The 57,671-nt window shown below is 46.4% G+C and carries 52 protein-coding genes, 1 tRNA gene, 1 rRNA gene and 1 other annotated feature (2 of these 55 only partly in view); of the genes, 4 read left to right on the forward strand and 50 right to left on the reverse strand.

All coding sequences use genetic code 11. The annotated features are described in order from the left end of the window. The 46 genes from ACYCS5_RS05190 to ACYCS5_RS05415 all read right to left on the reverse strand — a co-directional run. Window positions 1-1,350 (reverse strand): 16S ribosomal RNA (locus tag ACYCS5_RS05190) (it extends 206 nt beyond the left edge of the window). A 499-nt stretch (window positions 1,351-1,849) separates the two neighbouring features. After that, window positions 1,850-3,448 (reverse strand): LysM peptidoglycan-binding domain-containing protein, encoded by a 1,599-nt coding sequence (locus ACYCS5_RS05195; RefSeq protein ID WP_459760914.1) that lies wholly within the window; start codon window positions 3,446-3,448, stop codon window positions 1,850-1,852. Window positions 3,449-3,607: 159 nt separating this feature from the next. Further along, window positions 3,608-4,492 (reverse strand): branched-chain-amino-acid transaminase, encoded by an 885-nt coding sequence (gene ilvE, locus ACYCS5_RS05200; protein WP_029518432.1) that lies wholly within the window; start codon window positions 4,490-4,492, stop codon window positions 3,608-3,610. Between the two features lie 17 nt (window positions 4,493-4,509). Then, entirely contained in the window at window positions 4,510-5,409 is a 900-nt protein-coding gene (pheA, locus tag ACYCS5_RS05205) for a prephenate dehydratase (RefSeq protein WP_029518431.1), read from the reverse strand. Beyond that, complete coding sequence (gene thrB / locus ACYCS5_RS05210) at window positions 5,406-6,374, reverse strand: homoserine kinase (RefSeq protein WP_342434401.1); 969 nt, start codon at window positions 6,372-6,374, stop codon at window positions 5,406-5,408. Before thrB ends, pheA begins: the two co-directional genes overlap by 4 nt. A gap of 27 nt (window positions 6,375-6,401) precedes the next feature. Next, a complete protein-coding gene (locus ACYCS5_RS05215; protein WP_029518429.1) occupies window positions 6,402-7,688 on the reverse strand; it encodes a homoserine dehydrogenase in 1,287 nt (428 codons plus the stop codon). 43 nt (window positions 7,689-7,731) lie between these two features. Then, the gene (locus ACYCS5_RS05220; RefSeq protein WP_013311587.1) at window positions 7,732-8,169 is read right to left on the reverse strand and encodes an ACT domain-containing protein; all 438 of its coding nucleotides are present in this window, start codon (window positions 8,167-8,169) and stop codon (window positions 7,732-7,734) included. A gap of 157 nt (window positions 8,170-8,326) precedes the next feature. Then, window positions 8,327-9,637 (reverse strand): GTPase ObgE, encoded by a 1,311-nt coding sequence (gene obgE / locus ACYCS5_RS05225; RefSeq protein ID WP_039272573.1) that lies wholly within the window; start codon window positions 9,635-9,637, stop codon window positions 8,327-8,329. Between the two features lie 13 nt (window positions 9,638-9,650). After that, window positions 9,651-10,388 carry a Spo0B domain-containing protein gene (locus ACYCS5_RS05230; RefSeq protein WP_459760915.1) on the reverse strand — a complete coding sequence of 246 codons (738 nt, stop codon included), beginning with the start codon at window positions 10,386-10,388 and terminating at the stop codon, window positions 9,651-9,653. 146 nt (window positions 10,389-10,534) lie between these two features. After that, the gene (gene rpmA, locus ACYCS5_RS05235; protein ID WP_039272574.1) at window positions 10,535-10,852 is read right to left on the reverse strand and encodes a 50S ribosomal protein L27; all 318 of its coding nucleotides are present in this window, start codon (window positions 10,850-10,852) and stop codon (window positions 10,535-10,537) included. Window positions 10,853-10,857: 5 nt separating this feature from the next. Next, window positions 10,858-11,196, reverse strand: coding sequence for a ribosomal-processing cysteine protease Prp (locus tag ACYCS5_RS05240; RefSeq protein WP_013311591.1), 339 nt, complete (start codon window positions 11,194-11,196; stop codon window positions 10,858-10,860). A gap of 13 nt (window positions 11,197-11,209) precedes the next feature. Continuing rightward, a complete protein-coding gene (rplU, locus tag ACYCS5_RS05245; RefSeq protein ID WP_013311592.1) occupies window positions 11,210-11,521 on the reverse strand; it encodes a 50S ribosomal protein L21 in 312 nt (103 codons plus the stop codon). A 13-nt stretch (window positions 11,522-11,534) separates the two neighbouring features. Next, window positions 11,535-11,622, reverse strand: a sequence feature (ribosomal protein L21 leader region). A 98-nt stretch (window positions 11,623-11,720) separates the two neighbouring features. Further along, the gene (locus tag ACYCS5_RS05250) at window positions 11,721-12,905 is read right to left on the reverse strand and encodes an Rne/Rng family ribonuclease (protein ID WP_459760916.1); all 1,185 of its coding nucleotides are present in this window, start codon (window positions 12,903-12,905) and stop codon (window positions 11,721-11,723) included. A 47-nt stretch (window positions 12,906-12,952) separates the two neighbouring features. Further along, entirely contained in the window at window positions 12,953-13,831 is an 879-nt protein-coding gene (locus tag ACYCS5_RS05255) for a M50 family metallopeptidase (protein WP_459760917.1), read from the reverse strand. Then, window positions 13,824-14,669 (reverse strand): peptidoglycan DD-metalloendopeptidase family protein, encoded by an 846-nt coding sequence (locus tag ACYCS5_RS05260; RefSeq protein ID WP_459760918.1) that lies wholly within the window; start codon window positions 14,667-14,669, stop codon window positions 13,824-13,826. The genes ACYCS5_RS05255 and ACYCS5_RS05260 overlap by 8 nt, the downstream gene beginning before the upstream one ends. A gap of 341 nt (window positions 14,670-15,010) precedes the next feature. After that, window positions 15,011-15,808 carry a septum site-determining protein MinD gene (minD, locus tag ACYCS5_RS05265; protein ID WP_013311596.1) on the reverse strand — a complete coding sequence of 266 codons (798 nt, stop codon included), beginning with the start codon at window positions 15,806-15,808 and terminating at the stop codon, window positions 15,011-15,013. A gap of 3 nt (window positions 15,809-15,811) precedes the next feature. After that, window positions 15,812-16,474, reverse strand: coding sequence for a septum site-determining protein MinC (locus ACYCS5_RS05270; protein WP_029518422.1), 663 nt, complete (start codon window positions 16,472-16,474; stop codon window positions 15,812-15,814). A gap of 82 nt (window positions 16,475-16,556) precedes the next feature. After that, window positions 16,557-17,087 carry a rod shape-determining protein MreD gene (gene mreD / locus ACYCS5_RS05275; RefSeq protein ID WP_459760919.1) on the reverse strand — a complete coding sequence of 177 codons (531 nt, stop codon included), beginning with the start codon at window positions 17,085-17,087 and terminating at the stop codon, window positions 16,557-16,559. After that, window positions 17,087-17,908, reverse strand: a complete 822-nt coding sequence (mreC, locus tag ACYCS5_RS05280; RefSeq protein ID WP_029518420.1) for a rod shape-determining protein MreC — start codon at window positions 17,906-17,908, stop codon at window positions 17,087-17,089. Before mreC ends, mreD begins: the two co-directional genes overlap by 1 nt. 55 nt (window positions 17,909-17,963) lie before the next feature. Then, window positions 17,964-18,998: a rod shape-determining protein gene (locus ACYCS5_RS05285; RefSeq protein ID WP_013311600.1), complete on the reverse strand. Its 1,035-nt coding sequence runs from the start codon at window positions 18,996-18,998 to the stop codon at window positions 17,964-17,966. Between the two features lie 106 nt (window positions 18,999-19,104). Then, window positions 19,105-19,797 carry a RadC family protein gene (radC, locus tag ACYCS5_RS05290; protein WP_340886238.1) on the reverse strand — a complete coding sequence of 231 codons (693 nt, stop codon included), beginning with the start codon at window positions 19,795-19,797 and terminating at the stop codon, window positions 19,105-19,107. Window positions 19,798-19,810: 13 nt separating this feature from the next. After that, window positions 19,811-20,419 carry a Maf family protein gene (locus tag ACYCS5_RS05295; RefSeq protein ID WP_459760920.1) on the reverse strand — a complete coding sequence of 203 codons (609 nt, stop codon included), beginning with the start codon at window positions 20,417-20,419 and terminating at the stop codon, window positions 19,811-19,813. Between the two features lie 22 nt (window positions 20,420-20,441). Further along, a complete protein-coding gene (locus tag ACYCS5_RS05300; protein WP_023989955.1) occupies window positions 20,442-20,684 on the reverse strand; it encodes a DUF4321 domain-containing protein in 243 nt (80 codons plus the stop codon). Between the two features lie 120 nt (window positions 20,685-20,804). Continuing rightward, window positions 20,805-22,025, reverse strand: a complete 1,221-nt coding sequence (locus ACYCS5_RS05305) for an SPOR domain-containing protein (protein WP_459760921.1) — start codon at window positions 22,023-22,025, stop codon at window positions 20,805-20,807. Window positions 22,026-22,191: 166 nt separating this feature from the next. Beyond that, on the reverse strand, window positions 22,192-23,571 hold the full coding sequence (murC, locus tag ACYCS5_RS05310; protein ID WP_013311605.1) for a UDP-N-acetylmuramate--L-alanine ligase: 1,380 nt from the start codon (window positions 23,569-23,571) through the stop codon (window positions 22,192-22,194). Window positions 23,572-23,577: 6 nt separating this feature from the next. After that, window positions 23,578-24,954, reverse strand: a complete 1,377-nt coding sequence (locus ACYCS5_RS05315; RefSeq protein ID WP_029518417.1) for a bifunctional folylpolyglutamate synthase/dihydrofolate synthase — start codon at window positions 24,952-24,954, stop codon at window positions 23,578-23,580. Window positions 24,955-24,990: 36 nt separating this feature from the next. Continuing rightward, window positions 24,991-27,657: a valine--tRNA ligase gene (locus tag ACYCS5_RS05320; protein WP_029518416.1), complete on the reverse strand. Its 2,667-nt coding sequence runs from the start codon at window positions 27,655-27,657 to the stop codon at window positions 24,991-24,993. Between the two features lie 409 nt (window positions 27,658-28,066). Then, a complete protein-coding gene (locus ACYCS5_RS05325) occupies window positions 28,067-29,392 on the reverse strand; it encodes a LysM peptidoglycan-binding domain-containing protein (protein ID WP_069011265.1) in 1,326 nt (441 codons plus the stop codon). A gap of 126 nt (window positions 29,393-29,518) precedes the next feature. Further along, the gene (locus ACYCS5_RS05330) at window positions 29,519-30,433 is read right to left on the reverse strand and encodes an RluA family pseudouridine synthase (protein ID WP_340932990.1); all 915 of its coding nucleotides are present in this window, start codon (window positions 30,431-30,433) and stop codon (window positions 29,519-29,521) included. Beyond that, window positions 30,430-31,734, reverse strand: coding sequence for a glutamate-1-semialdehyde 2,1-aminomutase (hemL, locus tag ACYCS5_RS05335; RefSeq protein ID WP_165148793.1), 1,305 nt, complete (start codon window positions 31,732-31,734; stop codon window positions 30,430-30,432). Before hemL ends, ACYCS5_RS05330 begins: the two co-directional genes overlap by 4 nt. A 30-nt stretch (window positions 31,735-31,764) precedes the next feature. Continuing rightward, on the reverse strand, window positions 31,765-32,763 hold the full coding sequence (gene hemB, locus ACYCS5_RS05340) for a porphobilinogen synthase (protein WP_069011262.1): 999 nt from the start codon (window positions 32,761-32,763) through the stop codon (window positions 31,765-31,767). A gap of 48 nt (window positions 32,764-32,811) precedes the next feature. Next, window positions 32,812-34,368, reverse strand: coding sequence for a uroporphyrinogen-III C-methyltransferase (gene cobA, locus ACYCS5_RS05345; RefSeq protein ID WP_342425154.1), 1,557 nt, complete (start codon window positions 34,366-34,368; stop codon window positions 32,812-32,814). A gap of 4 nt (window positions 34,369-34,372) precedes the next feature. Next, window positions 34,373-35,299 carry a hydroxymethylbilane synthase gene (gene hemC, locus ACYCS5_RS05350; RefSeq protein ID WP_029518410.1) on the reverse strand — a complete coding sequence of 309 codons (927 nt, stop codon included), beginning with the start codon at window positions 35,297-35,299 and terminating at the stop codon, window positions 34,373-34,375. A 1-nt stretch (window position 35,300) separates the two neighbouring features. Continuing rightward, a complete protein-coding gene (locus ACYCS5_RS05355; RefSeq protein WP_069011260.1) occupies window positions 35,301-35,948 on the reverse strand; it encodes a precorrin-2 dehydrogenase/sirohydrochlorin ferrochelatase family protein in 648 nt (215 codons plus the stop codon). 8 nt (window positions 35,949-35,956) lie between these two features. Next, window positions 35,957-36,784, reverse strand: coding sequence for a cytochrome c biogenesis protein CcsA (ccsA, locus tag ACYCS5_RS05360; RefSeq protein ID WP_459760922.1), 828 nt, complete (start codon window positions 36,782-36,784; stop codon window positions 35,957-35,959). A 16-nt stretch (window positions 36,785-36,800) separates the two neighbouring features. Further along, the gene (gene hemA / locus ACYCS5_RS05365; protein WP_459760923.1) at window positions 36,801-38,195 is read right to left on the reverse strand and encodes a glutamyl-tRNA reductase; all 1,395 of its coding nucleotides are present in this window, start codon (window positions 38,193-38,195) and stop codon (window positions 36,801-36,803) included. A 246-nt stretch (window positions 38,196-38,441) separates the two neighbouring features. Further along, complete coding sequence (speD, locus tag ACYCS5_RS05370; protein ID WP_025365654.1) at window positions 38,442-38,840, reverse strand: adenosylmethionine decarboxylase; 399 nt, start codon at window positions 38,838-38,840, stop codon at window positions 38,442-38,444. Between the two features lie 268 nt (window positions 38,841-39,108). Then, window positions 39,109-39,696 carry a hypothetical protein gene (locus ACYCS5_RS05375; RefSeq protein ID WP_029518406.1) on the reverse strand — a complete coding sequence of 196 codons (588 nt, stop codon included), beginning with the start codon at window positions 39,694-39,696 and terminating at the stop codon, window positions 39,109-39,111. A gap of 287 nt (window positions 39,697-39,983) precedes the next feature. Then, window positions 39,984-40,595, reverse strand: coding sequence for a ribosome biogenesis GTP-binding protein YihA/YsxC (gene yihA / locus ACYCS5_RS05380; protein WP_029518405.1), 612 nt, complete (start codon window positions 40,593-40,595; stop codon window positions 39,984-39,986). Between the two features lie 18 nt (window positions 40,596-40,613). Next, the gene (gene lon, locus ACYCS5_RS05385) at window positions 40,614-42,950 is read right to left on the reverse strand and encodes an endopeptidase La (RefSeq protein ID WP_023989969.1); all 2,337 of its coding nucleotides are present in this window, start codon (window positions 42,948-42,950) and stop codon (window positions 40,614-40,616) included. A gap of 110 nt (window positions 42,951-43,060) precedes the next feature. Beyond that, on the reverse strand, window positions 43,061-44,788 hold the full coding sequence (gene lonB / locus ACYCS5_RS05390; protein ID WP_029518404.1) for an ATP-dependent protease LonB: 1,728 nt from the start codon (window positions 44,786-44,788) through the stop codon (window positions 43,061-43,063). 218 nt (window positions 44,789-45,006) lie between these two features. Further along, on the reverse strand, window positions 45,007-46,125 hold the full coding sequence (gene ispG / locus ACYCS5_RS05395; RefSeq protein WP_025718670.1) for a flavodoxin-dependent (E)-4-hydroxy-3-methylbut-2-enyl-diphosphate synthase: 1,119 nt from the start codon (window positions 46,123-46,125) through the stop codon (window positions 45,007-45,009). Window positions 46,126-46,235: 110 nt separating this feature from the next. Then, window positions 46,236-47,492, reverse strand: coding sequence for an ATP-dependent protease ATP-binding subunit ClpX (gene clpX / locus ACYCS5_RS05400; protein WP_013311623.1), 1,257 nt, complete (start codon window positions 47,490-47,492; stop codon window positions 46,236-46,238). Window positions 47,493-47,504: 12 nt separating this feature from the next. Further along, window positions 47,505-48,095: an ATP-dependent Clp endopeptidase proteolytic subunit ClpP gene (gene clpP, locus ACYCS5_RS05405; protein WP_016324659.1), complete on the reverse strand. Its 591-nt coding sequence runs from the start codon at window positions 48,093-48,095 to the stop codon at window positions 47,505-47,507. 411 nt (window positions 48,096-48,506) lie between these two features. Next, window positions 48,507-49,820, reverse strand: coding sequence for a trigger factor (gene tig / locus ACYCS5_RS05410; RefSeq protein WP_028541569.1), 1,314 nt, complete (start codon window positions 49,818-49,820; stop codon window positions 48,507-48,509). A 143-nt stretch (window positions 49,821-49,963) separates the two neighbouring features. Beyond that, the gene (locus ACYCS5_RS05415; protein WP_318628059.1) at window positions 49,964-50,872 is read right to left on the reverse strand and encodes a hypothetical protein; all 909 of its coding nucleotides are present in this window, start codon (window positions 50,870-50,872) and stop codon (window positions 49,964-49,966) included. A 257-nt stretch (window positions 50,873-51,129) separates the two neighbouring features. Here ACYCS5_RS05415 and ACYCS5_RS05420 point away from each other — a divergent pair. The 3 genes from ACYCS5_RS05420 (at window position 51,130) to ACYCS5_RS05430 (ending at window position 53,375) form a co-directional block, all read left to right on the forward strand. Continuing rightward, window positions 51,130-51,203: transfer RNA gene (locus tag ACYCS5_RS05420), tRNA-Arg, on the forward strand. A gap of 311 nt (window positions 51,204-51,514) precedes the next feature. Next, entirely contained in the window at window positions 51,515-52,594 is a 1,080-nt protein-coding gene (locus ACYCS5_RS05425) for a hypothetical protein (RefSeq protein ID WP_069011259.1), read from the forward strand. Window positions 52,595-52,610: 16 nt separating this feature from the next. Then, the gene (locus ACYCS5_RS05430) at window positions 52,611-53,375 is read left to right on the forward strand and encodes an exodeoxyribonuclease III (protein ID WP_029518401.1); all 765 of its coding nucleotides are present in this window, start codon (window positions 52,611-52,613) and stop codon (window positions 53,373-53,375) included. 86 nt (window positions 53,376-53,461) lie between these two features. On the opposite strand, the gene ACYCS5_RS05435 is transcribed toward ACYCS5_RS05430, so the two are convergent. The 3 genes from ACYCS5_RS05435 to ACYCS5_RS05445 are packed head-to-tail and all read right to left on the reverse strand — an operon-like array spanning window position 53,462 to window position 55,455. Continuing rightward, window positions 53,462-53,785: a hypothetical protein gene (locus ACYCS5_RS05435; RefSeq protein ID WP_230585102.1), complete on the reverse strand. Its 324-nt coding sequence runs from the start codon at window positions 53,783-53,785 to the stop codon at window positions 53,462-53,464. Window positions 53,786-53,811: 26 nt separating this feature from the next. Next, complete coding sequence (locus tag ACYCS5_RS05440; protein ID WP_029518399.1) at window positions 53,812-54,090, reverse strand: hypothetical protein; 279 nt, start codon at window positions 54,088-54,090, stop codon at window positions 53,812-53,814. 18 nt (window positions 54,091-54,108) lie between these two features. Continuing rightward, a complete protein-coding gene (locus ACYCS5_RS05445) occupies window positions 54,109-55,455 on the reverse strand; it encodes a GH1 family beta-glucosidase (protein ID WP_165148781.1) in 1,347 nt (448 codons plus the stop codon). Window positions 55,456-55,766: 311 nt separating this feature from the next. On the opposite strand from ACYCS5_RS05445, the gene ACYCS5_RS05450 reads away from it, so the two are divergent. Then, a complete protein-coding gene (locus ACYCS5_RS05450) occupies window positions 55,767-56,807 on the forward strand; it encodes a LacI family DNA-binding transcriptional regulator (RefSeq protein ID WP_029518397.1) in 1,041 nt (346 codons plus the stop codon). 85 nt (window positions 56,808-56,892) lie between these two features. Here the strand turns inward: ACYCS5_RS05450 and glpK are convergent, their stop codons facing one another. Beyond that, window positions 56,893-57,671: the 3' portion of a glycerol kinase GlpK gene (glpK, locus tag ACYCS5_RS05455; protein WP_342425159.1), read on the reverse strand. The gene runs 715 nt beyond the window's last position; the window shows 779 of its 1,494 coding nt (coding positions 716-1,494); the start codon falls outside the window, past its right edge; it ends in the stop codon at window positions 56,893-56,895.

Raw genomic sequence — 57,671 nt, forward strand, 5'->3', positions numbered from 1 at the left:
CCGACTTCATGTAGGCGAGTTGCAGCCTACAATCCGAACTGAGACCGGCTTTTCTAGGATTGGCTCCACCTCGCGGCTTCGCTTCCCGTTGTACCGGCCATTGTAGTACGTGTGTAGCCCAGGTCATAAGGGGCATGATGATTTGACGTCATCCCCACCTTCCTCCGGTTTGTCACCGGCAGTCTGCTTAGAGTGCCCAGCTTGACCTGCTGGCAACTAAGCATAAGGGTTGCGCTCGTTGCGGGACTTAACCCAACATCTCACGACACGAGCTGACGACAACCATGCACCACCTGTCTCCTCTGTCCCGAAGGAAAGCCATATCTCTACAGCGGTCAGAGGGATGTCAAGACCTGGTAAGGTTCTTCGCGTTGCTTCGAATTAAACCACATACTCCACTGCTTGTGCGGGTCCCCGTCAATTCCTTTGAGTTTCAGTCTTGCGACCGTACTCCCCAGGCGGAATGCTTAATGTGTTAACTTCGGCACCAAGGGTATCGAAACCCCTAACACCTAGCATTCATCGTTTACGGCGTGGACTACCAGGGTATCTAATCCTGTTTGCTCCCCACGCTTTCGCGCCTCAGCGTCAGTTACAGCCCAGAGAGTCGCCTTCGCCACTGGTGTTCCTCCACATCTCTACGCATTTCACCGCTACACGTGGAATTCCACTCTCCTCTTCTGCACTCAAGCTCCCCAGTTTCCAGTGCGACCCGAAGTTGAGCCTCGGGATTAAACACCAGACTTAAAAAGCCGCCTGCGCGCGCTTTACGCCCAATAATTCCGGACAACGCTTGCCCCCTACGTATTACCGCGGCTGCTGGCACGTAGTTAGCCGGGGCTTTCTTCTCAGGTACCGTCACTCTTGTAGCAGTTACTCTACAAGACGTTCTTCCCTGGCAACAGAGCTTTACGATCCGAAAACCTTCATCACTCACGCGGCGTTGCTCCGTCAGGCTTTCGCCCATTGCGGAAGATTCCCTACTGCTGCCTCCCGTAGGAGTCTGGGCCGTGTCTCAGTCCCAGTGTGGCCGATCACCCTCTCAGGTCGGCTACGCATCGTCGCCTTGGTAGGCCTTTACCCCACCAACTAGCTAATGCGCCGCAGGCCCATCCACAAGTGACAGATTGCTCCGTCTTTCCTCCCTCTCCCATGCAGGAAAAGGATATATCGGGTATTAGCTACCGTTTCCGGTAGTTATCCCTGTCTTGTGGGCAGGTTGCCTACGTGTTACTCACCCGTCCGCCGCTAGGTTGTGTAGAAGCAAGCTTCTACACAACCCCGCTCGACTTGCATGTATTAGGCACGCCGCCAGCGTTCGTCCTGAGCCAGGATCAAACTCTCCATTAAAGACCAACCGAAGCTGGTTTATAGAAAGAGCGATAAGCTCATGTTGAAACTGACGAGATAAAAATATCTCTTGTTTGATTTTGCGAACAAAATCGTTTTACTCACTCGTTGTTCAGTTTTCAAAGATCAAACCTACATCATATCTCACTTTGTTTCACCACCGCATCTCAGCGGCGACTTAAATAATATATCATGTTTCCCGCGTCTTTGCAACACTTTTTTTTAAGAGAATTTTATAATCAACTCTGCTTTGTTTTCGTATTGCTAACTATCTTGTAAAAGACAGCTATAAGAATATACCACATATATAAGCTTAGTAGCAACACCTTTTTTTAAAATTATTTTCTCATCTTTAAAATCACTGCATTTAAATAAAGAGACCATTATTCCCTCAAGCAGAATAACAGTCTCTTTAACATTCATTTCTTTCTCTTAATGACTAATAAAGCCGGGGCATTACTAGGAGTCTCTCTTCTTTTACTTTTTACTTTTAGCCACGTCAGTCCCTAATCCATGGATTTTTACGCGAACGAGCACTAAAGGATGAGGAACGAGTTTCTCCTCCAGTTGAATTACGGGATTTTTGCTTCTTATGAGTAGCATTTTTACTGGAAACCTTGACTTTGGACGTCTCTTCTTTGGATGTGCTGCCAGAGCTGTCTTTTGATTTACCTTTACTCACGCTACGATCCTTTGTTTTAGAAGAAGAATCAATTTCATTTTGGGATGCTATAGTCAGATTGTTACCTACCTCCTGCGTTCCTGGAATTGCTGGTGCCGACTGGACGTTCTCTTCCCGGCATCCACAGTCTGGCATAAACATATAGGGTGTTGTATATCCCTCTAATGGATACATAGGTGCATTCCCATGCGCAAACGGATGATAAGGGTAATTCGCAGATTGTTGCCCTTGTAGTTGGCTATAGTCGGATACGTGTCCAGCCGCAGGCAAACCATATGGAGGTCCTCCCCATGCCTGGCTCCATTGACTGCTCTGGACTGTACTCTCTGAATACTGCGGCGGATGCCCTTGATGGATAAATGGAGGATAGACAGGATAGGATGCATTTTCAGACGCTTCATGGCTCGGATAATATCCGGGGGCGCAGCAATCTGAATAGGCAGGATAAGGTGTTGGATAGGCATTTATAATTGGTGTCTGCACAGGCCCCCAGCACCATGGATGCTCACAGTCATGATGATAGCCCTGATCAGAAACTACAGTAGGAGAGGCATATTCTGCTAAGGAGGTATTTATAGGCGCTTGAGGAGACCCAATCCCCGGATACCACGAGTTCGGCATTGCATTTATTTGTGGGCTATAATCAGATGTCGGCTGTTGTATCGACCACTCGGAATTTACCATCGACTCCGATTTTGTGCAGCCGCAAAACTTTTCAGCTACAGGTTGCTTCACAACAGTTGTAGGAAGCTGTGGCTTAGATGCAATCGGTTGGGTAATCATAGGTTGCATTTGAGGTGGAGCAGGTGGTGTAACTATAGGCTGCATTTGAGGTGGAGCGGGATTTACGGGTGCCATAGGGACTTCAGGCAGTTTTAATTCAGGAAGCTTAGGAGGATTCACTGTTTCTTTCGGCTGTGTCATCTCCTCTTTAGGGCTAGGCATATTCTCCGGCTCAGGCTGTGTCATCTCTGCCTTGGGCTGGGTAAGTTCTTGCTTAGTGGGGGATTCAGGTTTAGGCTGTGTCATCTCTTCTTTGACTGCGGTATTTTTTTTATTCTCAGTAAAATCAGAATTCTCTTCTTTGTAGTGTGGAATATTAACTGTTTCTCCAACCAGTAGTGCGTTCGGGTTTTTAAGCTGGGAATTGGCATCAATAATTAGCTTGAGCGGTACATTCCACGCCTTAGACAACTTCCACAATGAGTCTCCTTGCTTAACCTTGTGTTGATATACCGTTGACGGCTGTGTTTCCATCGTGACAGGCTCTGTTGGAATTTTAATTTTCTCGCCGATACTCAACTGATTAGGGTCTGCCAATTGGGGATTGGCGGCAATAACTTTCTCCAGCGTCACATTATACTTCTGTGCCAGCAAGTACAGAGTGTCACCTTTTTTGACGATGTGTATTTTCACAGGTCACAAACCTCCTAGACTTTCGTTCGGGCGGGATAAACGCCCGGCTTCTGTTATTACATCCTATGCACCTCCCGGGCGAATGACCCCATACAAACAAAAAAATCCTTTTAACTGAATACTCTCGCGAGCATTCAATTAAAAGGATTCGGTTTTATTTTAGTCCTGCCACACTTTGTAGCCATCCTGATCCACGATCTTCCGGAACTCAGCCAGGAGCTCCAAAGTTACTGGGCCAGCAACGCCAGAGCCGATCGTACGACCATCCACTTCATAAGCTGCAATAACTTCTGCCGCAGTTCCTGTAAAAAACACCTCGTCCGCAACATATACATCATGCAGTGTAAAAGGTTGTTCCTTAAGGGAATACCCAAGCTTAGCACACAAATCGATAATAGCGTTACGAGTGATCCCTTCAAGCGCCCCCAAATAGCAAGGAGGTGTATACAACACTCCGTTTTTGACAATGAAAATGTTGTCTGCAGAGCCCTCCGTCACATACCCTTGGGAATTGAGCATAATAGCCTCACCTACACCAGCATAGTTAGACTGGATCTTCACGAGGATATTGTTGAGATAGTTCAATGATTTAATCTTCGGATTCAAAGCATCCGGGATGTTGCGACGCTGAGAGACAGAAATTGTCTTCAGGCCAGTCAAGTAAGCTTCTTCCGGGTAAATGGCGAGCTGCTCCACGATAATGATGACACTCGCCTTCGCACAACGAAGAGGATCTAAACCTAGATTTCCTGCACCTCGGGATACAATCAGACGGATATATCCGTTACGCATTTCATTAAGACGAATCGTTTCAGCCATTGCTTCCAACATTTCATCAGGAGACAACGGAATGTTTAACTGAATGGATTTCGCAGAATCATACAGACGCTCCAAGTGCTCCTTACATTTAAAAATATTCCCGTTATAGATACGAATGCCCTCAAATATACCGTCTCCGTACAAGAATCCATGATCATATACGGAAACCTTTGCGTTTTCCTTAGTCACATGCTGCCCATCCAGATAGATCCATTGTTCTGCCATTAAAACCACACCTCCGATTAATGTTCCTTTAAAATAGGTTCGATCGCTGCTTCAACATACTTGTAGCTTGGATAAGAGCCAAGAACACGTACATGGCACCCCAAAGCCTCGATCTCTGCAAAGGCTGCCGGAAGTAGCACGGAATGCAGAGATTCCAAAACTTCAATGTAAAAATAGTAATTCCCCAATTGCTTTTTGGTCGGACGCGATTCAATACGGGACAGATTTAACCTGCGCCATGCAAATGCGGATAAAACCTGATGCAGCGCTCCCGGGAAATCCTGCGGCGGCGTGACCAAAATACTGGTTCGCTGACCTTCAGGCGTACCCGGGAGACTTATAGGTTGATGACCGATCAAGACAAAGCGGGTAAAGTTGTTATCGTGATCCGTCACTTTGCTGGCCAAAATATCCAATCCGTGTTTGGCAGCCGCAAGCTTGGTTCCGAGAGCGGTCCAGCCTTTACCGGGGTTATGTTTAACAATTTCGACAGCTTCCGCCGTACTTCCTGCACTCTCCAACTCGGCCTGAGGAGCGGAAGCCTGTATGAATTCTTTACACTGGGGAAGCGCCACAGGATGAGACATAATTTTGACCACTTTGCTCAAATCTAGCTTGTCCAAATCCTTCGTAAATTCACTGCGATGACCAATAAGATTTTGAATTGAAGGATATACCCATTCCGCCTGCATTTGAATGTCTACTTCATGTACAAGCCAATCCATATGCAAACTTACAGAGCCATCAATCGTATTTTCAATGGGAATTACACTATAGTCTGCCTGACCCTTGTCTACTGCCTGAAATACGTCCGCGATATGTTTGTAAAAAAGTAATTCATGGGACGTATCTCCTAACAAATACTTAATCGCTTCATGAGAAACAGTCCCCTCAGGAAGAAGTGCAATTCGTTTCATATCGTAAGTTCCCCTTTAATCATATCCATAAAAGGGAGAGTATTCCCTTCTGTATATACTTTAACTCCTTCATTCTCAGGGCGCAATTTTAAAACAGAAGCAGTGATCCCCTCTTTGTTCATGGTATCCGTTAAATACTGCTCCAGCTCTGCTTTCCGATTTTCCCGCCGATCTGTCAATGCCAGCAACGTTGGTCCAGCCCCACTTAGAGCCACACCCAAAGCACCATAATGGTGCGCATCCTGCAAGATCTCTGTCATACCTGGCACAAGTGCCGCGCGGTAAGGCTGATGAAGCTGATCACGCATCGCTTCAGCGATTAAGTCGGTTCGCCCTGATGCCAATGCTGCTACCAACATGGAAGCATGACTTATATTATATACAGCATCCTTCAATGATACTTGTGCGGGTAGAACCTCTCTGGCTTTCGACGTGGACAGCTGAAAATCTGGAATAACTACCATAACCTCCAGATTGGTATCCGGTTCAAGTCGTAAATGCCTAGCACGCTCACCGTCCCACATCGCTGTAATAATACCGCCAAACAGAGAAGCTCCAACATTATCCGGATGTTTTTCAATGGCGCTTGCCATATCGAACAACTTGGAATCCGGCAGAGGCGAGCCAATCAACGTATTTGCAGCGACCAAGGCGCCCACAATGGCGGAAGCACTGCTGCCCAAACCACGAGTGAGTGGAATATCTGAGTACATCGAAATATCGAGCTCAGGAACTGATACACCCGCTTCCCGAAAAACCATTTGTGCTACCTTGAAAATCAGATTAGTTTTATCTTGGGGAACACCATTCATTTCATCTCCGTATAAATGAAAAGCCGTCTGTTCGGCCTCCTTCATTTCAATCCATGCATATAAGGACAACGCCATGCCCAATGTATCAAAGCCCGGACCCAAGTTGGCCGTACTCGCGGGCACACGCACTCTTACTGTTTTTAAAACGGTCATACAGACAATTCCTCCTGCTTTTATTGACTATCCCTCTACTCGATATACGCTCTTGATGCGACGGATGACGTCCAAAGTTTCAAAATGCTCCAAAACCTTTTTCATACTTGCTTTACTGGCTAAATGAGTCACGATAATAATTTCAGCATCGGGGTTAACCTCATTCGGTTGCTGCACAACAGATGCCAGACTGACATCAAATTCAGCAAATACTTGCGTAATCCGTGCCAACACCCCTGCTTTATCATCCACATGCAGAAGCACGAAGTTTTTGAAATACACATCTTCGTCGTTACTAATTTTTTTAGGGTTGTAAGGAACGATGGCTTTAAGCCCATTGACACCAAGTTTGAGATTTTTCACTACAGCAACTAAATCGGCTACAACTGATGTTGCCGTCGGCATTTCACCTGCACCCGCACCATAAAACATGGTTTCACCCACTGCTTCACCATGCACATACACCGCGTTGAATACCCCGTTCACCGAAGCCAATGGATGTTGCTTGCGTACCATGGTCGGCTGAACGTTAATCGTAAATTCATCACCCTGGCGCTCTGCAATGCCTAGCAATTTCATTTCATATCCTAGTTTTTTAGCAAAAGCAATATCTTCACTGGTTACCTTTGAAATGCCGCTGACACTTACATCCTTGAGCTCTACATTAGAGCGGAAACCCAGCGTGCCGAGAATTGCCATTTTACGGGCTGCATCCAGTCCTTCCACATCTGAGGTCGGATCGGATTCAGCATACCCAAGCTCCTGTGCTTCCTTGAGAACTTCCTCGTACGAGGCCCCTTCCTGACTCATTTTGGTTAAAATAAAGTTTGTCGTACCGTTCACAATCCCCATAATGCGGGTAATGCGGTCGGAGGAGAAACCTTCAATTAGTGTACGAATGATCGGGATACCACCCGCTACACTCGCTTCATAAAAAATATCACACTGCTTTTCCTGCGCCTTTGCTAATACTTCAGAACCGTGCAAAGCCATTAAGTCCTTATTTGCCGTTACGATGTGTTTACCCCGCTCCAGCGCTTCAAGAATGTACTCCTTCGTCTGATCAACGCCGCCCATGACTTCGATAATTACATCAATTTCAGGGTCCCGAATAACTTCCCATGGGTCCTCAGTAAGTTTGCTCGTCTCCACTTCAATGGAACGATATTTTTCTATGTTTTTTACAGCTATTTTTTCAATGATGATCGGTGAACCGACTTGTCTGCTCAAGTCTTCCTGATTGCCTTCTACGATTCGAACGACCCCCGTTCCTACCGTCCCCAAACCTAACAATCCTACTTTGACCGGTTTCATCCATTCCCCTCCTGATAACTTTTATCTAATGAACTGTATTGCCTTAACCTTGCCCAATCAGGCGAACACGTTTGACTCCAGAGATATCTTCCAAGCCCTCCAGTAGAACACCCAACTCTTCACTGAGTCTGGACATTTCTACCGAGATGACTACGTTGGCTCTGCCTTGCAGTGGAATACTTTGCTGAATCGTCAGCACATTGCCTCCGAAATCTGCCACTCTGCCAAGTACCCTGGACAACATTCCGGATTGATGTTCCAAATCAATAGAGATATTAACAATTCGCTCACGCTCCAGCTGGTTAACCAAATGTATGCCATCCTTATATTTATAAAAGGCGCTTCGGCTTAGCCCAACTTGCTCCACGGCATCATGCACGGTTTTAACATCTCCTGAAGCCAGCAGCAGTTTCACCTGTATGGTCTTAACAATAGCTTCAGGCAAAATATCTTCCCGTACCAAGTAATAGCGCTCTTTCAAGAACGTCCTCTCCTCAAAGACTTATGTTTTTGTATAGAGGACATTATATCGAAACTCATGAAAATCGGCAAGCAAACAATGCAAAAAACGGCTACTGCCTTCTATAGAGTTTCCTATAGTACAGTAACCGTTCAGGTTTTAGACCTTTATTTGAAATTTAGTAGTAGCTGCTGCCTTCAACAAATTCGAACTCGAAATCAGCAATGCGTACAGATGTACCATCTTTGGCGCCACGCTTGCGTAACTCAGCATCCACACCCATGTGACGTAACGTTCTTGCTAATTTCAAAATGGCATCATGCGAGTTCAACTGCATGCGCTTCATCATGCGCTCAATTTTAGGGCTCTGCACCACGAATGTGTCGTTTTCACGTACAATTGTAAAGCCCTCGTCTTCTGCTGTATCCAGCTTAAATACCTTACGTTCATTAACTTCTGCTACTTCCTCAACAACCGGCTCGTCCGGTATTTGATCCAGCAAATCAGCAGCCCGGTAGAGCAGTTCCTTCACACCTTGACGTGTCAGTGAGGAAATAGGCATGATTTCAAGATCAGGACGTATAGAAGCAATCTGCTCTTTGAAGTGAGCCAGGTTTTCTTCAGCTTCCGGCATATCCATTTTATTGGCCGCCACAATTTGCGGACGCTCAGCCAATGCTGCATTATATTGCTTCAATTCGTCGTTAATTTTAGTCCAATCTTCAAACGGGTCACGTCCTTCGGAGCCCGCCATATCCACGACATGAATAATAATACGCGTCCGCTCAATGTGCCGCAGAAATTCATGTCCCAGCCCAATACCTTCATGAGCCCCTTCAATCAAACCAGGCAAATCCGCCATCACAAAATTACGATGATCACCCACATCCACAACGCCCAAATTCGGAGTAATCGTTGTAAAGTGGTAGGCCCCAATTTTCGGTTTTGCGGAAGATACAACCGACAACAAGGTAGACTTTCCTACACTAGGGAACCCGACCAAACCTACGTCAGCCATTACTTTTAACTCAAGCGTGATATAACGTTCTTGTCCCTCAGCGCCGTTCTCAGCCAACTCAGGCGCTGGATTACTCGGCGTAGCAAAACGGATGTTCCCGCGTCCTCCGCGTCCTCCTTTAGCTACGACGACTTGTTGACCATGACGTGTCATATCTGCTACTACTTCACCAGTATCATCATCTATGATGACCGTTCCCGGTGGTATACGTACGATCATGTGCTCCGCATTGGCTCCGTGTTGGCTTTTGTTGCGACCTTTTACTCCACGCTGGGCTTTAAAATGCCGTTGGTACCGAAAATCCATCAAGGTACGCAAACCCTCATCTACACGGAAAATTACATCTCCACCGTTCCCTCCGTCACCACCACCTGGGCCACCTTCAGGAACGTATTTCTCACGACGAAACGCAATTAATCCGTCTCCGCCGTCTCCGCCTTTAACAAAAATCTTCGCTTTATCTACAAACATGGTTACACCTTCCTTATGTCTGGCACTGCATCCGAATTTGAAGCATTTCGCCCGTAGGGAGCTTCTCTGTTCGAATGCGTTCACTTCCGGGTACGGATCTGACCCGCTTAAGGATATTCAAATCCGCAGGTATGTCACTTCCTTCAAAACGGACGATAACATCATTCTGATCCATACCGAAATAAAGTGTCAATCTGCGCACTTCTCCCCAGGACGACCGGCCCCCGCCATATTGATACGCACGCACCGTTTCTATGACGGCCGAGGCAAGCGACTCGCCGTCTTCGGGAGACATGACAGCGTCTAACTTTAACTGCTCCTCAACCTGTACCGACAACTGTAAATTACCGGCGTTCACCCGAAAAGACTGTAAATAAAACACCAATGAGGGAATACCCAACTTAGATATTTTACTGTCTTCCGCCACGCGCCCTTTTATTGTTTCCACATAATCAACAGATTTATCATGCTTATTCATGCGAATATATCCATAAAGCACCTGCAAGTCATTCATCCAGTCATGCCGATGATGGTTAAGCATTGCAATCGCTGTACGTTCAAAAGAACGCAAAGCAGCTTTCCGCTCATACTCAACCTGTCTATTCGTATACCACATACCAAAACATGCAGCAACTACAGACCATACTGCTAATAAGATAATCGTTAATACTTCGGGATAGAGCAGTGAAAAAACCAAAGGAATCAGAATGGAACCCAACGCCAGATAAGGCGCTCTTATCCGCTGGAACATGGCTTCTCTCCGTTCTGCGATAATTAAATGGATTATTAAAGAACCTTAATCCAGTATAGCACAGACTAACTTTCCAGTTCATTACCATCATGCAAAAAAGCCTCCGACAAAAGTGCCGGAGGCTTTTCAGCGTGTCTAAGCCGCTATTAAGCTTCTACAGTAGCTGCTACTGGAGCAACGTCGATCGGGTAGATGCTCACCTTTTTGCGATCACGGCCCCAACGTTCGAACTTCACAACGCCGTCCACTTTCGCGAACAGGGTGTCGTCCTTACCGATGCCCACGTTCGTGCCCGGGTGAATTTTCGTTCCGCGTTGACGAACCAGGATGCTACCGCCGGTAACTGCTTGACCGTCAGCACGTTTCACTCCAAGACGTTTCGATTTACTGTCACGTCCGTTTTTTGTGGAACCTACACCTTTTTTCGATGCGAATAATTGAAGATCCAATGTCAATTTCAACATGATGTCTACCTCCTTCTTTGATTATTTTCTATTTGAATATACTTACCGTATGATTCAGCAATACTTGTCAGCATAATCACCATGGACTCCAACAACAGTTGAACCTGTGCGTTCGCATCATGATAACTTTCAGGAGAAAGATACGCGCTTAAAAAGCCGTTTTCCATTTCCGTTTCCATCTCAACGTCCGTAAGAGCTCCAATCGAATTGACAGTTCCTACTGTTACCGCCGAAACGCCAGCACATACGATATCCTCGCCAGATTTAGCGAAATTTGCATGTCCTTTAACGGAAAACCCCTGTATGCTGCCATCCTCCAGTCGTGTAATACGCACGATAATCACTTATCGCACCCTCTTACGCTTGGATTTTTTCAATCGTCACTTTCGTGTACGGTTGACGATGACCTTGCTTCACATGGTAGTTCTTTTTAGGTTTGTATTTGTATACGATGACCTTTTGACCTTGACCATGCTTCTCAACTTTAGCTGTTACAGAAGCTCCAGAAAGAAGCGGTGTACCTGCTGTCAAGCCATTGTCGCCGGACACTGCCAGAACACGATCGAACGTTACAGTTTCACCATCATTAGCTTCCAGCTTCTCGATGAACAATACGTCGCCCTCTTGAACTTTGTATTGCTTACCACCTGTTTCGATAATTGCGTACATTTGCTTGCACCTCCTTATGTCTCAGACTCGCCTAATTGCAGGTGGCAGATTCCCTTAGGATACTGCACTTCAGTACCTGATTGGAGCGGTTACAGCATGTGCAGCCAATCTTACGCATCACACATACTAAATGATTGTAGCACAAGCTTTATACACATTCAACCTTTAGTTTTAAAATGATTTTGGGTTACGCATCGCTCTACACGAGCGTCTTTTCTTCACGCACTTTTTTGCGGGTCATTTCCAGCAAACCTAACCGCGTCCAACCGACAACATAAGATTTGGTCCGATCCTTCTTCAATCTTGCTTCCAGCACAGAGGATACTTCCCGACGGTTCTCCTCTTGTTCCATGTCAATAAAATCAATGATGATGATACCACCAATATCACGAACACGTACCAGGCGAGCAATCTCTTTAGCTGCTTCAATGTTAGTCCGGGTCACCGTCTCTTCCAGATTACTGCCTCCCGTAAACTTTCCCGTATTCACATCAATAACGGTTAATGCCTCTGTATGATCAATGACAATGTATCCACCGCCCTGCAGCCATACCTTTCGCGCAAAATCGCGTTCCAGCTGCTCATGAATGCCATAAGCTTTAAAAATCGTTTCTTCTGCACCACGAAATATACTTACATGAGCTTTCGCAGGACCAATCTGTTGCAGCATGATTTCTGCATCCTTTGCTTGCTCTTCACTGTCAATAACCAGTTCATCCTGCTCAGGTGTAAACACATCCCGAATCAATCGCTGAACAATACTTAAATCCCGGTGTAATTCACACGGAGCCGAGTATTCACCCGCTTTACGCTGAATAGCCGTCCACTGCTTACGCAGTTGATTCAGATCATTTTCAATCGCATCTATACTCATGTCCTCCGAAACGGTACGGATTATGAGTCCTTCCTCACTTGTGCGTAGCTGCTCTCCCATTGCTTTCAAACGGGTGCGCTCGCCCTCACGTTCGATCTTCTTGGATACGGCCACATAATCAGCACGGGGCATATATACGATCCAGCGACCCGGAAGTGAAAAATGAGTGGTGACCCTGGCTCCTTTGCTACCAACTGCCTCTTTTAATACCTGTACTACAATTTCCTGCCCCACCTTTAACACTTCAGAAATGGATGGCTTTACCTCCGGCTGCTTGTCCAAATGAGCATGAAGTACGTCATCTACGTACAAAAAGGCATTCTTTCGCTGTCCAATGTCAACAAAGGCGGCTTGCATACCTGGTAGCACATTGACCACCCTCGCTTTGAAAAAAGAACCTAGAATCCCCCGTTTTCGCGGTAGTTCAGCCGCATATTCAACCAATCGTCCCTCTTCCAACAGCGCCATTTGGGTCATCTGCTGCTGGCATTGTACAATCATTTGCTTCATGGTTTTTCAACCTCTCTGGATACAGCCTCTTTCTTACTCATAAAACATTATTTAGGCTTGGGTTCTCCACCATCTGGCGGGCGTGTCGCAAAATAAGAGCGAATAAGGCGTTGCTCCGGCAGTACGGCTACAATTCGTCCCTGTTCATTCATAACATAAACCATATGATACCGATCTCTTCTGAAAAGACGCAAAATAGGCTCCAAATGTTTCATTGGCAGGGATACAATAGGTAAGGCAATACTTCCCTTAGCTATTTCGCGGTAAAAAAGCTCGTCCCTCCCCAGCAAAAACCGTATAAAACGGTAAGGGATATTCCGATAATCCACAATATTAGAATAAAGCAAAAAAATCCCTACCGCCAGCAGATTTAAATGCATAGGCCCATTTTGCCTTAACAACGGTGAAATACCATACATACAAAATAGCAGACTCGTTACGATACTGGCCCTAAAGGTCCACACTAATGTGCGGTGATAAGAAAAGGATAAACTAATCATTGCCTGCAATATTTTCCCACCATCAAGTGGTAAAATGGGCAGCAAATTAAACAGTGCAATAACTGCATTCCCCTGAATGATATAATTTACATAATCATACTCCGGTCCACTCACATTTCTGAACCATAAAAGGATGATGATCATGATTCCGTTTTGCAGGGGCCCCGCTAGCGCAATGACAATCTCCTTCCACGCATTGAGCTTCCCCTGATCTTCAATGACCGCCACTCCTCCAAAGGGTAACATCTGTATGGAAAGCACCCGCGCGCCTAACAACGAAGCAGCTGTCGCATGACCTAGCTCATGAATAAACACCAATGTAAATAAAGTAATGATCTCGATAAAATGTCCCGTTATTATAGAGGTCAGCATAACCAATACAAACAGTGGATGTAGTGATAAGGTCACCCCTCGGACATTAATCAAGGGCTACCACTTCCGACGGGTCAATGTAGTGATCCCCTCTCTGAACTGCCAAAAATAAAGTTGCCGCCTCGCTGCCGCTGCGACTTGCTGGCAGCACACCGATCTCATCTCCCTCCTGAACCCAGTCGTTCACTTTTAAGGTAGAGCGGGAAAGCCTCCCGTAAGTTGCTGTGATACCGCCAGTGTGTCGAACTGTAACCGAAATCCCGCTTTTGGGATGATTTAATATGTCTAATACTCGTCCTGCATCTATACTTTTAACAGCGATTGGCCCGTTGTCAGTGACATTCGGCGTAATTTCTACCCCTTTCAGGCTCAGTACAAAAGGCTGTGTTATAGTGCCTTCGATCGGTGGAGAGCCCTTTCGATTTGCGGCTACCTTGTGCGTTTCATGCTCCTCGCCAAAAATCGGCAAAAAGGAAGGAGCTCCGTCAAAATAAGTTTCATACCATTGTCCGACGGCTGCAAAATCCATATCCTTATTCAAGGCATCCGCAATAAACATTCTCAAATTCACTGCATAGGGAATATCCCAACGAAACATTCCCCATACCATTCCAAATAACACCGTTGCTATGACTGATCTTCGCCAAAAGGAAGTCCAAAAAGACGGAGCACGATTCGCCCCAAAAGATTGCTGCCAGTGTTGCCGCTCATTTTTCCACTCCGTTTCTGGGTCTCTGGACGAGTTGGCACTGACTATAGGCATCGACCTCATATCTTTATCCCCGTGCCTGTACTGATATATGCCAGAGGGATACGTCTCCGCTTTGCTTCCCGCGATTAGCTGCTGTATACGTTCTTCTCTGCGCTGCTTGATTCCGGAATTTTTATTCATCCTGTTCAGCCCCCTCAGCGAGGTATGTTTGATACATCTTATGAGGACGGGCTTCAACTTATGTTGTCCCGTTCGGGAATAAGTACCTAAAAATCAAAAAAAACCGGCGCTAACGCACCGGATTTGTTTTGTATTTATAATATTTATGTAGTGACCCTAAATTTTGTGAAGCCGTATTATAGGAATTTAAAAAGACAAACCAAAAACACTTAAATAAGATTATTACTTATTTAAGTGTCTAGTATTACAAATGAATACTACTACAGCTCCTACCTTAGAACCAATGGAAAATCACTTAGGAAGTGTGGAAGCAATTTACCAGCCATAACTTCCGGTTTTCCTCATCCACCCATACCAAAAAACTTCTTAAAACGTGTCATCACGCTTTTCTTCTGGTCTAGCTGCATGAGGGGCACTGTATCGCCCAAAATCCGTCTCGCAATGTTACGGTAAGCAATCGCGGCCTGTGAATCTGGATTCATAACGGTAGGCTCCCCTGTATTAGCTGCTTTAATTACCATTTCATCATCCGGCACAATCCCAATAAGGTCTATGCTAAGCACTTGTAAAATCCCATCAATATCCAACATATCTCCGGATTTAACCATGCTATTGCGAATGCGGTTAACCACCAACTTGGGTGATATCACATGTGAGCTTTCCAGTAAACCAATTACCCGGTCTGCATCGCGTACGGCTGCATTTTCCGGAGTAGTCACAACAATAGCCTGATCCGCCCCAGCAATGGCATTTTTAAAGCCTTGCTCAATACCCGCAGGGCAATCGATCAATATATATTCAAAATCCTTTTTAAGCTCCAAAATAATATCCTTAACCTGCTCCGGCGTAACAGCACTCTTGTCCTTGGTTTGAGCGGCTGGCAGCATATACAGCTCCTCAAAACGCTTGTCCTTAACCAGTGCCTGATTTAAACGGCAACGACCTTCCGCTACATCAACAAGGTCGTAAATAATTCGGTTTTCCAGACCCATCACAACGTCTAGATTACGCAAACCGATATCCGTATCCACCAAACATACCTTTTTGCCGAGCAGTGCAAGCGCTGTTCCTATATTGGCTGACGTCGTCGTTTTGCCGACGCCGCCTTTTCCTGAAGTGACGACGATAGCCTCTCCCATGTGCTACACCCCTTTGAACACGTTAAAATCGCGGCCCAGACGCACAATATTGCTCATTTTATCTATTTGCATAGCGCCATCCTTGAGATACGCAAATTCCATACCGGATTCACGTGTCTCCCATTCGTCTGGTGGACGGCTGATCATTTCGGAAATTCGCAGCTGTGTCGGTGCAAAATAGGAAGCCGCTATAATCGCTTCACTATTTCCCTCCATCCCTGCATGCGCCATGCCTCGCAGAGCGCCGAGGACATAAATATCACCAGTACATGTTATAATTCCACCCGGGTTTACATCTCCCAAAAAGAGTAGGTTCCCATTGTGATGAAGCACTTGACCAGATCGGATAATCCCTGTCACCGTGTGAATAGGGGGCTTTCCCTGCACTTCCACAGGCAGTCCAGGTGATTCTACAGACCTGATGAGCAGATTCCCCTTTTGCTTCAAAATCTCCAGAATACTTTCCTTCTGTTCCTCTGTCACTTCTCGGCTTCCCAGCTTAATATCCACATGAATGATCGGGCCTGTTAAAATATTTTGATGACTGTGCTCCAGCTTAAAACGCAGCTCACCCAGCAAATTCTCAAACTCGCATTGATCGTCCAGCAGGAATACCAGGCCATCTTTGATGCCTTTAATCGTGACATGATTCGATTTCACCGCCATTAGCCTGTCCCTCCTATCTCAATCATTTCGTCCCCGGGACGTCAAATCCCTGCTAACCCGGACAAAATGTGTGTAAAAAGACCTAGACAGCCTCTTCCTTTTTCACACGGATACCCAAACGCTGCAACTGCTTGCGAACTGGGACATAAATGATGAGGGCGAACAGAAAATGGATAAATAAATCAGGAATTATATACTGAGCAAGTGCCCAATTGAAAGTCTGATGATTCAGCTGGAACAGCTGGTCAATGGCAAAAAGCATAGAATCCAAGAGGAAACTACCAATCAACACGGCTGCCATCATAATGGGCATCTGCGCACGTCGAGCTGTAAAAACAAGCCCCAATAAGTATGCAGACAACCCCATTGCAAAAGAATAAGGCCCAATGATAAACCCATAGAACACTACATCATGAATAAGTCCAAAAACAATACCTAGCACCAATGCTGTATGACGGCTGTAATACACAGACACAAACAAAATCACGACATACACAAAATTCGGAACCATTCTTGAATGCCAACTATCCGGAAGAAGCCATGGAAGAATCGTCCCTTCAGCTATAAACAGTACAAACAGCAGCAGTATTAGAACCTGACCGCGCATCTTCATTATTCCGGTACCTCAGGAGTGTAGAGGATGAGCAGTTCTTTCCAATCCACAAAGCTGGCTGCCGGTTTAATAATCGCTGTCCGTGTTTTGCCAAACTCCCCAACCTGAATCTTCTCTACCGTTCCAACCATTAGGTTTTTGCGGAATTTACCACCTGCGCCAGATGTAATAATCTGATCACCCTTTGCGATTGGATCTTTTTCCTCAATGCGAGTCATTTGAAATCTGTTCGTACCCGGATCATAGCTTTCAATCATACCAAACGATTGATTTTCCTTGCCCAAGACTGTCGCTGCAATAGCATAAGAATTCGGATTTTTAGGATCCAATGTAGTCAATAGGGTAACGGTGGACGTAAAATTCCCCGTTTGACTAATGACTCCTACAAATCCTTCAAGCGAACTGACTTCCTGACCAACCTTCGCTCCGTCCTTCTCACCAATATCGATCACAAGCGTTTTGGAATCATTGCTGACGCTGTTCACTTGAGCAACACGATAATCATAATTATTTTTCGCCTTTTGCGTTTGGGTGAACTTCAGTTCATTCTGCAGTCTGGCATTTGTTTCAACATAATTATGGGTCTGAATTTGGTCACGAGTCAGCTTTGCCACAGCAATTTTTAACCGTTCATTTTCTTCGTAGATACTGCGCATATTCCCGATATCTTCAAAGAAGCCCGCTATTGCAGAAGCGGGCCTGTAAAAGATACCTTGCACAAAGCCAATCGAGTCTCTGGCGAACTTCTCGGGCCAGGTTAAGGAATTCCTCTGTCCAAGTGTAATCCCCATAAGGGCAATAAACAGAACGATTCCAATCAATAGAACAAATAGTCTTTTATTGCCAAGCAGCTTAAACAGTTCCTACACCCCCGATTCAACGTTTGGAACGGACGGCAGAACTGCTGCGCGATTTGAACAAATGAATATTTTCCAACGCTCTGCCTGTGCCGATTGCCACACAATCTAGAGGATTTTCTGCTACGATCACCGGCATTCCGGTTTCACCTGCCAACAGCTTGTCCAGGTTACGTAGAAGTGCTCCACCGCCAGTAAGTACAATACCTCTATCCATGATATCCGCTGCCAATTCGGGAGGGCATTTTTCCAGTGTTACTTTAACCGCATCCACGATTGCATTGACTGTATCCGATAATGCTTCACTAATTTCATCAGAAGTAATCGTGATCGTCTTTGGCAAACCTGTTACCAGATCACGTCCGCGGATTTCCGAGGTTTCCACTTGCTCTAATGGCATAGCTGAACCCACTTCCATTTTCAGTTGCTCTGAAGTCCGTTCACCAATCATCAGATTGTATTGGCGCTTCACGTATTGGATGATGGACTCGTCCATTTCATCGCCAGCGACACGCACGGAGCGGCTTGTTACAATCCCACCCAGGGAAATGACTGCCACCTCGGTTGTACCTCCACCGATATCGACAACCATACTGCCTGTAGGCTCCCATACAGGAAGATCAGCGCCAATTGCTGCTGCAAACGGCTCTTCTATCGTATATGCCTCTCTTGCGCCTGCTTGCTTCGTCGCATCTTCAACGGCACGCTGCTCCACCGCAGTAATGCCCGAAGGCACACAAACCATCACGTTCGGATGGCGTGGAAACAAAGAGCGTTGGGCTTGCGCCTGACGGATAAAATATTTGATCATCGTTGCTGTCGTATCAAAATCAGCAATGACACCGTCCTTCATCGGACGAATCGCACGGATATTTCCCGGTGTGCGACCGATCATTTTTTTCGCAGATTCACCAACAGCCTCAATGGTTTTTGTATCTGTACGCAAAGCGACTACAGATGGTTCACGAACCACAATTCCTTTACCTCTTACGTATACAAGCGTGTTTGCCGTCCCCAAATCTATTCCCAAATCTTTTGTAAAGCCACCCAGCATGATGTAATCTCCTTTTCTCTTCCCTGAAATCTGTTATCCAATGTATAAGCGGTTTATTCAGGCCGGATTATCCGGTCGTGTTTAAATGTTTGATTTAAATATTATATTATATCAGACCTTGTTCCTTCAAACTTACAAAGATCCCGTCCCCGATCACTATATGATCAAGCACGTCGATACCCACGATGTTGCCCGCTTCCATCAGGCGGCGAGTCAACTGGACATCTTCGGGGCTTGGCTTCGGATCACCGCTCGGATGGTTATGAGCGCAAATTATTGAAGCACTGCTGCATTTGATTGCTGCCCGAAATACTTCACGTGGATGCACGATGGCAGAATTCAGGCTACCCATAGATAGTGTTTCCTGAGCAATGACATGATTTTTAGTGTTAAGGAACAAGCATACAAAATGCTCTTTCTGCAAATAACGAAGCTGCTCAAACAACAGATCTGCCACATCCCGCGGGCAACTAATCACCGGGGTCTCCAAATGGCGAGACAAAGCTAATCGGCGCCCCAGTTCGATACCCGCTTTTAACTGTATCGCTTTAGCATCCCCAATGCCCTTAATCTGGGTCAACTCGCTCAAGCTCATATCCACCAGTTGACGCAAATTTCCTGCCTGCTGCAAAATACGCTGCGCTAAATGCACCGAAGACTCATTTTGCGTTCCTGTACGCAGCAATATTGCCAGCAACTCCGCGTTGCTTAAGGCATCCGCCCCATATGTCATCATGCGCTCTCTTGGTCGTTCTTCATGGGGGAGGTCGCGAAGCATCAGTATTGGCGACTCCAGCATATGTTTATCCCCTTTATGGACGCAACACATTCACTCCAAAATCGGACAGCATGTCCGACAGCAAGGAAAGCGGCAATCCTACGACGTTAAAATAACAACCCTGAATAGATTCCACCAGCGTAGCACCCATGCCTTGAATGCCATACGCTCCTGCCTTGTCAGACGGTTCACCAGTATTCACGTATGCCACAATTTGCTTTTGACTCAGAGGCTTCATTGTAACCTCCGTTTGGCGATGTCTGACAAGCACTTCGCCGGTTCCGGTATGTATGCAGGCTACCCCGGTGTACACCCGGTGTGTCCTTCCCTGCAATGCAGTCAGCATGCGAACTGCGTCCGCATGGTCGGCTGGCTTGCCCAATACCGAACCATCCAGCACGACAATGGTATCACTGCCAATCACCAGTCCGGCTTCCTTCGACTGAGTGACGGTGTTCACGACCGCTTGGGCTTTGCGTGCCGCAAGGGTCTCCACGATTTGCTGAGGCGTCCAGCTCTCAGGCGTGCTCTCATCCGCATGACTTGGCACCACCTCAAAGGGGAGTCTCAAAAATGCGAGCAATTCCTTCCTTCTTGGTGAAGTCGATGCCAAAATAATGCGGGGCGTAATTTTCCCGTCCATAAGGGAAGCTCCTTTTCATCAGTTAGAGCCTGCGGTACAGCCAGAACGCGGCAATGATGCCGATCAGACTAAGCAGGCTCAATTCAAAATTTATTGTTATGTTGTAGCTGATAATATCCAGGTCCGCTCTCGGCGACCAAGATATCCTAGTGGGGTGGGTCAGAAAAGAAAGGAATTTGATCGATTGAAGGGCTTTGGCAATCCATGCACCCAAGAGCCAACCGAGCAATAAAAACAGTATAAGCATTCCTACATTTTTTTTCATCTGATCTTCCCTCGCCATTTTTTGACACCTTCATTATTATACGGTGATTTGTACTGCAATACAAACAGAAATCCGGCATGGGGAACTATTTCCAGTTCCTTGCCGGAAAATATGGTTAGCCTATTGTTTTATGAATTGGATAAATTCCCTCTCACGCAAAACATATTCCATCATGGAGGACTGAATCTCCCAAATGTGTTCCTTGGCTGAATTCTTATTATATTCCCCAAGTGCAGAGATCGCGCTGTTCATCGCCTTTTCAAGTGAGGTTGCGGAGGCAACCGCTTCCTTCGGAAGACCACTGGGAAGTACAGTGATATTTTGTGTCCACTGCTGATGCAGGTCGTTCAGCTCCTTCATGTCGGAGGCTGGCACCGTATTCGGACCTCCTTCTCCGAGCAAGTTTGAGGAAAGTCCGCTCAACTTACCCACCAATGAGCTACTTAACTGAAAAAAGCTAGTGAGTTTATCACCTTCGCCTCCGTAAGCCGCTTTTTCAAATCCAGGCAATTCAAGCTCACGAACATACAATTCGACTCCTTGTGTTTTCAACTGATTGCTGAGCAACTTGGCTTGCTCCCTATCCGGTGATATTCCTGCATATACCCGGTTTTGGTCCTCGGTATCCCCTCCTGCTGCAATACCTGCCTTTAACAGTTCTTCTTTTGCTTGTAAGGCCCGTTCTGGTGTGCTGAAAACCCCATATTGCAACAAATAGTAGGTTTGAGGTGGTACCTGAGCCTCTATGACAGTGACAGGGACAGAATTCTCTTTTGCAGATATTGCATCCACACCAACAGATTCTTTAAAGACCGGTACAGCCTCCTCTACTGAAGGATCTGATCCCGGAACCATGCCTCCTCCGTTAAACAGTAACAACATAATATATCCAAACATGCCTCCGGTCACCAGTGCGCTGGCTACAGAGCCAACCAGTTTCCATCTAGAAGGGTGGGGCGGACGTCTTCTGTACTCTTGACCAGAATGATAAGCTTCCTCATCCTCTTCCAGGCTATCCGGTAGAACTTCCGCATCTGACCAGGAAGCCGCCGAACGACCAAAGGGGTCATCCCATCCCTCTTGTACTCTTAATGTCGGAGCAAAACGCCGACTTGAAATGCGTTTATTCCGATTCTCAGGTTCTTTGATCTTTGATTCTTGCGTAGTTGCAGTATTTTTCTCCATTCCTCTGTTCCGTTCCGTTTCTTTATGCGGGTTATCAGTTTCACGCTGTTCGTTCGTAATCGACTCGTTTTTGTACGGAAGCACCTGTAGCTTATCCTCCCGGCTTGTCTCCGGCAACTGTTGGTCGAACCGGAATGTCATCTTGGTCTTGTTCATGGATGCACTCCCTCCTTGTCCCATACTTCCTCATAGTCTGTTGTATGAGTCAAGCTAAGAATATATGCCCCAGCATTACAAAAAAGGGTATCCCGAAACACAGTCGTGTTCGGAATACCCTTAAATAATTGTAATTCATTGGTGCAACAGCTCATTATTATACGGTTTACACTTGCTGTCCGCGAAGATGGCGCGCTAACGCGTCACCTGCTTTCCAGATATCTCCCGCTCCCATCGTCAGCACAAGATCACCCGGCTGTAATCGATCTTTCAACTCCTCGATCACAGCTTCTTTGGTCGGCAAGTAGATTGCATTAGCATTGCTGTTTTGGACGATTAAATCCACGAGCTTGGAAGAATGCACGCCTTCAATCTGTTTTTCTCCCGCTGGTGAGTAAATATCGGTAATGATGACTTCACTAGCCTCGCTAAACGCGCGGCTGAACGCATCGAGCAGGAAAAAGGTGCGGCTATAGCGTTGCGGCTGGAATACAGCAATAATACGCTTGCCCGTCGCTCTCGCTGCGCTAATCGTAGCCTCAATCTCTGTTGGGTGATGCGCATAGTCATCAATAATCAGTATGTCATTGCTTTCACCTAGTACTTGAAACCGACGCTTCGCTCCGTGAAATTCCACAATTGTAGCAGCGATTTGATCGAATGGAATCCCTGCTTCCAAACATGAAATTACAGTCGCCATCGCATTATACATGTTATGTTTACCCGGCACTGATAGTTCGATTGTTCCGAGTGCTGTTCCCTTACGGCTCATAGTGAAGCTTAATCGACGGTCACCTAATTGGATATCTGTCGCCATATAATCCGCTTCATGCTCCACTCCATAAGTAATGACCCGAGTCTGGAGTTGAGGCAGCATTTCCCGGATGTTCTGATCATCTGCGCATACAATAGCCGCTCCATCCGGTCGAATTTGACTCAAAAACTGTACATAAGCACTTTTCAGACGATTAAAGTCGCCATCGTAATTTTCCAAATGATCTGCTTCAATATTGGTTACGATGCCTTGCCAAGGATGATATTGCAGGAAAGAACCATCACTCTCATCCGCCTCAGCAACGACAAACTCGCTTTTACCTGCTTTGGCATTCGTCCCCAAATTCGTGATTTCGCCGCCAATAATATACGTTGGATCAACGTTACATCTCTCCATAACCAGAGCGATCATGGAAGAGGTTGTCGTTTTACCGTGCGCACCCGCAACAGCTATTCCCTTACGTTCGTTAAGCAAGCGAGCCAGCATCTGCGAACGGTGCAGAGTTGGAATATTCAATTCCTCCGCTGCCACCCGCTCCACATTGTCACGTGACAATGCTGTTGAATAGACGACGATATCCGCGCCTGCAATATGCTCAGGCGTGTGTCCAATATATATTTTTGCGCCTTTTGCCGCCAGTTTTTCTGTCAGCTCCTGTGATGCCACATCTGAGCCAGTCACGGTATAACCCATCTCCAGCATGACCCGAGCAATCGCGCTCATCCCGTAGCCGCCGATACCGATAAAATGAACATGTTCCGAAGTAATCAACAAATTTCACCAACCTTTTTCCGAATCGGTTTGATACATAAGGGTAGCCCGTACATCCGCAATAAGGTACAGCGTGCCGGACACCACCCCCAGATCTTCCGCTTCCGTATGTGATTGAAACAGGCCAAGAGCCTTTTTCCAGTCACCTTCTACAATTATTTTTAAATCCGTTTTGGCATAAGACGGCCGCAGCTTCTCCACGAGATGAGCCAATTCAGCGGCATTCATTTTGCGCCGAAAATCGGGCTCGGTCAGGATAAGCGTATCCACTAGTGGCAGTATATGCTGCAAGTATGCTTCATGATGCTTGTTTGACAGCATCCCCATCATTAAAACCAATTTTTTGTACGAATACACTTGAGGAAGACTCTTGGCCAGCGTCTGTGCTCCTTCTGGATTATGAGCCCCGTCAAGAACAATTCTCGGTGATGTACTGACTTGTTCGAGACGCCCTGCCCAGGCAGTTTGCCTAAAGCCCTCCAGCAGTTCTGCATCATCCAACACAAAAGCCATATACTGACGTAGGACCTCAAGTGCCATCATAGCTCCTGCCGCATTAGAACATTGGTGCTCGCCTAACAACGTGATGTCAATTTCCATATGTCGGAAGGGCCCCGCGAATGAAAAGGTTTGAGCTGTTTCATCTCCGTTTAGCCGTTCATACGTAAATTGTTCTCCTGCCAGGTACAAGGTAGCTCCTTGCTTTGTCGCCGTTTCACGTATGACCTGAATAGCCTCGGGTTGGGAAACACAACTGACGACAGGTACACCCGGTTTGATGATACCGGCTTTTTCCCTTGCAATCTGTTCGAGCGTATCTCCCAAAATATCCGTATGGTCATAGCCGACATTTGTAATAACCGAGAGGATTGGATTCACGATATTAGTTACATCCATCCTTCCCCCAAGACCTGTCTCCCATACCACAACATCTGGGAAAGATACCGTAGCATAGTATAAAATAGCCAACGCTGTCGATACCTCAAACATTGTAGGTGATCCCAATTCACTATCTGCGATTTCTTTCACCAACGGATACAAGCGATTGGCAAGCAAAACCAGCGTTTCATCGGGAATATCGGTCCCATTGAATTGAAAGCGGTTCGTAAATCGGGTGATGTACGGAGACGTAAAAGTCCCGACATCGTACCCACATTTAAGTAGCACAGAGGTCAGAAAGGCACAAGTCGAGCCTTTACCGTTGGTTCCCGCAATATGCACAAATTTCAGATGTCGTTGCGGATCACCCAATTTACTCATTAGTTGTTCAATTCGTTCCAGTCCAGGTCTGATACCAAACGGAATCAAGCCGTTAATCCATTCCACTGCCTCATCATAGCTTTGTAAAGGAGCCGTATCTCCGCCCCTGATCGTATCTGACATCCTCTTCACCTTCAGGTCATTTTATTGTGAGTGAAATTATCCCTTGAGTTCTTCAATACGTGCGATAACTTTAGCGCGCTTATCTGAGTAATCGGCTTGCTTGGCCTTCTCTTCCTCGATGACTTTAGCTGGTGCCTTCGCCACAAAGCCTTGGTTAGATAACTTTTTCTCCACGCGCTCCACTTCACTGTTCAAATGCTGAAGTTCTTTTTCCAGTCTGCTAATTTCCTGGGCAATATCAAGCAGTCCGGCCAGCGGCAGGTACAACTCTGCGCCGCTAACTATAGATGTCATCGCTTTATCTGGAACGGTGAACTCTAATCCCGCGTCGAATTCAGACGTATTACAGAATCTACGCACATATTCCCCATTGCGGTTAATGATATCGAGAACGGCTTGATCGCCGGGTTTTATGAGCAACTCAATTTTTTTACTCATCGGCACATTGACTTCAGCACGGATATTGCGCACAGCGCGAATTACGTCGATCAGCAAATTCATTTCTGCAACTGCATCCTTATCCTCAAAAGCCGGATCATAAACAGGCCAAGCGGCCAGTGTAATCGTTTCTCCCTCATGTGGAAGATGCTGCCATATTTCCTCAGAGATAAACGGCATGAACGGATGAATCATGCGCAGCGTCCGGTCCAATACATATGCAAGTACGGACTGCGTTTTCTTTTTCGCATCTGCGTTGTCGCCATATAGGGAAAGCTTCGCAAACTCAATGTACCAGTCGCACAAATCATCCCAAATAAAGTTATACAGAAGGCGGCCTGTCTCGCCAAATTCATAAGCATCTATTAGACGCGTGATGTCGCGTGAAGTTTCGTTTAGACGATGCAGAATCCAACGATCAGCGGTGCTCAGGTCACCAGTAATGTCTATATCTGCCGAAGTGACGCCTTCCAGATTCATCAGCGCAAAGCGTGACGCATTCCAGATTTTATTGGCAAAGTTGCGGGCCTGCTCCACCCGCTCCCAGCGGAAACGAAGGTCTTGCCCAGGCGTGCTACTGGTGGAAATCATATAACGCATGGCATCGGTACCATATTGGTCAATCACGTCGAGCGGATCAACACCGTTGCCGAGGGATTTGGACATTTTTCTACCGTCCGCATCACGAACCAACCCGTGCATAAGTACGTCCTTGAACGGAATCTCTTCCGTAAACTCGAGTGCTGTAAAAATCATACGCGATACCCAGAAATAAATAATGTCATAGCCTGTAACCAAGACATTAGTCGGATAGTAGCGTTTGAGGTCCTCTGTCTGCTCAGGCCAGCCCAGTGTCGAAAACGGCCACAAAGCCGAGCTGAACCAAGTATCCAGCACATCCTCATCCTGTTTTAGCTTTCTGCCAGCATACTCAGGCAAAGTTGTAGGGTCCTCCGCCGATACAATCACTTCTCCGGTATCCTCATCGTACCAAGCCGGAATACGGTGTCCCCACCATAATTGACGGGAAATACACCAGTCACGCACATTTTCAATCCAATGCAGATAAGTACGTTCAAAGCGATCCGGTACAAAGTTTACCCCGTTGCCAGCCTTCTGCACTTCAATGGCTTTAGCTGCCAGAGGCTTCATTTCCACAAACCATTGTGTGGACAGATAAGGTTCTACAACTACACCTGTACGCTCGCTGTGGCCTACTTGATGTACGTGCTCTTCAATACGAATCAGTACGCCCTGCTCTTTCAGATCAGCGACGATTTGCTTACGGCAATCGCTACGATCAAGGCCCTGATATTTGCCTGCTTCGGCATTCATCGTTCCCGTTTCGTCCATCACTGTAATTTGTGGCAGCTGGTGACGTTGTCCCATTTCAAAGTCATTCGGATCGTGAGCCGGTGTAATTTTAACCGCGCCGCTACCGAAATCTTTATCAACATAATCATCCGCAATGACCGGAATTTCCCGTCCGATGATTGGGAGCACAAGCGTTTTGCCGATCATTTGCTTGTAGCGTTCATCTTCCGGGTGTACAGCTACAGCTGTATCGCCCAGCATCGTTTCAGGACGTGTAGTGGCTACCGTAATAAATCCGCTACCGTCTTTCAGTGGATATTGCAGGTGATACAGATTTCCGTTCACCTCTTTGTATTCCACCTCAATGTCCGATAATGCAGTACGTGCAGCAGGGTCCCAGTTTATGATGCGTTTACCGCGATAAATCAGACCCTTCTTGTACAGTTTAACGAATACCTCGCGTACCGCTTGGGACAGTCCCTCATCCAGCGTAAAACGCTCACGAGAATAATCGAGAGAAAAGCCCATCTTTTCCCATTGGTTATGGATATTATCTAGGTAAAGATCCTTCCACTCCCACACTTTCTCCAAAAACTTCTCGCGGCCCAAATCATAACGTGTCAGGCCTTCTTCACGCAGCTTTTGCTCTACCTTTGTTTGGGTAGCAATACCCGCATGGTCTGCCCCTGGCAGCCACAAGGCATCATAGCCCTGCATCCGCTTGGCGCGAATAATAATATCCTGCAAAGTAAAGTCAAGAGCATGTCCAATATGCAACATACCTGTAACATTCGGTGGTGGAATAACGATTGTAAAAGGCTCTGCCTCTGGATGTTGCCCAGCGCGGAAATAGCCCTTCTCCATCCACGTTTTGTACCATTTTTGTTCTGCTGATTTTGGATCGTACGTTGTTGGCATTTCCAAGGTTGTCTTGTTGTCTTGTTCTGACATATCAGGATACCTCCATGATTTTTCAATTGGCAAATAAAAAAAGCCCTTCATCCTCAAAGGACGAAAGGCTGTTCTCTCGCGGTACCACCTTTGTTTCACCCCTAGTGTATGTATCCACTGATCCATTACACATGGTGTGACACTTTATGCAGATAACGGTTGCGGACCGGCCTTATTCTACCGTGAACCTCTTATCTTCCGTAGGAATTAAATGAGGAACCGTTCAAACAGGCGACTCCCGGGTGACTTCGGCCAGTAGCTTCCTGCGGAACCTCACAGCGCTGCAATTCCACTCTCTGAAGGGCTTGCTGCCTACTCTTCCCGATCTCAGTCTTTCAATAACTATACCACATCATACATTTCCCATTGACTATAGTCAACACCCGCTGTGCATTTTTCAGCAACCGGATCAAGGGATGTACAATACCTGTCCTTCTTCCACATGATGCTCCGCCAATCTGTTATACAGTTGAAGCTCACGCGTGCTGAGCTGATAACGGTCAGCTATGGTTTCCAGTGTATCCTCGCGCTGTACTATGCATAACCGCACCTTACGAAAAGGTGTTTCATCTTGTGTATGAAAAAAAAGGTTCTTCCACTTGGCATTCTCCCGCTCTTCTTCGGCTTTCTGATCCTGCGGCTCCTGCTCCAATTGCTGCTGGTATTCCGCTTCTTTCACCGAACGGCTGGATTGGAGCAATGATGAGTAGACAACCGGGTCTGGCTCGTCTGCCTCTTCATCCTTTTTACTGTTAAGCGCCACACGCATCTCTGGCTTATCCTCAGTAAAAGTGTCATGGGCCTCGTGATTCACCTGTTCTGACGCTTCAGGCCTGAAGTCGAAGCTATCTACTTGACTCGCTTCCAACTGTGGCTCCAGATAGACCTCGGACTCCGTAGCAGGATGCGGTTCAGACAGCAAAGGGTCATAATTTACATTAGGAGATGCGGAAGATACTTTGGACTCATTTCCCCCTGCCCATGCTTCCTTTTGCTGAAATCCCCACACTTCCGGAGACCCATGCTCATGTTTGACCTCGGGAGAGTTATCTTCAACTGCTTTGCCCGTCCAAGGCTCATAGAATCGGTTAGGATCTACTGCTGGCTCATAAGCTTGCTGTTCCGACGATGATTGCTGTTCCCCTTGGTCCTCAGACAGCTGTTCCCAGGAAATGGACTCCTGTTGTACTGGCACACTGTAGGAGGTTTCAGGATCTGTAACGTAATCAGAGGTCGAGTCATTGGTAGAATAGGCCTCTGCCTGACGATACTCTTCATCGGCGGAAAGGGATTGAACCGGATGCTCAGGTGCATGCACTACGGTAAATTCTTCATCCAACCAGACCGCCGTCTCTTCCGCGTGCGAGCTTTCCACACCATGCAAAGAAAGAACGCCTGTAATGTTTAGACTACGTAAAGAAAGCAGGTCCACATCAAAATTTTCAATCTCGACAGAGATATCTTCCAATCTCCCTACGCGGTTTAGCGGAATGGTAATTTCCACAGGGATCAAATGATGAAGCTCGCTCGTGAACTGTTCAGGTGTGCGGTACACGCCCTCCAGCAGCAAATGCCCTCGCAAAGCGGCATGGTCGCCGTGGGTTACAACCTGAATGCGTGGCAGAAGCTCGATTTCCTCCAACTCAGCAATCCCGGCAGCTTCCTCCGTCAAATGAATGCGTTCATAAATATCAAAACGCAAGCCTTGCGGCTGATCATTCTGTTGTTTGTTCAAGGATGGCATCCTCCTTTGGGCAGTCTCCGCACATCCTCTGACTTCTGGTCAGGCGCACGGAAACTCCATATTGCAAACCGTTTCTAGGTTCAAGTATATGCGCCAAAATAGAAGGCATGCCATCTTTTATAGCTGTTTGTGCAGCTTTTGAAAATCATCCGGCCAAGCATCCTCCACAGTAATCGTTTCGCCACTCAGCGGATGACAGAAGGTAAGACGCTCTCCGTGTAGCGCCTGCCTGCCAAAATCAGTAGCACGCCCCCCGTATAATACATCCCCAAGCAACGGGTAGCCAGCATGACTAAGATGTACGCGAATCTGGTGCGTCCGTCCTGTCTCCAGCGTCAGATATACGAGACTCACTGCACTTGAACCGCTTCCCCATACTTCCCCGAGTTCAATATGGGTAACCGCCTTCTGCCCAGTCGGAGATACACGACGGCGCTGCTTATGATGCCTGTCCTTGCCAATCGGCCAATCCAACGTTCGCAGCGATGGAGGTACTTCCCCTCGTACCAAAGCTACATACCGGCGGTCGATATCCTTAGCTCTCATTTGCTCGTCCAGCTTGAGCAACGCAAACTCATTTTTGGCATATAGCACCGGGCCCGTCGTATCCACATCCAGACGATGTACATGCCGTACCACCGCATGAATGCCATTCATCTCATAGTAGGATGCGACAGCATGATCCAACGTCAGCGGACCATCCTGCACACCACCGTCCGGATGTACTGCCATACCTGCTGGTTTATGTACTACCAGACAAAAATCATCTTCATACAGTACCTTCAAATCATACCAGCGAGGGGTGATGCCAAGGTTCATTACAGGAAAAAGGGCCAGCCGTAGCCGGTCCCCTGTAAGTTCAATCTCTTTATCATGGCGCAGTCTGCGCCACAGCTTTTCCGGTAATTCCAAACGATTCAGCAACCACTGATCTACAGCATCAGCGCTGTTTTTTTCCTCGTCTGTGATTTCCCGTCCTGGCGTGACTTCCAGCCACGGTCCTCTTCTTTTCCAGCCACCTTGCCAGCTCATAGACGTTTGAGCGCGCGATAGTTCGCCTCAATGGTGGCATCAATATCCTCTACCGTATGCACGCCCGATACAAACATACCCTCAAATTGAGATGGTGCTACACTGACTCCCTCATTCACCATTTCAGTAAAGTAACGACGGAAGTGGTCCTGATTACTCGTTTTAGCTGTATCAAAATTGACAACCTTTTCTTCTGTAAAAAATGGACAAACCATGGAACCCACGCGATTGATCATGACAGGGATACCTAGCTCGTTCGCATTACGTTCGAATCCGGCTTGAAGTCGTGCTGCCCGCTCTTCCAAGCGATCGTATACTTCTGGCGTCAGCAATTTAAGTGTCGAATAACCTGCTGCCATAGCCAGCGGATTTCCGCTAAGCGTACCCGCTTGATAAATGGGCCCCGATGGAGCAATCCGCTCCAGAATATCACGACGTCCGCCGTAAGCACCTACAGGGAGTCCACCACCAATCACTTTACCCAAACAGGTAAGATCCGGTGTCACACCAAAGCGACCTTGAGCCGAATGAAGTCCAACCCGGAATCCAGTCATCACTTCATCAAAAATCAGCAGACTTCCGTACTGCTGGGTTACCTCACGCAAACCTTCCAAAAATCCAGGCTGTGGCGGTACAACTCCCATATTGCCTGCTACTGGCTCGACAATAATTGCGGCAATCTCTTCGCCAAATTTCTCAAAAGCTAGCTTCACCGAAGCTAGATCATTATAAGGGACAGTGATTGTATGGGTGGCCACAACTTCAGGCACACCGGGACTATCGGGCAAGCCTAATGTGGCAACACCAGAGCCTGCTTTAATCAGCAAGCTGTCCGCATGACCGTGATATGATCCCTCAAATTTAAGGATTTTACTACGGCTCGTAAATCCGCGTGCGAGTCGAATCGCACTCATAGTCGCCTCAGTTCCGGAGTTAACCATACGTACAATGTCCATAGAAGGAACACGCTCACATACGAGCTTGGCCATTTCGGTTTCTGCCAACGTTGGTGCGCCGAAGCTGGTTCCTTTTACAACAGCAGCCTGTAAAGCTTTAACCACTTCGGGATGTGCATGGCCCATAATAAGCGGTCCCCATGAACATACATAGTCTAAATAGGATTGACCATCAATATCATATACGCGCGATCCTTCGCCATGGTCGATATACACAGGTGTAATTCCAACAGATTTAAAAGCCCGTACCGGGCTGTTTACGCCACCCGGAATGTATTGTTTTGCCTCATCAAAGGCTACTTTGGAGTTCGTATCCTTGCGCACTGTTCGTTGTTCGTCGATCATTCTGACCACTCCTATCTTCTGAAAATAGACTTATTGCTTCAACCATCTTGCCGCATCCTTGGCCGAATAGGTAATAATCATATCTGCACCCGCACGCTTCATACTTGTCAAAATCTCTAGCACCATTGCTTTTTCATCAATCCAGCCTTGAAGAGCCGCTGCCTTGACCATGGCATATTCACCACTAACGTTGTAAGCCACCATAGGCAGATCAAATTGATCCTTAATCGTGCGCATTACGTCAAGATAAGAAAGGGAAGGCTTCACCATCAGCATATCTGCCCCCTCCAGCACATCAGATTCTGCTTCTCGCAATGCTTCACGTGCATTAGCAGGATCCATCTGATAGGATTTGCGGTCACCAAACTGCGGCGCAGAATCTGCGGCCTCCCGGAAAGGACCGTAAAAAGCAGACGCATATTTGACGGAATACGACATAATTGGAATATGTGAAAAGCCTTCTAGATCCAACCCCTGCCGAATCGCCTGTACAAAACCGTCCATCATATTAGATGGCGCGATAATATCTGCACCAGCTCTGGCCTGAGATACAGCTGTACGTACCAGCACCTCCAGAGATTCATCATTCAATACCTCACCGCATACCTCACCATCATGCTCATGCATGTGCACCATACCGCAGTGTCCATGGTCCGTAAACTCACACAAACAAGTGTCAGCCACAACCAGCAGTTCGGGATAACGCGACTTGATCAGACGAGTAGCTTCCTGAACAATACCATCGTCCACAAAAGCCGAAGTCCCTACGCTGTCTTTGGTTTCTGGGATGCCAAATAGGAGCACAGCGGGAATGCCGAGCTCACTAATCTCTTTCAGTTCTTCCTCCAGCCGATCCAGAGAAAAACGGTATACACCTGGCATAGAGCTAATTTCCTGTTTCACCCCAGTGCCAAATGTTACGTAGATCGGTTGGATAAAATCAGTGGGATTCAATACGGTCTCACGCACCATACTGCGGATTGCAGCCGACTGGCGCAAACGGCGATGTCTGGTAAAAGGAACACTCATGATTACAAACCTCCATTTTTTATACATTCATTAGTAAAAACAAAAAAATTATAATGTCATAACAGTACTTGAACGTTTCCACTCACACAACGATTGGATCAGACTTTCAATGGTCGCCTTCTCTGACATAAAACTTACAGTCAAGCCGGCTTGGGTAGCTGTCTCACCGGTCAAAGGACCTATCACAGCAATCGTAACTCCCTCCAGCAGCGACACCGGATCATGGATCCCCATTTGTCTGAGGGCTTCTAAGAAAAAGGTTACAGTTGAGGAACTGGTAAACGTAATCGCATGAATGGCACGCTCCTGAAGCAGCTTGAGAAGTTCATCATCCTGTGTGTTGGCTGCTAGCACCGTTTGATACAAATCAGCCTCGGTCACATGAAGTCCCATCTCCCTCAGCTTTTCTGGCAGCCACGGCCGAGCTAGATCACCTCTTGGGAGAAATACGTTCTGCCCTGCCTGCAAATCCTGCTCAAATCCTTCGAGCAAGCCCTCTGCCTGAAATGGGCCCTCGATCTGTTCTGCCACAATTCCGTGCGTCCGAAGCGCGGCTGCTGTAGCCGGTCCGACTGCGGCAATACGCGCTTTGAACAGCATACGTACGTCCTTGCCCTGTTCCTTTAAGTGCGTGAAAAAGTATTCCACTCCATTAACGCTGGTAAAAAACACCCAATCATATTCTGGCAGTCGCGCAAATGCCTCTTTAATTTCCTGTTTGGTTGGCTCGTCCGAAGGGGCGACCGTCTGAATAACTGGAAATTCATAAGGCTCGCCACCAAGCTCTTCTATCCGATGGACCAGACTGCTGGCCTGCGCACGCGCGCGAGTAACCAAAATTCGCTTGCCAAACAAAGGCATGTCCTCAGCCCATTTTAACTGTTCACGTTGATTGACCACTTCTCCGACAACGATGACGGCGGGAGGCTGAAAATTCGCAGCCTTCACCTTAGCTTCAATATCCGCAAGCGTACCCACCAGCGTATCCTGCTCGGCACGGGTTCCCCAGCGGATCAAGGCAACAGGAGTATTTGATGGCTTGCCGTGTTTTATCAGCTGTTCACTGATATAGCCAATCTTTGCTACACCCATCATAAAGATCAGTGTGCCCGTTGCGTTCGTCACTTTATCCCAATGAATACTTTTGTCGAGTTTATCCGGACTTTCATGACCTGTAATGATAGATAGCGATGAGGCCATATCCCGGTGTGTGACTGGAATCCCCGCATAGGCGGGCACACTGATTGCTGATGTGATGCCGGGTATAATTTCATAGGAAATACCATGTTTACGCAGTAGCCCGGCTTCCTCGCCGACTCGTCCAAATATAGTAGGGTCTCCCCCTTTAAGACGAACAACTGTTTTTCCTTCCAAGGCCAAATCCACCAACAGCTGATTAATTTCCTCTTGCTTCATAGTGTGACGATCTGGCAACTTTCCAACATATATTTTTTGGGCCTCTGGCTTCATCAATCCCAAAAGGCGCGGGCTTGCCAGTCTGTCGTACACAATGACATCGCCCAATTGAATGCATTCCCAACCCTTGACCGTAATTAATCTTGCGTCTCCGGGTCCTGCACCTACCAAATATACTTTTCCTGCCATGCTATCATCCCCTCACCTGCGCCAGAATCTGTTCTGCTCCTTTGGCTATCAAACTGGCCGCCACCGCTTCTCCCAGCTTTTGCGGATCATTTCCCTGGAGCGTTTCCTTCAAAATAACCTCGCCATCTGGCGAGCCTACCATGCCCGTAAGGCTGATTTCTTGACCAGCCCAGACGGCATGAGCCCCGATCGGCACTTGGCACCCCCCATTTAACACGCCCAAAAAGGTTCGTTCTGCCGCAACGGTAGCCGAGGTATCCCGGTCGTTGTAAAGGCGCAGCAAGGCCAATAGCTCTTCATCACTCGCGCGACATTCAATACCCAGCGCTCCCTGCCCAACCGCCGGCAAACAGTCTTCTTCCGGTATATAGGATGTAATTCGATCTTTCCAGCCCATCCGATGCAAACCTGCTGCCGCCAAAATGATAGCGTCAAAACCTTCCGTCTCCAGCTTTTTCAGACGGGAATCAATATTCCCACGCACAGGCTCCAATTGTAGATCAGGTCGCATGGACTTGATTTGACTGGCTCTGCGCAGGCTACTCGTGCCCACCTTTGCCCCTTGAGGCAATTCCTCCAGGCTCTCGGCGCCCAATGTGATCAGGCAATCACGTGGATCCTCACGACGCGGTACAGCGCCGTTGACAAGCCCTTCCGGCAATTCGGAAGGCATATCCTTCATACTATGTACTGCCATATCAATCTCACCAGCCAGCATGGCCTGTTCAATCTCTTTGACAAAAAGCCCTTTGCCACCCACTTTGGACAAGGTTACATCCAATATTCGATCACCCTTGGTCAGGATTTTCTTTACGACAAATTGCAAATCCATTCCATGCTCCGCGCATAGCGCGTTCAAATCTTCAATGACATGCCCGGTCTGAGTTAACGCCAGCGCACTCTGTCTGCTGCCTACCACAATTGTTCGCATGTTATTCCTCCTGATTTTGCGCAATCCACAGGTCTATTTGTTGTTCGGTCCAAGCCATAAATTCATGACGGCGTATTTGATCCAAAATTCCGCTACTCGCCAAGCGCCTCAGTAGTTTAGTCCTTTGCTGTGGGGAACTTATCTTACGTTTGATGATCTGTCGCATATCGTGCATGAAATCCAGATATGGCTCGTATTCGCTACCAAACAACGTATCCAAGGCTGATGTAATATCAGCGGTCACAGCGGGGCCTGCCCCTTCTGTAGAGATACTAATCGTCAGTCTCCCTCGTCGGATGATGCCCGGCGTTATAAAATCTCCCTCTTCCGAGCGATCCGCCACATTTACCAGTATACCCCTTTGTCTGGCCTCATGCGCAACCTTATTATTCACTTCTCTCTGGTTCGTAGCGGCATATACAAGAAAGGCTCCCTGGAGGTCACCCTCGCGATATACGCGATTTACCCAGTGGAGCTGCTTGTGATCGGCCAGGACCTGTAAATCCGGCGTTATATTCGGGCTAATGAGGGTAATGGACGCCCCACTTTCCATCATCCCCTTAACCTTTCGTTCCGCAATCCTGCCGCCGCCTACAATACAACAGATCTTATTGTTACAATTCAACGAAATCGGGACAAAATGCTGCAAATGGCTTTTCACTCTCCCGTCCACTGATGAAATACAGACCAGGAATTCAGCAAAAAATTAAGAATCAATAGCGTGTAGCCCACCAATGCCCACTTTGCCATCACAAGCCCTGAACGCTGATTCAATCTTTTGCTCACTAAAAATATAATATACACACACAGGGCAATCGCTGTCATCAGCACCTTGGTATCTAGCAAGAAAAGCCAGCGTTCCTCAGCAATAATAGAAATAACGGCAACTACAATAGAGACTCCCAGCAAAGGAGTACCAATCAACAGCGCCATATGCGTATACCGATCCATCATTTCCAGACTCGGCAGGCGTCTGATCGTGTCATTCCATTTCTTTACTTTCAATTTACGATGCAAAAACAGATATAACCCCGAAAATACAGCTGCTACCGTCATCGCTACAAAACCAAGATTAGCCAGCGCAATATGAATCAGGAGCAGCCCATGCACGGTATGCCAATTTCCAAGTGGATTGTCGAGAGGCTCCATCCATATATTGTTGAGCACCAGCACTGCAAAACTAATAATATTAAGCAGCAATACCGCAAATTCGGAACGCTGATAACGTGTCAAAATCAAAGAAATCAGCACTAAAATAACTGAAAACAGAAATAGAAAATCGTAGGTCACGAAAATAGGAAGGTGCCCTTCATTCCAGGTTCTTATCCCCATATAAGCAAGCTGGAGCACCAGAACGACAACAAGAAGCCCTGTACCTGTCCGTTTAGCATTCGCATTGCGACGAATCCCATCCGAGAATACAAACAGAAGGCTCAGGGCAAAAACATAAATCATTGAATCATATATAAGCATGCCTGAAGCCACGTCTGTTCACCCACTTTTACAGGCTGGCCGGCGCAAACGACGCTGGCAAAGCCTGAGCCTGAACGGTTTTTTCATGAACACCGGCTTCCGGTTTTATTAACGCAGATGCATCGCTTTTATCTACTTTCTGAGCGGCGTCATCCAAACGATCCTCCAGAGCAAAAATGTGGCTAAACATGTCTAGGGCCTCATTCCCCTGTTTTTGGACAGCCAGTTCCTTTACCCGATTGATCGGATCATGCATCATCTGGTTCAGCATGCTCTTCGTCAAACGGCTAATCACTTTGCGTTGCCGTTCATCCAGCTCGGGAAGCTTATTGAACAAGCTTTCCAACGTATCCTGATGTACAGACTCCGCTTTTTCCTGTAATGCACGAATCACCGGACGCACTCCCATCGTTTTCAACCATTGATAAAACTCGCTAAGCTCATCTTCGATCATATGCTCGATTTTTGTAGCTTCGGTACGGCGCATTTCCAAATTGCTCTCCACGATCCCTTCCAGATCATCAATATCGTACAGGAAAACATTCTGTAATTCACCAATAGCCGGGTCGAGATCACGCGGAACCGCAATATCAATCATAAACAAAGGACGGGACTGTCGACGTTTCATACTTGCTTCAACCCGAGCCCGATCCAGAATATACCCCTGGGCACCTGTCGAGCTAATAACAATATCCACGTCCGCCAACCGATTCATGCCTTCCTCCATCGTAACCGGCGTTCCATGGAACTTGGAGGCAAGGTCTTCCGCACGGGACAAGGTTCGGTTGGCTACAATAACCTCGGCTGCTCCGCCGCTGTACAAATGCTTAACCGTAAGTTCACTCATTTTACCAGCACCGAGAATCAGTACCTTTTTATCGGTAAACATCCCGAAAATCCGTTTGCCTAGCTCAACTGCTGCATAGCTGACAGATACGGCACTTTCTCCAATAGATGTCTCTGAATGGGCACGCTTGCCCAATGTGACGGCCTGCTTAAACAACATATTAAACCACGTTGCCGTAATTTTCTGGGATTGAGCCTGAAGAAAAGCGTTCTTTACCTGTCCCAAAATTTGTGTTTCTCCGATTACCATAGAATCAAGACCACAAGTCACACGGAACAAATGCCGAATCGCCTGCTCGTCCTCATATATATATAAATGTTGTGTAAATTGATCACGCGGAATGCCAAACCATTGCTCCATAAAACTGCGTATAAAATAGCCGCACATGTGAAGGCGGTCCACTACAACATATATTTCAGTCCGATTGCAGGTTGCGACAACTACGCCCTCCAACACACTTTTGGTAAGTTTGAGTTGCTCCAGCGCTTTTGGCAAATCTTGTTCTGCAAATGTAAAACGCTCTCTGACTTCCACAGGCGCCGTACGATAATTCAACCCAACAACGACGATGTGCATTGCAAATTCACCTGCCTAAACTGTAATAAGAATAACCACTGTTATCATAAACTATGTTAATTATATCACAGAAGTCCGAATCTCCTCCGGCTGTTTTATGAATTGTTTATGAAAATTGAATAGCTTTCATGAAACCAGCACGTTCTGTATGATTTGATTTAGTGTAGACCACTTTTAAAACAAATAACCACGGAAATGTTCCATGGCTATAATATAGGACGCACAAACGGCTCCATAAAAAACGATTTACACTAACTCAGCCAGCTTGCACTCTGGTGATTCCACCTGAAGTTCTCCCAAGCCGCGAATCAGCTTTTTCGCATATGTTTTTTTCGGTTTTAGAACGGATACCAGGTAATCAATAGCCAGCTGCGGATCGACAGTCTCACCGCAAGTATAACAATCAATAGCGGCAAACCCTCTCTCAGGATACGTATGAATAGAGAGATGACTCTCCGACAACAGTACAAGCACGGTAGCTCCCTGTGGTTCGAACTGCTTGGATTGAACGGACATCACCGTTGCTCCGCAAGCTTCAGCTGCTTCAACTAATTGAGCCTCCAAAAACTGCGCATCATTCAGTAATTCAAACTCAACACCCCAAGTATCTACGGCAACGTGTCTTCCGAAAGTTGAGTACTCCAATTCCATCTTTCGGTTCCCCCTTCCTAGGAATAAAATGTTTGGAAAAATTTCATCCGCTAGGACCTACGTCATTCACTTCCCGAGGGAATAACCTCTCGCAACATTCAATGTCCTGAGTGAATCCTGGTTCCTACATTTCATTTTCAACGAGATTAAAAATAACATCTATGTGCAGCAAATGCAATCATTTTTTAAGAATAAAAAAGCCTATTTCGGTAAAGAAAGGGACTACACGGCATAACGATTCATTCCATATATTCATGCCTTATTAAGCTTCCAGTGCAAATAATTTTGAGCAACTCATTCGAAGCTTGTGGTCAATCTGTTCCAACTCCGAGAAAGTACGCGCCAAATTCCGCTGGTCAAGCAACGAATTAATGAGATGATATACGTCAGATATTTCATTTTCGACGTTCTGATGCTGAAAAAGCTGTTGCAATTCCTGCACCGTATTTTTATATTCGAATACCAGCCTGGAGCCTCCGGCATTCTTCTCCATAATTTTACGAACCGTACCTTCATTATAAAAATACACCATAGTGAATCCTTGATACATTCGGTAAACGATGCCTTCGCCCTTAAAACGAACAAAAAGTTTGCGTATAAACAGGGTTAGTTGCGGATGAATTAAGCGACAAGTCAATTCACACACAAACGCTCCCTCTTTGGCTTCAAAAAACAAATGAACTTCCTCACCCGCACTATGCTCCAGAACGATTTCCTGTCTTCCGTTATCTAGAACTTTAATATAGTAATGCACCTGGGGATCATCCACTGCCCGCAAAAATTCGTCCATTTGGGTTTCCGACAAGGTCAAAGTGGTTTTAACATACTCTGTGGCTAACCGCTGAGCCATACCCATCTCCTCAATTCTTTCCTGAACCTATAAGTTTAAGCTTTAAATTTATTATACATCAGACCTAAAGTGCTTTTCTTGCACATCAAATCATAAATTCCCGCCATACATCGGAAATAAACGCAAAATGATGGGGTTGAGACTGCATTATCCCCCATATACTCACTTTTCGGCTTAAAATCCACGAGTTCTTTTTGTTATTATATATTATTCCCACCTATTTAGTAAGTTTATTTTTTTGAAGCCCGAACCATGAAAAAAGGACGTCCTCAAGGACGTCCCTAGCCTTACAATTCCGTCTGCTCTTCTTCGTCATTCTCTATATAGCTGGAGATGACAGACCACAGCTCTTCCTTGCCCATACCTTCTTCGGATGAAAAGGGGATAAACAATCCCCCGGGAAGTATTCCGAGTTCCTGCTTGATTACCTTGTAATGCTTTTCTCGCCGCGTTTTAGGGATTTTATCTGCCTTCGTGCCTACAACACATACGGGAAGCCCGTTATGACGTAGCCAATCATACATCATGATATCGTCCTTGGACGGCGGATGGCGCAAATCTACCATTTGAAGCACCAGTTTGAGTGGCTCACGCTCCAGCAAATAAGACTCAATCATCTGCCCCCAAGCCTTGCGGGACGTTTTGGATACCTTGGCGTAACCGTAACCGGGAAAATCGACAAAATAGAGATCATCATTAATCCGGTAATAATTGAGTTGCTGGGTTTTACCTGGCGTAGAACTGGTACGCGCCAAATTTTTACGGTTAATCAACCGATTAATCAATGAAGACTTTCCTACATTGGAGCGCCCCGCCAGAGCAATCTCTGGCAAAGCGTCCACAGGAAACTGATCGGGACCAACCGCACTTATTATAAATTCTGCTTTTGTTACTTTCATTGTGTCCTTAATTCCTCTCTAATGTACCCTTGCCTGCTCAACCAAAGCATGCTTTAGCACCTGATCCATATGGGCAACGGGGACAAATTCAACATCCTGCCGGATACTGTCGGGAATATCCTTTAAATCCCGTTCATTATCTTTGGGAAGCAGAATTTTTTTGTAGCCTGCCCGGTGGGCAGCCAGCGACTTCTCTTTTAAACCACCAATCGGCAATACACGGCCGCGCAGAGTAATTTCGCCCGTCATAGCCACATCCTTGGATACATGACGGTTGGTCAAAGCTGAAATTAACGCGGTAGCAATAGTAATTCCCGCAGATGGACCATCCTTCGGAATCGCACCCTCAGGAATATGAATGTGGATATCATTTTTCTCATAAAAGTCTAGTTCAATGCCCAGATCAACTGCTTTGGAACGGGTGTAGCTGAATGCCGCCTGTGCAGATTCCTTCATAACGTCTCCCAGTTTACCCGTAAGAATCAGTTTACCACTACCAGGTACGACCGTCACTTCAATCATCAGTGTTTCACCACCGACCTCTGTCCATGCCAAGCCTGTAACCGTACCGATCTGATCCTCCAGTTCTGCAACACCGTAACGGAATTTAGCGATACCCAGATAATCCTTCAGATTATCCGGTGTGATTTGAATTGGTCCTTCGCCACCAGATACAACGGACTTCGCCGCCTTGCGGCACAGAGAAGCCATTTGCTGCTCAAGATTCCGCACACCGGATTCACGCGTATATTCGCGAATGACACGCAGTAGCGTATCCTCCCCGATAACCAGTTGTTCCTCGTCCAAGCCATGCTCTCTCTTCTGCTTGGGCAATAGGTACCGATTGGCGATTTCCAGCTTCTCCAGTTCGGTGTAGCCAGGAATATAGAGCGTCTCCATGCGGTCCATTAGCGGACGCGGGATGTTGTGTGCAGCATTGGCTGTCGTTACAAACATCACATTGGACAGGTCAAACGGCAGCTCAACAAAATGGTCACTGAACGTATTGTTTTGTTCAGGATCAAGCACTTCGAGCAATGCCGCCGATGGATCTCCTCGAAAATCGGAAGCCATTTTATCAATCTCATCCAGCAAAAATACTGGATTAGACGTTCCTGCGGTCTTCATCCCCTGAATGATCCGCCCCGGCATCGCACCAACATAAGTCCGACGGTGACCGCGGATTTCCGCTTCATCCCGCACACCTCCGAGAGAGATGCGGACAAATTCCCGACCCATGGATTTGGCAATCGAACGGGCCAACGAGGTCTTGCCGACCCCTGGCGGACCCACGAGACACAGAATCGGTCCCTTAATGGTCTTCACCAGCTTGCGTACAGCCAAATACTCCAATACACGCTCCTTGGGTTTATCCAATCCGTAGTGGTCGTTATTAAGTACCTCTTCAGCTTTGACGATATCCAGATCATCATCGGTAAACTTGTTCCATGGCAAGCTTAACAACCAATCCACATAATTACGGATGACGCCACCCTCGGCAGAGCTTGCCGGCATTTTTTCCAGACGATCGATTTCCTTTTCGACCTTCTCCTTCACCGGAACAGGCAACTCCAGTTCACTTAGCTGGTTGCGCAGTTCTTCAACTTCTCCCGCGCGACCTTCCTTCTCGCCAAGTTCCTTCTGAATTGCCTTCATTTGTTCACGCAGATAATACTCCTTCTGCGTCTTTTCCATCTGCTTCTTCACACGCTGGTTGATTTTACGTTCCAGCTCCAGTACTTCACGCTCATTGTTCAAAATATCCAGAAGCTTCTCCAGACGCTGAGTAACGTCGATCGTCTCCAGTATATCCTGCTTTTCCTTAATTTTGAGCGTCAAATGACTTGTGATTACGTCTGCTAGCCGTCCCGGCTCCTCAATATCCGATACCGCAGCGAGAGTCTCCGGTGTTACCTTTTTGGACAAGTTGATATAATGCTCGAACTGAGTTAATACAGTGCGCATTAGCGCATCCGTCTCAGGCTGTACGTTTTCTGCCTCGTGCAGCTCCTTCGCCATTACCTCGTAATATTCTTCATTGTCCGTATATTGAATAATCTCGGCCCGTTCCAGCCCTTCCACCAATACTCGAATGGTTCCATTAGGAAGTTTGAGCATCTGGCGTACCTTGGCTACCGTGCCGACTCGAAAGATGTCCTCTTGTGTAGGTTCTTCAATATTTACTTCTGATTGAGAACACAGGAGAATCAAATTGTCTTCAACCATCGCTTTTTCCAAAGCCTTGACCGATTTTTCCCGGCCCACATCGAGATGCAGAACCATACTCGGGTAGACCAGAAGCCCTCTTAAAGGCAGCAAAGGAAAACGACGACCTTTTGTCTTGGTGGGTCCCATCGCTTTCGCACCTCCAGTGATTCTCAGGTTCCGGATTTTACAATCCTCAAGTTGTTATCTTTCATATTTTATCAAATGTTTTATGAAAAAACCAATGAAAGGGTGGTTCATCAGCAAGATCCTGTATCTGATATCGTCCCGTTATGCGTTCCATCAGCCTGTAACAAGGAAGATTGGGATGGGCGAAAAGTCTCAATTGGCGCATGTACAGGCGAATCCGACGTTATCTCTTCCCCGAACACATGTCGGAACACTTCGGTAACCGACTGTACGGGAATCACCTTTAAACCCTCAATGCTGTCAAAAAGAGCTTGCCAGTTGTCCTGCGGAATGATCACTTTTTTGGCTCCTGCCTGAAAAGCGGCTTCAACCTTGGCTAATACACCACCAATCGGTTTGACACGACCATGGATGCTAATTTCGCCAGTCATTGCAATTTCATGATCCACCGGAATTCCCCGCATCGCGGAAGCAATGGCTGTTGCCATCGCAATTCCTGCGGACGGGCCATCTACCGGCGTACCCCCAGGGAAATTGATATGCAAATCGTAATTCGACGGAGACAATCCGAGCGTACGCAAAACGGTTAGAACATTTTCTACAGAACCTTTAGCCATGCTCTTACGGCGCAGTGTACGGGACCCGCCTCCGATTTCTTCCTCATCCACAACCCCCGTAATATTATAGCTGCCCTTTCCCTCAGGAACCGGAACTGCTGTAACTTCAATTTCAAGCAGCATCCCCATGTTCGGGCCATATACAGCTAATCCGTTAACAAATCCGATTTGCGGCAAGCCTGGTATTTTTCGGTCAGGACGCGGTTGAATTTGACTACTGCCCGCTACCCATTCGACGTCGGAAGCATTGAGACATTCCCTTTTCTCGGTAAGTGCCAAACCAGCAGCCAGCTGGATCATATTGACCGCCTCCCGACCGTTCGTTGCGTAACGCTGTACAACTTCTACCGCCTCAGGACAAGGGCCAAAGCCTAGCTTGTGGACGGCATCCTCTGCAATACGAGCAATCTCCTGTGGCTGCAAGGCACGGAAATAAATCTCCATGCACCGGGAGCGAATCGCAGGTGGCAGTTCATGCGGCGAACGGGTCGTCGCACCCACCAAACGAAAATCGGCTGGCAAACCGTTTTGGAAAATATCGTGGATATAAGCAGGAGTATTCGAATCTTCCGAGTTGTAATACGCACTCTCCAAAAATACCTTGCGATCCTCCAGTACTTTCAAGAGTTTATTCATCTGCGTTGGATGCAGCTCACCAATCTCATCAATGAACAGCATCCCCCCATGCGCCTTCGTCACAGCTCCGGGTTTAGGTTGTGGGATACCCGCTACCCCCATCGCTCCTGCCCCTTGATAGATTGGATCATGCACTGAACCTATCAGCGGGTCTGCAATACCGCGCTCATCAAAGCGGGCCGTCGTAGCATCAATCTCCGTGAATTTGGCGTCTCCCTTGAACGGAGAGGACAGATTCTTCTTAGCCTCTTCCAGCACAACGCGTGCAGCAGCTGTCTTCCCTACACCCGGCGGGCCATAAATAATGACATGCTGCGGATTCGCACTACATAACGCAGCCTTGAGCGCGCGCAGTCCATCCTTCTGACCCACGATATCCTGTAATGTGGCAGGACGTGTGCGTTCAGCCAACGGCTTGGTAAGTGAAATAGAACGCAATTTGCGTAGCTTATCCAATTCCTTGCGGGATTCCCGATCCACCGCACTACGGTTCGTTTTCTGGCTCCGCAGGAGGTTCCAGAAATACAGACCAATAACAATCCCGAAAAACATTTGCACCAATAACAAAATCATAGTCAAGTCCATCGTATTTCCTCCGTTTCTCATCTCAGCAATTTTAAAAATGCCGCTCTATGAAAAACAGTATTTCCTTTTCCGCGATAGCTAAACGGCGGTCTTTCAAAAGATCAGAGAGAAATACAAAAACACCGCGAAGAACAGTTCTGTAGCAGAGCTGCTCTCCACGGCGTTTAAATGATGACAATAGATTATGACTATGCCTCTTTATAATAACTGCTTTTTGCCTACACCTTCTCGGCGGTATGACGTTCTTCACGTCCAGGTATTTTCCCTGTTTCCTCATATGCTTTGACGATGATATCAATTTCTTTTTTCAATTCGTCCACCATATCAGCCTCAGGTACTTTGCGAATCATTTTTCCATAACGGAACAAAAGGCCTTCACCGCGCGCTCCGGCAATTCCAATATCAGCTTCCTTCGCTTCACCCGGGCCATTTACTGCACAACCCAGTACTGATACTTTAATCGGTACCTTGAGTTTTGCAATGTAGTCTTCTACCTCGTTGGCAATAGAGAACAGATCAATATCCAGACGTCCGCAAGTCGGACAAGAAATCAATGTAGCTGCGTTTGTGATTAATCCAAACGTCTTGAGCAACTCACGGGCTACCTTCACTTCTTCCACCGGATCAGCACTAAGTGAAATACGCATTGTGGAGCCGATGCCTGATGCTAGCAAAGCGCCCATACCTGCCGCGCTTTTAACTGTACCCGTAAAGAGTGTACCCGCTTCGGTAATACCCAGATGGAGCGGATACTTAATAATTTCAGCGGCCTTCGTATAAGCAGCAATCGCCATAGGAACATCAGACGCCTTCAGTGACACGATAATGTCATGGAAATCAAGTTCTTCCAGTATCCCGATATGATACAGCGCACTTTCTACCATCGCTTCTGGCGTAGGGTAGCCATACTTATCAAGTAAATGCTGTTCCAATGACCCGGCATTCACACCAATTCGAATCGGAATCCCTTTTTCCTTACATGCCTTCACGACAGCTTCTACTTTTTCACGTCGTCCTATGTTACCTGGATTAATGCGAACTTTATCAATCCCATTTTCAATTGCCAGTAGAGCCAGCTTGTGATTAAAGTGAATATCTGCAACTAGCGGAATATGAATCCGTTTTTTAATTTCCTTAATGGCTGCGGCAGCTTCCTCATTGTTGACGGTAACCCGCACCAGTTGACATCCGGCTTCTTCCAAGCGAAGAATCTCGGCTACAGTTGCTTCCACATCTGCTGTTTTAGTTGTACACATGCTTTGGATGATGACTTCATTGCTGCCGCCAATCGTCAGATTCCCGACTTTAACGGGACGTGTGTCTTGTCTTAAGAACATGTACTTTTCTCTCCCATTAACGCCAAACCTCCACCCCTTAAAACCTCATACAGGTTTAGTGAAGTGGAGATCCGGCTTCTCATGTTTTAGAGATCGCGAAGTATCAATCCTTAGGCGCTCTCTTCTTGTTTTTTATCCTTATCTGTACCACCGAGTTCCGGTGCGATTTTGTCTTTTACAACCTGCTCATTGATGACGCAAGTAGTCACATCCTCACGGGAAGGAACCTCATACATTACGTCCAGCATAATACCTTCGATGATCGCACGAAGGCCACGGGCACCCGTGTTACGCTTGATCGCTTCACGAGCAATGGCTTCCAGAGCATCTTGCTTAAACTCCAGTTGCACATTATCCAGCTCAAGCAGCTTCTGGTATTGCTTGGTTAACGCATTTTTCGGTTCGGACAGAATACGAACCAATGTGTTCTCATCAAGCGGCTCCAGCGTAGAAATTACTGGCAAGCGTCCTACAAATTCCGGTATCAGACCGAATTTCAAAAGATCCTCAGGCAATACCATTGAAGTATATTCGCCTGGTTTCAGATCTTTTTGTTCGCTGGTAGCGTTGAAGCCGATAACCTTTTTACCGATACGACGTTTGATCATTTGCTCCAGACCATCAAAGGCACCACCGCAAATGAACAGGATATTCGTGGTGTCAATTTGAATAAACTCTTGATGTGGATGCTTGCGACCGCCTTGAGGTGGTACAGAAGCAACCGTGCCTTCCAAAATTTTAAGCAACGCCTGCTGTACACCTTCACCCGAAACGTCACGCGTAATGGACGGGTTTTCGGATTTGCGGGCTACTTTATCAATTTCGTCAATGTAGATAATGCCGCGTTCGGCTTTTTCTACATCATAATCGGCAGCTTGAATCAGTTTCAGCAAAATATTTTCAACGTCTTCACCCACATAACCTGCTTCCGTAAGGGAAGTGGCATCTGCGATAGCAAAAGGAACGTTCAAAATTTTAGCCATGGTTTGCGCAAGCAACGTTTTACCCGAACCTGTAGGTCCAAGCATCAAGATGTTACTTTTTTGCAGTTCCACATCATCAATTTTGTTTTGAGTATTAATTCGTTTGTAGTGATTATATACCGCTACAGACAACGATTTTTTCGCTTGATCCTGACCAATAACATATTGGTCCAGAATGTCACGGATTTGCATTGGTTTCGGAATGTCTTTCAGATCTACTTCTTCTTCATGACCCAATTCCTCTTCTACAATCTCCGTACACAACTCAATGCATTCGTCACATATATATACGCCCGGTCCGGCAACAAGCTTGCGAACCTGATCCTGAGATTTACCGCAGAAAGAACATTTCAATTGTCCTTTTTCATCATTAAATTTAAACATAGAGCCACCCCTTTACAGATTAATCGGTTTAGACAGCACCTGGTCAATGATACCGTATGCTTTTGCCTCTTCCGCTTCCATGAAGAAATCCCGGTCAGTATCACGTTCGATTTTTTCGAGGGGCTGACCCGTACGCTCTACATAGATTTGATTCAGCTTAGCACGTGTTTTGATAATCCAGTCCGCATGAATCAGCATATCGGAGGCTTGCCCCTGAATGCCACCAAGTGGCTGATGAATCATGACTTCACTATTGGTAAGCGCGTATCTCTTACCTGGCGCACCCGCTGTTAGCAGCAACGAACCCATACTTGCAGCCATGCCTACACAGATCGTCGATACGTCCGGCTTAATGAATTGCATTGTATCATATATACCCATGCCCGCAGTTACAGAACCGCCTGGCGAGTTAATGTACAAATTAATATCCTTCTCTGGATCTTCCGCAGAAAGGAACAATAGCTGTGCAATGACGAGATTGGCGACATCGTCATCAATCGGGCCACTTAGGAAAATAATACGATCCTTAAGCAACCGCGAGTAAATATCGTAAGATCGTTCTCCTCGATTCGTTTGTTCCACAACCATAGGGACGAGACTCATCACGACCAACCTCTTTTCTTTATTAAAATGAACACCTGTATTCATCCGCTTCCTTATGTCCCATTAAAACGGAAGCAGCAAGCATGAAACGTGAACACCTTACAAAATATTTTAACATGTTCAGAGTCTCGTGTCATATTTGCATGCGCTCATATATGCAGTGCGGGCTATTTACAGTACACTCTGCCGAGACCTTCTCATATTTAACCATGTTTCGTATGTATGTGCAAATATACGGTAGTGACTTATGTAAAACAAGAAAACGCGACTCACAGCACTTTCCATAAACGACTAAAATTTGGGTTATCAAAGGTAAAAATAAGGCACGTAACTTTCACTACGTGCCTTATCCCTATCTAATTACTACGTTTCAGCTTGTTACAGCATACTCCGTATATTTTATCGTCTGAATTACTCAGCAGCTTCAACTGGCGCTTCTACTTCTTTGCTGTTTTCCACCAACAAAGCAATGGTTTTGCGCAGTGAAATTTCTTCTTTCAGGTTAGCGAACGAGCCGTTACCTTCCAGAATGCTACGGATTTCTTCAACTGAACGTTTGTAAGCTTCAGCCATGTTTTTCAGTTCTTCATCAATTTCCGCTTCGGAAACTTCGATGTTTTCTGCTTTAGCCACTTGCTCCAGCACGAGGTTGTTACGTACGCGCTTCTCAGCATCAGCTTTCATTTGCTCTTCCAGGTCTTCCTTGCTTTGACCAGAGAATCCAAGGAACATTTCAAGGTTCATACCTTGGCTACGCAAACGGTTGTCGAAATCGCGAACCATGTTTTGCACTTCGCTCTTCACCATTGCTTCAGGAATGTCGATTGTTGCATTCTCAGCAACTTTCTCCACTACAGCACCCTCGCGGGCTGCTTTAGCTTCGTTTTCCTTACGATCCAACAATTGCTTTTTCAAGTCTTCCTTGAATTCAGCCAGTGTGTCAAATTCGCTTACATCTTTAGCAAATTCATCGTCCAGTTCAGGAAGAACTTTGCGTTTCAGTTCGTGAACTTTCACTTTGAATACCGCTTGTTTGCCAGCGAGGTCAGCAGAATGGTAGTTCTCAGGGAACGTTACTTCAACGTCCTTGGAATCGCCAGTGTGCAAACCAACCACTTGCTCTTCAAAACCAGGGATGAATGTGTTAGATCCCAGTTCCAAAGAATACTTCTCAGCTTGTCCACCTTCGAATGGTACACCGTCCACGGAACCGTCGAAGTCAATAATAGCTGTATCACCGGATTGAGCAGCATCTTCATCAACGACAACCAGTTCAGCATGACGTTGTTGCAGGCGCTCCAGTTCTTGAGCCAGTTCTTCGTCGCTTACTTCGAGTTTGCTTACAGGCACTTCTACGCCTTTGTAATCGCCCAAAGTCACTTCAGGTTTAACAGTAACCTTTGCTTTGAATTTGAAAGATTCGCCTTTAGCAAATTGATCAATTTCAACGTCAGGGCTGTCAACCGGGAAGATGTCCGTTTGCTCTACAGCTTGGCTGTAAGCTTCTGGCAACAGGATGTCAATTGCATCCTGGTACAGACTTTCAATACCATAGCGTTTTTCAAAGATAGGACGTGGTACTTTACCTTTACGGAATCCAGGTACACTTACTTGTTTTGCCACTTTATTAAAAGCTTTGTCGAGTGCAGCGGCTACACGATCCGCGTCAACCTCAACTTCAAGAACCCCAAGGTTCTTCTCTATTTTCTCCCAAGTTGCTTTCATTTTATGCTTTCCCCTCCAACAAAATCTTCACTTAGTTTTCATTACAATCAACGCACACAAAATAACCACTATAGTATATCTAACATTACTGTCTTTTTCAAGAGCAGCCCTTTGAATGCTTCACAGGTAAACGTTTCCGGTCATTAAGGAGTGTGCATTCCCGCCGCTACGAATAGTCGCATCGACCGATACGCCTGCTCAAAACGAAAGCGCAACGCATCTGTAATGCCATATATAGCACGGGTTTCTTCCTCATTATTATTACCGTTCAAACTTTCCGAAACGGTCTGATGGAGTGCTGCAGCCCAAATATCCGGCATTCCGTCCTCTTCCACCAACATGGATCTATAATCATTCGTACCGTATACTGCCATCACAAACTGTGACCACAACTCCTGTGCAAAATAGAATAGTGTAGGCTCGTGCACCTCAGTCTGATCAGCCACCCGTTCCAAAATACGCATAATCGACTCTGGAAAATCACCAGGCTGTAACGGAACCGTTTCAATGTCGATTTCCGCTTGTTCATCACCCCGTCTGATTTCTATCGTCCCTTCCATTCCGCGTCGTCGCATTGTCTGTAGAACACGGAATTGAAGTAAAGGATGGATTTCCCGGTCCATAATCCAGCGAAGCAAGGCATCGTCGATTTCTGGCAGTTCCAAATAGGACAACTGCTCCAACGCTAAAATCGTCTGTTCGGATAAGGGTTCATCCATAGCCATCCGCAACAGCTTGTTGCCGTAGCCCGCATCCTGCTCCTGCTTAAAGCGTGCATGACGGCGAGCTAACTCTACTTCACTGACCTCTTCTTCCACAGCGTCCGTTATCGCCCCGCTGTCAGCGTACTGTGGAAATGCAGCTTCCAGCCATTGTAATAGAGCGTTCCATTCATCGTATTGCTTCTGCTCCTGTCCCTGACACTGCATTAAAAAACGCAGCATCGCCATCGCCTCTCCGTAACGTTCGTTTTCAAGCATCACAGTAAGTTGGATTTGATAATAGTCCAGTGTCTTCGGAAACAATACAATATTATTTTCTTTTGTCGTCACCTTGGAGTCCTTTATTCAAGGCACCCCCTCTCCTTCACAAGCTCAAGTATTTGTAGATTATATGAGAAACAGTAGCCGAAGTCCAACCACTCGTCTTACACATATTCACCTGTATTCTAACATACCCTTTTATAAGGCAAAAAAAACTACGTCTACTCAGAATTTATGCTGTATAAAGCCTAAATAAGCGATATATGCAAAATAAGACTTGAATTTCTTTTATCCATATGATATATTAATATTCGCTTGAATTTTATGTCCCAGTAGCTCAGCTGGATAGAGCAACGGCCTTCTAAGCCGTCGGTCGGGGGTTCGAATCCCTCCTGGGACGTCATAACAAGAAGCTTCCATAATGGAGGCTTTTTTTGTTCTCATGAAATAACTCACAGGGGAACGTCGGCCCATCGGCATCGTTAGCCTATACTTCGCAGTCAACCATAGGGAGAGTATCTCTCTTGATAAATTACATCAAAAAAAGCTTCCGCAAGGGAGCTTTTTTTGATGATAAATAATGTAGAAAGAATAGTCTGCCACGCTACTTTAGGCGCTGGTTTCAAGTCACTACTCTTTCAATAAAACGCAGATATTGCTATCATCTATCATGTTACACCATTTTGAAGTAAAGGAGGTTGGCTGACTCCCTTGACTACGAATAAACTCCAAAAGTCGCGGGAAATTCATCGTTTTGTTGCCACTTTGCTTTCTATATTAGGTACTGGATTGGGTATGTTTTATCTCGCCATTCCTTCCTATATGATTGGAGGAGCGGCTCTGATCATCACACAGGGAATTCTGATCTATTTTACATTATTTTCTCTCGGATACCTGCTTATTATTTCGGGACCGCTGGCCATTATTCTCCACATTTTAGGCATTATTTTTACAATACGATCTTTTCAAATTACAAGCAATGTGGGTAGCGCGCCGACAAGTGCATCGTTGCCTTCCAAATGGCGCATGTTGCTCAGTCTCACTGTGGGAGCTACACTTCTACTTCTTGCAGTCACAATGAAATACGTAGATATTATAGAACCTTTTACACAAACAGGTGAAAATAAACGCAACGTAGCCGCAGAATCAGAGCAATATCTGGAGCAGAAATACGGAGAGGACTTTCAAATTCAAAATATTAGCTATCATAGTATTCCCTTCACTGAATATACCATGGAGGCGATCTCTAATCGTCATCCTTCCGTCCTCTTTAACATGACCAAGCGTCCTTATGAGGATGTCCCATTTAGAGAAAAATATCTTAACGCCCTTTGGGAGAGCCAACTGGACATGAAGCTCAAACCTGTTATACAGAAGCTATACAATGATGCAGCCGCTGTTCATTCTGGGGTGCAAGAAGGGGAAACAGATAAAATGATCAAAGAATACGACGATTTTAAACTGAATCCCGAAGCGGTCGGCGATCAATATATTCGTATAATTGTATTCGAGGATCTAACTGACTCAGGATTGTCATTGGAAAAAGAACGGGTATTACAAACTGCAAAAGTTCTCAAAACAGTGTTGGCCGGAAATAAAGCCTCATTAGACATCGAATACTTCCCTTCGGCTATGAATACCAACCGAAACCTTAAGGCAATAGAACTAAACGATTATATGTTTGGTCAGGACCATTTTGATGAAAAGACCTATGAAGTCAAGATAGAAGACATTTATAAGCTTATGTCAACAAAGGATATACAAATCACATCGCTTGACCGCGTGAAGTAGCAAGGAGATTAATCAAATGAAATTAATATCTTGGAATGTAAATGGCTTAAGAGCCTGTGTGACCAAAGGGTTTTATACTTATTTAAAAGAAACGAATGCCGATATTTTTTGCGTACAGGAAACGAAGCTTCAAGAAGGGCAGATCCTCATGGAAAACATGGAGGAATACACACAATACTGGAATTATGCTGAGAAAAAAGGATATTCCGGCACGGCTATTTTCACCAAAATCAAGCCGCTCTCTGTGCATTATGGACTTGAAGAAAATGAAGAACCGGAGGGCCGAACCATCACTTTGGAATTCGAAAAATTTTATCTCGTCAATGTGTACACACCAAATACCAAACGGGACTTATCCCGACTGCCCTACAGACTGGAATGGGAAGACCGTTTTCGCAGCTACCTGCAACAACTGGATGCTTTGAAGCCTGTCATCGTGTGTGGAGACTTGAACGTAGCTCATCAGGAGATCGATCTCAAAAACGCCAAAGCTAACTACGGAAATGCCGGTTTTACGCCTGAGGAACGGGAACGCATGTCACAGCTGCTAGACGCCGGATTTATAGATACCTTCAGAACCTTTTATCCTGACCGGACGGATGTTTATTCCTGGTGGTCCTACATGCCAAAGGTGAGAGAAAGGAATATTGGCTGGCGGATCGATTACTTCCTCGTCTCGGAGAGACTTCGTTCGCTATTGATGGATGCGAACATTGATTGTCATATTACAGGCAGTGACCACTGTCCTGTGATATTGGAGTTGCAAGATATTTCAGCATAAGTCCCCTGCCCTGACACAAGGATTTATGAAACTTTAAAAAGCGGTCATGCTCTGTTATTGCAGCATGACCGCTTTAATGAATGGAGCTATGTCCCCAAATATACCTCGATACGGGAAATCAACCGCTCTCTCACATCTTGTGCCTCTTTATGATCTAATATAGCCTGTCTTATCGTCTTCTTTTCGCCACTAGCGTAATGCAGTACATACTGGGTCACTATGCATTCCGGTGGATAAGTATCCTTGCGATCCGTATTAAAATAAGTCACCTGACAGCTTCCGAGAAAACAGAAAGATAGCTCACCTGTAGCTGTGAACAGCCAGCCTGGCAGCTTGGGCTCCAGCTTCAAGGATAGGCCCCTATGATCATAGCCAAACGGCTGCCCGCCCGTCATCATCCATATCCACATATGAATAAATTCTGCCGTAGATCCGCTCAGCCTCGCGATATATCCCGTTCCATGCAAACTTGCATCAGGATTAGCACTGCTAGCAATAAAGGAGCTGTTCGGTTGGCCGGAAAAAACTCCATGATAGCTCCATTCTTATCCTCCACACCAAAGCTCGCAATTCCTTGTCCACGATTAACATAATACGCCCACAGAGGAATTCCCTGAACACCAGCAATACCGGGTAGAAAACTGGAAAAGGGCTTGGCCTGCGCAAAATTCTCAATCACAAAACGTCCTTGATCGTCAAAATAATACTGCTGCATCGTGCACCCCTTTTCTATTTAAAACCCGTTATTCGCCATCACTTGCTTGAACCACAGCGCACTTTGTTTGGGTGTCCGTTCCTGCGTGTCGTAATTGATGTGTATAATCCCAAAACGTTTGCTGTATCCCCAGGCCCATTCGAAGTTATCGAGGAATGACCATACAAAATAGCCCTTAAGCTGACCTCCCTCCCCAATAAAGCGATGGCATGCCTTTAAATGTTCCTCAATGTAATGCTGACGCCCAATGTCTTCAATCTTTCCATTCACCAGTTCGTCCTTCATCGCTGCTCCGTTTTCTGTAATCAGGATGGGTAATCCTCTGGTAAAATCCTTCTCAATCCGTGTCAGCAGCTTATAAAAGGATTCAGGGTGAATCTCCCATCCCATATCCGTTACCGGTTCTTCTATGGAAATCTGCTCGACCTGAAGCAACGAAGCGTCTGTAGTCGCTCGAATGATACTGCGGGCGTAGTAGTTGATGCCCAAAAAATCCCCTGGCTGCTGAATCAGCTCCATATCACCAGGCTGTACAAAATCCAATCCGTTCAAGTGCTCCCCGTACCATTCCACCATATCCTCAGGGTATTTCCCGTTAAACAATGGCTCGGCAAACCAACGATTAATAAAGCCATCCCGCCGGACAGCAGCGGCTACATCCTCGGAGTGTTCAGAGGCTGCATCGACATGCTCCATGTTCAGCGTAATACCGATATTGCCCGTCAGGCCCTTTTCCTTGTGTAAGTTCATGGCTATCCCGTGACACATCAGAATATGATGAGCGGCAGCAAGAGCTTCCCTCCAGTTCTCATGGCCGGGGGCATGCTCGCCTGTGCCATAGCCCAAAATAGAGGCGCAGTAGGGCTCATTTATCGTATTCCACCAGCTTATACGCTGTCCAAATCGATCCATGATTACAGAGGCATACGTTTTAAAATGTTGGATAGTCTCTCGCTGCGTCCAGCCACCCTCGTCCTCAATCCATTGCGGCAGATCCCAATGATACAGCGTCAGCATTGGAATTAGCCCAGCCGACTCAATCTCATCCAGCAGACGCTCATAGAAGAGTAGCCCCTGTTCGTTAACCACGCCAGGTGCGGGAATAATGCGCGGCCAGGCCACGGAAAAACGGTAGTGTAAAAAGCCAAGTTGCTTCATTAATTGCACGTCTTCCTTAAAGCGGTGAAAATGGTCACAAGCCACATCTCCGCAGTCCCCTCCGATCACCTTCCCGGGTACTTGACAGAAAGTATCCCAAATAGAAGGCGTTCTTCCTTCCTCATCCACGCCACCTTCAATTTGATAAGAAGAGGTCGAAGTTCCCCACATAAACGTGGTGGGGAATGTATAGGTATTCTCATTCATACTTGGTATCATCCTTTCAGGAATCAAGACTTCACAGCTCCGGCTATCTTAGAATAAATGCACTTACCTTTACGAAAGCGGTTTAGTTAATTACAGCTACTATTATGTATCGGATAGCCTGTATTTGTAAATAGAGATTTGTAAATTATCAAATAAAATACAAATCACCGTTATTACTCCTTAAAATATTAGGAACCATCCTTTATTAGCACGGTTGACTCACTTCTATGAGGTAGCATAGAATACGAGTAATCATTAATTTTGAAAAACAAAGTCAATTTAACTAAATCAGTTTAGTTGCGGAGGATTCCATGAATATAAAAACAATAGCTAGTATGGCAGGCGTTTCAGTAGCAACGGTTTCGAAAATCATTAACAATTACACAGACATCAGTGAGGAAACCCGGCAGCGGGTACTTAAAATCATGGAGGAAACAGGCTATAGACCCTCCTCCTCGGCTAAAACGCTTGCTACCAAAAAATCTAATCTGGTAGGCGTTATATTCGCTGGTAAGCTGAATGTTGATTTTAGTCATCCTTTTTTTGTAGATATCATTAATGTCTTCAAAAAACAGATTGGCTTGCTTGGTTACGACCTATTGTTTTTTTCAAATGAGAAATTTCTGGATAATGGAGAGGACTATTTGGCTCGCTCGAAATATTTTTCAGTGGACGGGTGCATTATTATTGCTGGAGATGAAGTGGAGAAGAGTGTTTTTGATCTCGATGCCAGCCCTATCCCCTGTATCGGTGTCGATATTGAACTAACCGGAGCCAGTTCTTGCTACATTATGTCCGACAATCAGAAGATTTCAATGAAGGTTGTTGAGCACTTTTACATGAATGGATACCGCGACATGGGGTTTATAGGCATTGAACGCCCCTCCTTGGTTATTAAAGAGAGAGAGGAGGCCTTTATTGCTTCACTAAAACGGTTTAGTCTTGATGTTAGACCTGAATGGGTCGTGTATGGTAAGGACTACGCGGCAGAAGATGGATACCAGGTCGCGAAAGCGTGGATACAGCAAGGAAATTTACCAAAAGCTATTTTTGCGGCGACCGACCTGCTTGCCTTTGGTGCCATACGTGCTTTCAAGGAAAGCGGCTTGAGGGTACCCGAGGATATTGCTGTAGTGGGATGTGATGATATAGAAGCCTGTCGTTATACCGAACCTCCACTGACGACTGTAAAACAAGACAAGCAAAAAATAGGCCGTCTAGCTGCTATGGTGCTGTTTGACCTGATGAATAAACAAATGGATACCAAATGTATTAAAGTCGAGCCGGAACTGGTCATTCGTAGTTCCTGCGGAGCCGGCCAACATTGGAACCATACGAAGGTCAAAGGTTAGCTCATGCCTTAAAAAAGATGACTCCTGATAAATTCAGAAGTCATCTTTTTGCAGTTTAATATTCAGAGACCCAGCGCTTAATCATTTACTTGTAGGCCATCATCGCATTCACAGCCTTTTTCCAGCCTTCATACAAGCCTGCACGTCTTGATTCATCCATATTCGGGGCAAAAGAGGTTTCCACCCTCACCCGCTTACGAAGTTCATCCGTACTCTTCCAATATCCAATAGCCAAACCTGCCAGACATGCAGCCCCCAGTGCCGTCGTCTCATGGATCACTGGCCGCTCCACCGTTGCATCTAAAATATCGCTCTGGAATTGCATCAGAAAATTGTTCAATACAGCTCCTCCATCCACCCGCAGCGTCTTCACCGCAATACCTGAATCGATCTCCATGGCTGTAAGCACATCTTTGGTCTGATAAGCGAGTGACTCCAATGTGGCGCGGATAAAATGCTCCTTCGTGGTCCCTCGTGTTAGGCCGAACATCGCTCCGCGCACCTCGCTATCCCAGTAGGGGCTCCCCAGTCCGACAAAAGCGGGGACAAGATACACTCCTTCCGTAGACGAAACACGAGCGGCATAAGGCTCACTGTCCTTCGCTTCACGGAACATACGCAGCCCGTCTCGCAGCCACTGGATCGCCGACCCCGCTACAAACACACTCCCCTCGAGTGCGTATTGCACTTTGCCTTCCTCCAGTCCCCAAGCGATGGTCGTAATCAGGCCGTGTTTAGATTCAACAGGCTGATCCCCCGTATTCATTAGCATAAAGCAGCCTGTGCCGTAAGTATTTTTGATCATCCCTTTTTCGTAACATGCCTGACCGAACAAGGCTGCTTGCTGGTCACCTGCTGCACCGG

This window comes from Paenibacillus sp. SEL3, from assembly GCF_054602585.1.

Coding starts and splice junctions, on each gene's coding strand:
- ilvE (WP_029518432.1), bottom strand. CDS start 4,492: ATGGCAGAACAATGGATCTATCTGGATGGGCAGCATGTGACTAAGGAA.
- pheA (WP_029518431.1), bottom strand. CDS start 5,409: ATGAAACGAATTGCACTTCTTCCTGAGGGGACTGTTTCTCATGAAGCG.
- thrB (WP_342434401.1), bottom strand. CDS start 6,374: ATGACCGTTTTAAAAACAGTAAGAGTGCGTGTGCCCGCGAGTACGGCC.
- ACYCS5_RS05215 (WP_029518429.1), bottom strand. CDS start 7,688: ATGAAACCGGTCAAAGTAGGATTGTTAGGTTTGGGGACGGTAGGAACG.
- obgE (WP_039272573.1), bottom strand. CDS start 9,637: ATGTTTGTAGATAAAGCGAAGATTTTTGTTAAAGGCGGAGACGGCGGA.
- ACYCS5_RS05230 (WP_459760915.1), bottom strand. CDS start 10,388: ATGTTCCAGCGGATAAGAGCGCCTTATCTGGCGTTGGGTTCCATTCTG.
- rpmA (WP_039272574.1), bottom strand. CDS start 10,852: ATGTTGAAATTGACATTGGATCTTCAATTATTCGCATCGAAAAAAGGT.
- rplU (WP_013311592.1), bottom strand. CDS start 11,521: ATGTACGCAATTATCGAAACAGGTGGTAAGCAATACAAAGTTCAAGAG.
- ACYCS5_RS05250 (WP_459760916.1), bottom strand. CDS start 12,905: ATGAAGCAAATGATTGTACAATGCCAGCAGCAGATGACCCAAATGGCG.
- ACYCS5_RS05260 (WP_459760918.1), bottom strand. CDS start 14,669: ATGAATAAAAATTCCGGAATCAAGCAGCGCAGAGAAGAACGTATACAG.
- minD (WP_013311596.1), bottom strand. CDS start 15,808: ATGGGAGAGGCTATCGTCGTCACTTCAGGAAAAGGCGGCGTCGGCAAA.
- ACYCS5_RS05270 (WP_029518422.1), bottom strand. CDS start 16,474: ATGGCGGTGAAATCGAATCATGTCACGATTAAAGGCATCAAAGATGGC.
- mreD (WP_459760919.1), bottom strand. CDS start 17,087: ATGAAGATGCGCGGTCAGGTTCTAATACTGCTGCTGTTTGTACTGTTT.
- ACYCS5_RS05285 (WP_013311600.1), bottom strand. CDS start 18,998: ATGCTGGGTGGCTTTACAAAAGATTTGGGAATAGATTTGGGGACGGCA.
- radC (WP_340886238.1), bottom strand. CDS start 19,797: ATGCTGGAGTCGCCAATACTGATGCTTCGCGACCTCCCCCATGAAGAA.
- ACYCS5_RS05295 (WP_459760920.1), bottom strand. CDS start 20,419: ATGGACGGGAAAATTACGCCCCGCATTATTTTGGCATCGACTTCACCA.
- ACYCS5_RS05300 (WP_023989955.1), bottom strand. CDS start 20,684: ATGAAAAAAAATGTAGGAATGCTTATACTGTTTTTATTGCTCGGTTGG.
- ACYCS5_RS05305 (WP_459760921.1), bottom strand. CDS start 22,025: ATGAACAAGACCAAGATGACATTCCGGTTCGACCAACAGTTGCCGGAG.
- ACYCS5_RS05315 (WP_029518417.1), bottom strand. CDS start 24,954: ATGTCAGATACGATCAGGGGCGGAGATACGGCTCCTTTACAAAGCTAT.
- ACYCS5_RS05320 (WP_029518416.1), bottom strand. CDS start 27,657: ATGTCAGAACAAGACAACAAGACAACCTTGGAAATGCCAACAACGTAC.
- ACYCS5_RS05330 (WP_340932990.1), bottom strand. CDS start 30,433: ATGAGCTGGCAAGGTGGCTGGAAAAGAAGAGGACCGTGGCTGGAAGTC.
- hemL (WP_165148793.1), bottom strand. CDS start 31,734: ATGATCGACGAACAACGAACAGTGCGCAAGGATACGAACTCCAAAGTA.
- hemB (WP_069011262.1), bottom strand. CDS start 32,763: ATGAGTGTTCCTTTTACCAGACATCGCCGTTTGCGCCAGTCGGCTGCA.
- cobA (WP_342425154.1), bottom strand. CDS start 34,368: ATGGCAGGAAAAGTATATTTGGTAGGTGCAGGACCCGGAGACGCAAGA.
- hemC (WP_029518410.1), bottom strand. CDS start 35,299: ATGCGAACAATTGTGGTAGGCAGCAGACAGAGTGCGCTGGCGTTAACT.
- hemA (WP_459760923.1), bottom strand. CDS start 38,195: ATGCACATCGTCGTTGTTGGGTTGAATTATCGTACGGCGCCTGTGGAA.
- ACYCS5_RS05375 (WP_029518406.1), bottom strand. CDS start 39,696: ATGGCTCAGCGGTTAGCCACAGAGTATGTTAAAACCACTTTGACCTTG.
- yihA (WP_029518405.1), bottom strand. CDS start 40,595: ATGAAAGTAACAAAAGCAGAATTTATAATAAGTGCGGTTGGTCCCGAT.
- lon (WP_023989969.1), bottom strand. CDS start 42,950: ATGGGACCCACCAAGACAAAAGGTCGTCGTTTTCCTTTGCTGCCTTTA.
- lonB (WP_029518404.1), bottom strand. CDS start 44,788: ATGGACTTGACTATGATTTTGTTATTGGTGCAAATGTTTTTCGGGATT.
- ispG (WP_025718670.1), bottom strand. CDS start 46,125: ATGTTCTTAAGACAAGACACACGTCCCGTTAAAGTCGGGAATCTGACG.
- clpX (WP_013311623.1), bottom strand. CDS start 47,492: ATGTTTAAATTTAATGATGAAAAAGGACAATTGAAATGTTCTTTCTGC.
- clpP (WP_016324659.1), bottom strand. CDS start 48,095: ATGAGTCTCGTCCCTATGGTTGTGGAACAAACGAATCGAGGAGAACGA.
- tig (WP_028541569.1), bottom strand. CDS start 49,820: ATGAAAGCAACTTGGGAGAAAATAGAGAAGAACCTTGGGGTTCTTGAA.
- ACYCS5_RS05430 (WP_029518401.1), top strand. CDS start 52,611: ATGAAATTAATATCTTGGAATGTAAATGGCTTAAGAGCCTGTGTGACC.
- ACYCS5_RS05435 (WP_230585102.1), bottom strand. CDS start 53,785: ATGTGGATATGGATGATGACGGGCGGGCAGCCGTTTGGCTATGATCAT.
- ACYCS5_RS05440 (WP_029518399.1), bottom strand. CDS start 54,090: ATGCAGCAGTATTATTTTGACGATCAAGGACGTTTTGTGATTGAGAAT.
- ACYCS5_RS05445 (WP_165148781.1), bottom strand. CDS start 55,455: ATGAATGAGAATACCTATACATTCCCCACCACGTTTATGTGGGGAACT.
- ACYCS5_RS05450 (WP_029518397.1), top strand. CDS start 55,767: ATGAATATAAAAACAATAGCTAGTATGGCAGGCGTTTCAGTAGCAACG.